The following is a 55578-nucleotide window of genomic DNA, read 5'->3' as shown; positions in this document are numbered from 1 at the left end:
TAGATCGTGCCATTCCGGCGACGAGTGGCGGAATGGAATTTCACGGGCGGCGCAGCACACCGCCTCTAAATGTTGAAAGCCGGCGGGACAGCGCCCCCCTCTGTCCTGCCGGACATCTCCCCCACAAGGGGGGAGATTGGAGCTCGACCCTTGGCGCCCTTGCTTGCAAATGTTGGCGATTGGCGAAAGCCGACGCGACATCTGATCTCCCCACCTGTGGGGGAGATGGCCGGCAGGCCAGAGGGGGGCGCCGTAGAGCGCCGACCTCAGCAGAAATTTCACCCCAGCAACTGCTTGCTGAGCTTCGCGCGTTGCGCGCGGATGTCGGGATGGCGTCGATCTCGAAGAGGTGCCCGGCGTCAGCGGTCCGACGGCGGGAGTCTGCGCGCGTCGCTTCGACCGTCCAACCGGACGCGCGGCGCCATCTTGCCGGTCGGATCAAACGCGCGGGCGGTTTGCCCAACGGAGGCCGATCAGGCCGAGCAGCGCGGTGACAAGCCCGATATAGAGCCATTCCCGCTGGCCGGTCATGAAGCTGCCCTGGACCAGCCCAAGCCCTTGCAGCGACCACAGCACGCCGATCGCCAGCACGATCAGCGCCAGTAAATTCCTGATCAGTCGCATCGGCGAAATCCCGGCGCAAAGTCGATCCTTCACCGGAACGCGCGCGCAATAAAGCAGCAGAAGGAAGCGAAGCAATAGTTTCCGCTTTTACTTGCGCCCCGAGGGCCGCTCCTACTCGGGACTTCCTGCAAAACCGGGTCGGTCTCCATGAAGAATACGCTGGCGCTCGCGGGAGATGTCATGACAAACTGTTTCGCGGCGACTCCAAACGTGTGCCTTTGCCATGGAACCGCCAGACGCTTGCCGCATTTCATGCCTCATTCGGCACTTACGGCGGGTTGTCTATAACGGAGCCCACCCCTAAAAGATGAATAAAACCAACCGCACCGCGCTTGTCGCGGCAACGATCGCGGCTGGCCTGATGGCTGGCGCCTCTTCCGCCTCTTCAGCCGCCGCACAATGTGGCCGCGCTTCCTGGTACGCGCTGCATTCCCGAACCGCCTCCGGCGAGCGCATGAACCCCGCCGCGCTGACTGCGGCGCACCGCAGCTTGCCGTTCGGCACCAAGCTCAGGGTCACCAACAAGAACAACGGCCGCAGCGTCGTCGTGCGCATCAACGATCGCGGCCCGTTCGTCCGGGGCCGCGTGCTCGACCTCTCCCGCGGCGCCGCCACCCAGCTCGGCTTCATCGGCTCGGGCCACACCGCAGTCTGCATGGCGCGCGTTTAAGATGTCGGTGTCCGGCAAGAGGGAGCCGGACATATTTCCTACACATTGCGGCAGCGCACAGTGAGCCGGCTCCGCCATACGTGACGAGTTTTCAACAGTTTGGACCAAAGCAGCATTCGTCACGCCAATTGACGTATTGCATCGCAACAATATCTTGTTAACCTCACTGCGAGACATTCAAGGCTCGGCGCTGCTCGTCGGCCCCTTGGTCGTCAGGCAGCAGCGGGGTTCTTGATGTTCTACCAGCTCTACGAACTGAACCATGCGGCGCTGCAGCCCGCCCGCCTTTACGCAGATGCGGTGCGGTTCTTCTATTCCAACCCGCTCAATCCGGTTTCGCATACGGCGCTCGGCCGGTCGGTCGCGGCAGCCGCGGAACTCTTCGAGCGCACGACGCGCCGCTACGGCAAGCCTGAATTCGGCCTGACCAAGGCGGTGGTCGACTGGAAGAGCGTCGACGTCGCCGAACGAACCGTGTGGTCGAAGCCGTTCTGCAACCTCGTCCGCTTCGAGCGCCAGCTTCCCGCGGGCCGCAAGCCCGATCCGAAGCTTCTGATCGTGGCGCCGATGTCCGGCCATTATGCGACGCTGCTGCGCGGCACGGTCGAGGCGATGCTTCCTCACGCCGACGTGCACATCACCGACTGGGTCGACGCCCGCATGGTGCCGCTGTCGCAGGGCAGCTTCGATCTCGACGACTATATCGACTATGTCATCGAGATGTTCCATGCGTTGGGTCCCGATACCCATGTGATGGCAGTCTGCCAGCCCTCGGTGCCGGTGCTGGCGGCGGTGGCGCTGATGGAAAAGCGCGGCGACCCCTTCGTGCCGTCGACCATGACGCTGATGGGCGGGCCGATCGACACCCGCCGCAATCCGACCGCGGTCAATCTGCTCGCCGGAGAAAAGGGCACCGACTGGTTCCGTGAGAACGTCATCATGCAGGCGCCCTGGCCGGTGCCCGGATTCGGCCGCGATGTCTATCCCGGGTTCCTGCAGCTTTCGGGCTTCATGAGCATGAATCTCGATCGCCACATCATCGCCCACAAGGACTTCTTCATGCACCTTGTGAAAAACGACGGCGACAGCGCCGAGAAGCACCGTGACTTCTACGACGAATATCTGGCGGTGATGGACCTGACGGCGGAGTTCTACCTGCAGACGGTCGACACGGTGTTCGTGCGCCACGCCTTGCCGAAGGGCGAGATGACGCATCGCGGCGAGGTCGTCGATCCCCAGGCGATCCGCAATGTCGCGCTGTTCACCGTCGAGGGCGAGAACGACGACATTTCCGGGCTCGGCCAGACCCAGGCCGCGCATGAGCTTTGCGTGAACATTCCGGCCGACCGGCAGGCCCACTACATGCAGCCGGCCGTCGGCCATTACGGCGTCTTCAACGGCTCGCGGTTCCGGTCGGAGATCGTGCCGCGCATCCTGGACTTCATCTCCAGCTACGGCCGCCAGACCCGCCTGGCGGCGAAGCCGAAGCTGGTCCGTTCCGCCAAGAGCTGAGCGCGAAGCGGACGCGGCTCGGCGCCGCTTAAGCGCGTGACCTTTCCGTGGAACCAATGTTCAGGGCTGACCGGCGTCCCGACGCCGCTGTTGCCAAACTGCCGCTATGCGGGCCTGGCGGGTAACCATGCCACCAAACTAGCCGTTGTCTTCAATTGACACGGACTGTAAATCCCCCTTAACGTTTCGTTAATAAACAAGGGCGGACCCCGGGGGACAATGACTTCCTCACCGATGGCGCGGATGCTGCGTTTGTGTGCAGTCGCAGGGCTGGCGATCTCGGCCCACTGGGCGGTTCCGGCATGGGCTGCCGGCGCCATGGCCACCGGCGGCCTGACCTCGCAGCCGATCGGACATTATGATTTCTGCAAGACGCATCCGAGCGAATGCAACATTCGCCCGGCCAATCTCGCGCCGGCCAAGCTGACCGATGCTCTGTGGCGCAAGCTGATCAACGTGACCGCCAAGGTCAACGCCGCCGTCAAGCCGATGAGCGATCTCGACAATTACGGCAAGGACGAGGTCTGGACCTATCCGGACAATGGCTTTGGCGACTGCGAGGACTATGTGCTGGAGAAGCGGCGCCAGCTCTACCGCATGGGCATCTCGCTTGCGGATCTCTTGATCACCGTCGTGCGCAAGCCGGACGGCGAAGGCCATTCCGTGCTGACGGTGCGCACCGATAAGGGTGACTACATCCTCGACAATTTGACCGACAAGGTCCAAGCCTGGGACGAGACCGGCTACCGTTATCTCAAGCGCCAGGCGATCGACAACACCGGCCGCTGGGTGTCGATCCGCGATGGCCAGCAGCTGCTGGTCGGCTCGGTGCAGTAGATCTCGGGACCTACCTTCTCAGCGCCGCACGAATCGACGCGCTGAGGCGGCGCAGCTCCGCCTCGTCCAGCTTCTCGATGCTCTCGGCCAGAAGATTGGCCAGTTCGGTCGCGGCCGGCGACAGGCCCGACGTATCGATCCTGACCCGTGGATGCGAGGTTTCGGCGAGGCGGGCAAGGTCCTCGGCGTCGTCCCAGATGATGTTGAAATAGCCGATGATCTTCTGGATCAGCGTCCAGGTCGGCGCGCCGCGGCGGCCATGCTCGAGCGCCGACAGATAGGCGGCGCTGACGCCGATGGCCTGCGCCATCGCCTTCTGGCTGACGCCGCGCTCGGCGCGCAGCGCCCTCAGCCTTTCGCCGAACGGGGTCACTGTTGCGTCCTCATGGCCGGCGTCCTCATGCGCGCGTCCGCCTGAGCCGCACATAGAGCGCGCCCGAGCCGCCATGGTTGCGGGCGGCGTGATCGTGGCTCGAGACCAGATGCCGGAAAGCCGGGGTCGACAGCCAGTGCGGCACCGAGCGGCGCAGGATGCCGTCGCCGCCGGACGACGAGCCCTTGCCGGTGATGACCAGCACATAGCGGATACCGCCGGCATGGGCGCGGTGCAGGAAGGTGAGGAGCAGCGAATAGGCCTCGTCCTGCGTCATGCCGTGCAGATCGACGCGGCCCTCGATCGGCAGCCGGCCTTTTTTCAGTTTCTCGTGGGTCTGGTCGTCAAGCGAATGCGCGACGTGCTGCGGCTTCGGCTTCGCGGCAGCGGTGGGAACGCCATTGGCCGCCGTGGGCGCCGGCGCCGGCGTCGGCTCGACGATATCGGGAATCTCGACCGCGACCTTGCCTTTGAGGGGCCGCGTCGTGCGCGCCACCAGGTTCCAGAGGATGCGATCGTCGTCGCTCAGCGTGTCGTGACGGCGGTTCACGCGTGCCCCCTGTCGAACAGCCCGCGCGGGACCAGCGCATAAAAGTCGGCGACGTTGCGCACGACGCCGGCGATCTCGCCCGCAGCATCGCCCGAGCCGGCGAAGAGATCGCCTCGCGCCGCTCCGGTGATGGCCGAGCCGGTGTCCTGCGCGATCATCAGCCGCCGGAACGGTTTTCCGCCGAAAGCGGTGAGCGTTGGCGCAACGATATGGAAGGGCGTGCCGAAGGTGTGCAGCAGCCGGTCGACGGCGACCGAGCGGCCGGGCGTCAATGGCACCTTGGCGGCGGCAATGGGACCGAGCTCCGGGTCGTCGACCGGCGCCTCACGAAAGAAGATATAGGAGCGGTTCTGCCACAGGATCTCGTCGACTCGCTCAGGATGCGCCTTGAACCAGGCGCGGATCGACTGCATCGTCACCTTTTCCAGCGGGATTTCGCCGGTCTCGCTCAAGATCCTGCCCGGCCCAGTGAAGCGCTGGCCGGATTTTGCGGCATAGGTGACGCGGCAGAGCCGACCATCGGTCATCTTCAGCCGCGCCGCTCCCTGCACATGGATGAAGAAGGCATCGACCTTGTCGGCGAGCCAGGCAATCTCGAGGTTCTGCCCGGACAGCGCGCCGCGCTCGATGGCGCCGCGATCGAAATATTCGACCGGACCTGTCGGCGTGGCGCGCGCGAAGGCGAGATAGGGATCCATTCCGAGGGGGCGATTTTTATCGTCGATGTCGACCAGATCGGCGGGACGGGAGAGCAGCGGCACCGTGAACCGCTCCGTCCTCACCGGCGAGGCCTCGACCTCGGGCTCGTAGAAGCCGGTGACGAGGCCGGCGCCGCCGCTTTCGGCCACCACCAAAGCGGGAGCGAAATGGCGCTCGAAGAAGGACCGCGCCTCCGACCGATTCTGCGGCGAAACGGAGCGCGCCTCAGTGTAGGCCCCGGCGAAAGCGGCGAACGCGACGCCGAGCGAACCGGTTCGATAGGGCTTGGTCAGGACGTGGAAAGCCGAACGTTTAAACGCCGCGAAGGCGGCGAGGTGATCATCCTCGTCCCAGCCGGGCAGGTCGCCGAAGGATTTTTCCTTGAATGCCGAAGACAGCGACATGACAGCCGCCACCTAGAGCCGGATGATTTCAGGCCGGATCGACCTGAAATCTGAATCCGGCTCCAAACTAAAGAGATGGAGCATGATGGCGTCCGAAAACCGCTCCACACTTTTCGGCATCATGCTCTAGGTCAATCTTCTTCTTCCGTGGCGACCAGCTTCCAGTTCGGATCACGCGACCGGGTATCGCGGAAGAAGGTCCAGACGTCCTTGACCTCGGCGACTTTTTCCGGATCGCCGTCGATGACGGCGCCGACCTTGTCGCGGGTCGCCGAGATCAGCTCGCTGACGATGCGCAGCGTGATATGCGCCTCGGTGCCCTTCATCTCGGCGGCGACGACATCGACCTTGTCGATACCGACGAAGGAAGACTGGATCTTTTCCGCTTTCGCCTCGCGCTCGCCGATCGCGGCGACGAAGCTGTCATAGACCTCGCGCGACAACAGGTTCTTCAGCGTTTTGCGGTCGCCGTCGGCAAAGGCCATGACGATCATCTCGTAGGCCATCTTGGCGCCGTCGATAAAGGTCTTGGGATCGAAGGACGGATCGTTGTCCTTGATCGCGCGCAGGCCCTTGTTGAGATCGCTGTCCGGCTTGGCGAAAGCGTCGATCGCGGCATAGGTCTCCGCCGCCGGTTCCCCCGGCATGCGCTTGCGCGGCAGCGACACCACATTCTCGGACTTCTGCGCCGCATCCTGCTCGCGCGTGCGGCTTGCCGAATAAGGATCGAAGGGCGGGCGTTCGTTTCCGGTGCGACGGCCCAGCACGTTGCGAAGCTGGAAGAAGATCACAACCGCCGCAATCAAAAAGAAAATCGTGCCGAAGTCGAAGAAACCCATATCTTCCGCCAATTCGATCCCTGTCCAGGCCGGACCACCAGAACCCTCAGAATGGCGGCGGTCGCATAGCGTTCATTACCCAAAGCATATAGAACGGCGGGCGCAATCATTCAAATCAAAGCCAGCCATACCTATCTAAAGGTCCTAGTGCCAGCGGCGATTTCCCGCGAGGCCCGCAAAAGAAGAAAGCGACCGGTCTCAATTTGCGCATTTCGTTCATTCCCCTGTTCCTGCTCCTGCTGCCGCTTCTGGAGATCGCCGGCTTCGTCATCGTCGGCCGCGAAGTCGGCGCTTTGGCGACGATCGGGCTCGTCATCCTCTCCACCATTGCCGGCAGCCTCCTGCTTCGGCACCAGGGATTCGGCGTGATGGCGCGGGTGCGGACGGAAATGGATGCCGGGCGCGATCCAAGCCGCCAACTCGCGCATGGCGCGATGATCGTGCTGGCGGCACTCCTGCTCATCATTCCGGGCTTCATCACCGACATTATCGCCATCCTGCTGCTCCTGCCGCCGGTGCGCGATCTTGCCTGGCGCCTGCTCAAGAACCGCATCGTGATGGCGACCAGCTTCAGCAGCGGCTTTTCGGCCCGCCGCCGCGACAGGGTCATCGATCTCGATGACAGCGACTTTTCGCGCCAGGACGACTACAAGCGCGGGCCGGATCACAATTCCCCTTGGCGGCGGCTGAAAGACGACTAGCTCTCTTCAGGGTCCGCTCGAATAGCTGTCTCATGCGCGCCGTCGCCCCGAAACGGCTGCGCAGTTTCAGGCGGCGCGCAAAACTTGTCTTGTCCTGCCGAGCATGATAGCGAACCCCCGATTTCAATCCGGTCAGCAATGCTGCCCAGGCAAAAGGACAAAGGCTAATGGCCAGCAATGATGATGCCGCGGCAGCCGCCGCCAACGGCAACGGCAAACAGGAACAGCCCTCGCTCAACGTGCTTGCGCAATATGTGAAGGACCTGTCGTTCGAAAGCCCCGGCGCGCCGAATTCGCTGCGCGGCCGCGACAAGGCCCCTGGCATCGCCATCAATGTCAACGTCAACGCAAACCCGCTTTCGGACAAGCAGTTCGACGTCAATCTCACATTGAATGCCAAGGCCTCCTTCGACCAGGAAGTGCTGTTCAACGTCGAACTGGTCTATGGCGGCGTCTTCGCCATCAGCGGCTTCCCGCAGGAGCATATGCTGCCGATCCTGTTCATCGAATGCCCCCGGCTGCTCTTCCCCTTCGCGCGCCAGATCATCGCGGACGCCACCCGCAACGGCGGCTTCCCGCCGCTGATGCTCGACCCGATCGATTTCGCGCAGATGTTCCAGCAGCGCATCGCCGAGGACCAGGCCGCAAGCAAGGTCCAGGTGAGCTGAGGAGACTCACCACCCCTCGTATCGAGAGCCCGGCTTCGCGCCGGGCTTTTTTGCTAAGGGTTGCTCGGGTCAAGCTCGGGCATGACGAAGGGATGGGCGGCTCGGCTAATCGCGTCGGTTCAGGGAGCGCCCCCCGCTCAACCCGCAGACGCCACCTTCAGCCACAACGCCTTTTCGCCGAGCGTGCCGACAAGCCCGGCATGTGCCGCCCGATCCGCCTCGGTGAGGCGCGGCGGCAGCGCGATCGGCCTTGCGCCGATCGAGATATCGATATCGGCGACTTCGCCGCTGCCGTTCATCTGCACGGCCACGGTTTCCAGAACCAGCGCCGCCTGTTTGCCGCCGATGAGCTCGATGTAGACTTCGGCCAGCAATTCGGAGTCGAGAAGCGCCCCGTGCTTGGTGCGGCGGGTATTGTCGATGCCGTAGCGGCGGCAGAGCGCGTCCAGCGAGTTCGGACCCATCGGATGCTTGCGGCGCGCGATCGCCAGCGTGTCGACGATGCGGCCGGGATCGATGGCCGGATGACCGAGCCGGCTGTATTCGAGGTTGAGGAAGCCAAGGTCGAACATGGCGTTGTGGGCGATCAGCTTGGCACCGTCGGTGAAGGCCAGCCATTCCTCGGCGATTTCGGCGAAGGTCGGCTTGCCGGCCAGATCCGCCGCGCTGATGCCGTGCACGGCCTGCGCCTCGGCGTGAATGGCGCGGCCTTGCGGATTGATGAACTTGTGGAAGGTGCGGCCGGTCGGGAAACGGTTGACCAGCTCTACGCCGCCGAGCTCGATGATGCGGTCGTCGCGCAAATCGAGGCCGGTGGTTTCGGTGTCGAAGATGATCTCACGCATTCGAATCAGTCCGCTCTAAAGAGCAGAATCACAAACCGGAACAAAATGGCAATGGGGACTGCTGACAGCGGCCGTCAGGAAGCGTTTTTGCCGGACTTATCCCCGGTCAATTCGCTGACGATGGCTGCCACCGCCGCACGTGCGGCATCATAACCCTGGCCGGTGTCGACGATGAAATCCGCCTGACGGCGTTTCTCGGCGTCAGGCACCTGCTTGGCGAGGATGGAAGCGAATTTTTCTTCGCTCATGCCGGGTCTGGCGAGCACGCGGGCGCGCTGGATCTCGGCCGGCGCGGTGACGACCACGACCTTGTCGACCCGGTTGCGGCCGCCGGTCTCGAACAGCAACGGGATGTCGAGCACCGCAATCGGCGCCCCGGCAGCGCGATGCCGGACCAAAAAGGCGTCGGCGTCGGCCCGCACCAGCGGGTGGATGATCGCCTCCAGCTTTTTCAGCGCGGCGGAATCGCCCAGCACTGTCTCGGCGAGCCTTGCACGATCGACCACGCCCGCTTTAGTCGTGCCGGGAAAGGCTCGTTCGACCAGGGGTGCTGCCTTGCCGGCATAGAGGCGATGCACGGTCTCGTCGGAATCATGCACCGGAACGCCGGCCTCAGCGAACATCTTTGCCGTGGTCGACTTGCCCATGCCGATCGATCCGGTGAGGCCGAGCACGATCATGTCAATGCGCTTCGATGTCGGCGACGATCATGCGCCGCAATTGCGGCGTCACCTCAGGTCGCTTGCCGAACCAGCGCTCGAAGCCGGGCACGGCCTGGTGCAGCAGCATGCCGAGGCCATCGACGGTCTTCAGACCGCGCGCCCTGGCGGCAGCAAGCATCGGCGTCTCCAGCGGCACATAGACGATGTCGGTGACGATGGCGTGGCCGGGCAGACCGGCCGGATCGGCGGCGAGGGTCTCGTTGCCATGCATGCCGAGCGCGGTGGTGTTGACGAGCAGGCCGGCGTCGGAAAGCAATTCGCCGACCGCGCCGGCGCCATGCGCCGAAACCCCGGCGCCAAACCGGTCGGCGAGTTCCTCAGCCCTTGCCAGCGTACGGTTGACGATGCGGATGTCGTTGAGGCCCCGGTCCTTCAGCGCGTGGACGACGGCGCGGGAGGCACCGCCCGCGCCCAGCACCACGGCCGGACCATTCGCCGCCCAGCCGGGGGCATGTTCATCGAGATTGCCGGCAAAGCCGAGAGCGTCGGTATTGCCGCCCCACAGCACGCCGTCTTCCAGCCACAGCGTGTTGACCGCGCCGATGGCTTCGGCGGCCTCGTCGCGGCGCGCGACCAAGGCGAAGGCTGCTTCCTTGTGCGGGATGGTGACATTGCCGCCGCGATAGCCATTCTCGCCGAGTGATTTCAGGAATGCTGCGAAATCCTCCGGCTGAACGTCGATAGCCTGGTAGCTGCCGTCGATGCCGTATTCCTCCAGCCAGTGGCGGTGGATCTTCGGCGAGCGCGAATGCGCGATCGGGTGGCCGGTGACGAAGGCCCGCTTCTCAACCATCGATCGCTCCCAATGCGCGCAGCTCCTTCAGCACCGGCAACAGCGGCAGGCCGACGATGGTGAAATAGTCGCCCTCGATCTTCTCGAAGAGTTGGATGCCCTCGCCCTCGATCTGGTAGGCGCCGACACTCGCCAGCGCCTTGGCGCCGACGCGCGCCAGGTGGCGGCCGATGAAGGCGGGATCGAGCTTGCGCATGGTGAGGCTGGCGATGCCGACATGCCGCCACAGCACTTCGCCATCTCGGCAGAGGACGACGGCGCTGTTCAGCTGATGGGTCTTGCCTGACAAGGCCAGGAGATGCCTCCGCGCGCCTTCCATATCGGCCGGCTTGTGGAAGATTTCGTCGCCAAGCGACAGCGTCTGGTCGCAACCGAGCACCAGCGCGCCCGGCCGGCGCTCGCTGACCTCGGTCGCCTTGGCTTCGGCAAGGATCGAAGCGACATCTTCGGGAGAGACACCGCTGTCCTGCAAGGGCGCCTCGAGCGCGCGCTCGTCGACATCTGCCGGCACCGCCTCGATGTCGAGCCCGGCATTGATAAGCATTGCCTTGCGGAACGGGCTGCCCGAAGCGAGGACGATTTTGTCGGCCATACTGGTTCACCCAACGGTTGCGATCCGTCCAGCGCCCTTCATCCGTCTCGGCGCTATGCGCCGAGCCACCTTCTCTCAGGACGGAATGCTCACTGATATCGCCTGCCCTAGCGCGTCTTTCCCCGCAGGGCAACGATGGCCGCCGCGGTTTCCTCGATCGAGCGCCGGCTGACGTCGATCATTGGCCAGCCGTGCCTGGTGCAGAGCTGACGCGCATAGGCGAGCTCCTCGGCGATGGCGGCGCGGTCGACATAGTCGGTCGGCACGTAGTTGTTGCTGTTGCCGAGGATGCGGTTCTGGCGGACATGCGAGATGCGCTCGGCCGTGGCGAGGAGGCCGACGATCAGCGGCGTCCTGGCGTTGATCAGGCTTTCCGGCAGCGGCACGCCGAGCACGATCGGAATGTTGGCGGTCTTGATTCCGCGATTGGCGAGATAGATGCTCGTCGGCGTCTTGGAGGTGCGCGAGATGCCGATCAGCACGACATCGGCATCGTCCATGTTGGCCGGCAACTGGCCGTCGTCATGCTCCATGGTGAAGTTCAGCGCATCGATGCGGCGGAAATATTCGGCGTCGAGCACATGCTGGGCGCCGACGCGCCGGCCGGCCGGCGTGCCGAGATAGGACTGGAAGACGCTGAGCACGGGCTCCAGCACCGAAACGCAGGGCAGGCCCATGGCGGCGCAGCGCTCGTCGATGCTGCGCGCGAGCTTCTGGTCGACGACGGTGTAGAGAATGATGCCGGGCTCCTCCTCGATATCCTCGAACACCTTGGCGACCTGCTTTTCCGTGCGGATCAGCGGATAGATGTGCTCGATGGCGCGTGCGTCCTTGTATTGGGCGGAGGCGGCGCGGCCTGCCGCCAGCAGCGTCTCGCCGGTAGCGTCGGAAATCAGATGCAGATGGAAGAAGCTCTGGGGTTTGTTCACAAGAGTTGGTTCCAGACTGTGGGCAGATGTGGACAAGGTTGGACAGAAAGGTCGTGACGTCGAAGGCGACTGTATCAGATGCCACCTTGTCCACAATTCGCCCCGCTGTAGGCTTTGTCGGGGCGCTGGGGACAAAACCGGGGATCAACTTTTCTTGGCCGATATCATCCACAGCTCGAGGTCCGCAGCGGAAGAGCCAAGCCGCTGACTCGAAAGCCTGAATCCGGTTCGTCCCCAGATCCCTCCAAATTGAGAAAGCAGCTGCGCGACAATATGCTGACTGGCCTTTTCGAGCGGCAGGCGGGACAGGTCGCAACCACCACAACCAACAGACTCTTAGAATCAGAAGACTCTTTTAAAATAGATATTTGATTTAAGAGACCTGGAGAGGGCGAGCACTGGATGGCTGGGAAACGGATCATGCTGGACGTCCTCAAGGGCGAGACGGTTTCACCGCCGCCGCTCTGGATGATGCGTCAGGCAGGGCGTTATCTGCCGGAGTATCGCGAGACCCGGAAGCGGGCCGGTTCTTTCCTCGATCTCTGCTACGATCCGGATCTTGCCGTCGAGGTGACGCTGCAGCCGATCGAGCGCTTCGGCTTCGATGCTTCGATCCTGTTTTCCGATATCCTGGTTGTGCCCGATGCGCTGGGACGAGATGTCCGCTTCGAAGAGGGACACGGGCCGATCCTCAAGCCGATTGCGGCGGCCGAAATCGAGGCCCTGGACGGCCAAACGTTTCACGTGAATCTCGAACCGGTCTACGAAACGGTCCGCCGTCTGCGTGAGAAGCTTCCGGTGGAAACGACCTTGATCGGCTTCTGCGGCGCGCCGTGGACGGTGGCGACCTATATGATTGCCGGCCACGGCACGCCGGATCAGGGACCGGCAAGGCTTTTTGCCTATCGCGAGCCGGAGGCCCTTGCGCGGCTCCTGAAGATACTGGCCGATTATTCGGCCGCCTATCTCATCCGCCAGATCGAGGCCGGCGCCGATGTGGTGCAGATTTTCGACTCCTGGTCGGGTGTTCTCGATGAAGCGTCCTTTGAGGCGTTTTGCATCGAGCCCGTTGCGGAGATTGTCCGGCAAGTGAAGGCCGCGCGTCCGGATGTTCCGGTGATAGGGTTCCCCAAGGGCGCCGGCGAGCGTTATCGCGATTACAGGAAGAAGACCGGGATCACCGGGCTCGGTCTCGACTGGACCGTGCCGCTGTCGATGGCAAAGGAATTGCAAAGCGAAGGCGCGGTGCAGGGCAATCTCGATCCGCTTCGCCTGGTTGCCGGCGGCAGGGCGCTGGCCGACGGCGTCGACGCCATCCTTCGCACGCTGGGCAACGGGCCGCTGATCTTCAATCTCGGCCACGGCATCACGCCGGAAACGCCTGTGGCACATGTCGAGGCCATGGTGAAAATGGTGCGGAGCCATCGATGACAGAGACGACCAACGAGAACAGCGCCGGCCAGGCGATGAAGCGCATGTTGATCGGCATCGTTCTGCTGGTCGTCCTGACCGCGCTGCTCTTCCTTGTGGCGCCGGACAGCTTCTATCCCTGGGCGAAGGCAATCCATGTGATTGCCGTCATCGCCTGGATGGCCGGGATGCTCTATCTGCCTCGGCTTTTCGTCTATCATGTCGACGCCGAGAAAGGCTCCGAGCAGTCCGAGACCTTCAAGGTGATGGAGCGCCGGCTGCTGCGCGCCATCATCAACCCGGCGATGACCGTGACCTGGGTATTCGGGCTTTGGCTCGCCTGGAAGGGCTTCGGTTTCCAGGGCGGCTGGCTGCACGCCAAGATCCTCGCCGTGCTGCTGCTTTCGGGTCTGCACGGCTATCTCGCCGGCGCGGTGAGAAAATTTGCCGAGGACAAGAACGAAAAGCCGGCGAGGCACTGGCGGATCGTCAATGAACTCCCCACATTGCTGATGATCGTCATCGTCATCCTGGTCATCGTGAAGCCGTTCTGAGGCTTCCCCACACCCGGCAAAAGGCGGCTTGCTCTTTCAGGCGACCGACGATAAAAGACGGGTCTTCCTTCCCGTCATGCGCCGCCCCTTTCTCGCTTTCGGCCGCGCCCGGCATTTGTCGCATCCAGCCGATTTTTTCTCCCCAAAGCCTACCCAGAGTCCATCTAATGCAAGAAATGAAACTCGCAGAGTTCAAGAATAAGAAGCCGCCGGAGCTGATCGCTTACGCCGAATCGCTCGAGGTGGAGAACGCCAGCGTCATGCGTAAGCAGGAGCTGATGTTCGCGATCCTGAAAAAGCTCGCCATCCAGGACGTCGAGATCATCGGCGAAGGCGTGGTCGAGGTACTGCAGGACGGTTTCGGCTTCCTGCGCTCGGCCAACGCCAATTACCTGCCGGGTCCCGACGATATCTATATTTCACCGTCGCAGATCAGGCGCTTTTCGCTGAAGACCGGCGATACGGTCGAAGGGCCGATCCGCAGCCCGAAAGAGGGCGAGCGTTATTTCGCGCTGCTCAAGGTCAACACCATCAATTTCGATGATCCGGAGAAGATCCGGCACAAGATCCACTTCGACAACCTGACGCCGCTCTACCCGACCTCGCGGCTGAAGATGGAGGTCGACAATCCCCCGACCAAAGACATCTCGCCGCGTGTGATCGACCTGGTGGCGCCGATCGGCAAGGGCCAGCGCGCGCTGATCAACGCTCAGCCGCGCACCGGTAAGACGGTGCTGTTGCAGAACATCGCGCACTCGATCACCGCCAACCATCCGGAATGCTACCTGATCGTTCTTCTGATCGACGAGCGTCCGGAGGAAGTCACCGACATGCAGCGCTCGGTCAAGGGCGAAGTCATTTCCTCGACCTTCGACGAACCGGCGGCGCGCCATGTGCAGGTCGCCGAAATGGTGATCGAGAAGGCCAAGCGCCTGGTCGAGCATGGGCGCGATGTCGTCATCCTGCTCGATTCCATCACCCGCCTCGGCCGCGCCTACAACACCGTGGTGCCGTCATCCGGCAAGGTGTTGACCGGCGGTGTCGACGCCAACGCGCTGCAGCGTCCGAAGCGCTTCTTCGGCGCCGCGCGCAACATTGAGGAAGGCGGGTCGCTCACGATCATCGCCACCGCGCTGATCGACACCGGCAGCCGCATGGACGAAGTCATCTTCGAAGAGTTCAAGGGCACCGGTAACTGTGAAATCCAGCTCGACCGCAAGGTGGCCGACAAACGCATCTACCCGGCGATCGACATCCTCAAGTCCGGGACCCGCAAGGAAGACCTTCTGGTGCCGCGTTCGGATCTGCAGAAGATCTTCGTGCTGCGCCGGATCCTTGCGCCGATGGGAACGACCGATGCGATCGAATTCCTCATCGACAAGCTCAAGCAGACCAAGACCAACGCGGATTTCTTCGATTCGATGAATACCTGATCGGGCGCCGAGGGACCGGTCCTTTCTTCGGCATACAAGGCGGAGCAAGGAGCGAGGCGACGCTGCGCAGAACCCTAAGTCCATGCCGTTGTTTTTTGAGCTTTGCGGCGGTGCAGAATTCCGCACCGCCGCATTCGTCGGAAGCGCCGCGACATAGATCTTGGGTCAAACCGAGGAGACGAAGCTGTTTATTCCCGCCGCAACAGCTTCTCCAACTCGCCCCCATCCGTAACCGCCGGCAGGCATGTCTGTCCGCTGCAGAACCAGGCTCCCGGGTTGTCCGTCGGCGGCAGCACGCCGCCCGGCAAAAGCGGTTGATTCGCTTCCGTACCGATGGGCAGTACGATATCGACCCGGCGTGGATCGGAACTTCGATTCGCCACCGGAACAAGGCTTGAGGAATCAAGCTTGTCTATGATGACGAGCTTCAGCGGTTCGAGCGCCAGCGCGCACGCGTTGATGATGCCGGCCTGGCCGTAGGCTTGCTGCGCGGCGCGACCCATGGCGTGTTCGGCTGTCGTCCATGCCTTTGCCCAAAGATCGTGATCGCCGGTCAGGGACGAAAGCCGGACCAGCGCCTCGATGATTTGGCCCGTGGCGGAGGGGATTGCCTCATCGACATCGCCGCGGATACGGATCGGCACATCGACGCTGTCGGACGCCGTCAGATAATAGCCGGTCTTTTCAGGATCCTGATGCCAGCGGTCGAGCCGATCGATGAACTGCCGGGCATGGTCCATATAGGCAGAACTGCCGGTTGCCTCGAACAGCGCGATCGCCGCGTTGGTCATGGCGGCATAGTCGCTCGACAGCGCCGGGAAAAGCTTCTTGTCGCCGAGCATCGAGTGCGGCAGGCGGCCGTCCTTGCTGGCTTCGACGATGTGGGCGAAGGCCTTGACGGCGGCGTCCACCCAGTCGGCTCGCCCGAAGGAGCGGCCCGCTTCCGCGAGGGCCGCAATCATCAATCCGTTCCAATCGGTAAGCGCCTTGCCGTCGCGGCCGGGCCTGACGCGATTTTCTCTGGCAGCTAGCAATTTCGCCTTCAGCGCTGCGAGCTGAGCGTCATGGCTGATCCCCTGGCGCTGCTGTGCCTCGCTTTGGCGGATGATGGGCTTGCCTTCCCAGCCATGCGGAGCGGCGAGCTCGAAATATTGGAAGAAGCGAGCGGAATCAGCACCGAGTGCGGCTTCAACCTCTTCCCCGCTCCAGGTGTAGAACAACCCCTCCTCGCCTTCGCTGTCGGCATCGAGACTGGCGGCAAAGGCGCCCGCCTCGACGCGCATTTCCCGCAGCAGCCAGGCCACAGTTTCCTCGATTCGCTTCCGAAACAACTCATTGCCTGTTGCTGCAAAGGCCCAATTGCACATGCGGATGAGCTGGGCGTTGTCGTAAAGCATCTTCTCGAAATGCGGGACCAGCCATTCGGCATCGGTCGAGTAACGGCTGAGACCGCCGCCGACATGGTCGTAGATGCCGCCGGCGAGCATTTTTTCCAGGCTGAGGAGCACGGCGTCGCGATGGGCGGTCTGGCCCTCGCGCAGCCAGGACAGCCACAGACTGTGCATGAAGGGCGCGTTGGGGAATTTCGGCGCGCCGCGCAAGCCGCCGAGATCGCGGTCGATCATGCCCTCGATGCGGCCGGCAAAATCGGCAAGCGTGCCGCGGTCGAGCACCGCCTTTCCCTTCGCGCCGGCCAGCCGCTGCTCGACATGGGTGGTCAGCGCGTCGGCGCTTTGGCCAAGGCTCTCCTGCTTCTCGCGCCAGGCCTTGTCGACCGCCTCCAGCACCTGGACAAAGCCCGGCCGTCCATAGCGCGCGTCGCGCGGAAAATAGGTGCCGCCCCAGAAAGGCTTGCCATCGGGCGTGAGGAACATGGTCAGCGGCCAGCCGCCCTGCTCGCCCATGGCATGGAGTGCCGCCATGTAGATCTGGTCGATATCCGGGCGCTCCTCGCGATCGACCTTGATATTGACGAAGAGGCGGTTCATGACGGCGGCGACGGCATCGTTCTCGAAGCTTTCATGGGCCATGACATGGCACCAGTGGCAGGCGGCATAGCCGATGGACAGCAGGATCGGCCGTCCGAGTTCCTTCGCCTCGGCAAGGGCGTCCGGCGACCAGCCCCGCCAATGCACGGGATTTTCGCTGTGCTGCTGCAGATAGGGGCTGGCTTCTTCGGCAAGCAGGTTTCGCGCGGGCAAGGTCACAATGAGCGGCTCGGCTTCGTTGATGAGCAGGCAATTCCGGGAAAGCTACGGCTGACGTCCGGAACGGCGCCTGAAAGAAGATACCTAGGGTGGTTCGGCAGGTCGGGCAAATGGCAACCTCGAAGGATTCCATCGTAGCGCTTTCGAGCGGTCGCCTGCCCGCCGGCATCGCCGTAATTCGCGTCTCCGGCCCCAAGACTCGATTCGTACTCGAAACGATTGCCGGCGGCGGTATTAAGGATCGCTGTACCACGTTGCGCAAGCTGATGGCACCGGACGGTTCGGTCATCGATCACGGGCTTGTCGTGTTCTTTCCCGGACCTAGCAGCTTCACCGGCGAGGACGTTGGCGAGTTCCATGTACACGGCAGCCACGCCGTTGCGGCAAAAATGCTGGAAACGCTCACCGGCTTTGCCGGCGTCAGACATGCCGAGCCTGGCGAATTCACGCGGCGTGCCTTTCTCAACGGCAAGCTCAATCTGGTCGAGACCGAGGCGCTCGCGGACCTCGTCAATGCCGAGACGGAGGCGCAGCGGCGCTTTGCCGTGCGTAACGCCGAGGGCGCGCAGAGCGGGCTCTATTCGGGGTGGCGCCGGCGGCTGATCCATGCTCGAGCAATGATCGAGGCGGAAATCGACTTCGCCGACGAGGAGGATGTGCCGGGTTCGGTCTCGAAGGCGGTCTGGACCGATGTGGCGACGATGGCCGACGAGATCGAACGCCACATTCAGGGGTTCAAGGCGGCCGAGATCATTCGCGATGGCTTCGAGGTCGTCATCCTCGGCGCGCCGAACGCCGGCAAGTCCAGTCTGTTCAACGCCCTGGCCCAACGCGAGGCGGCAATCGTCACCGACGAGCCGGGCACCACGCGCGACCTGCTGGAGGTGGTGCTGGACCTCCACGGGATGAGAGTTCGGGTCGTCGATACGGCAGGCCTGCGCGAGGCCGCCGGCAAGGTGGAGACGATCGGCATCGAACGAGCGCGCGCCAAAGCGGGTGGCGCCGACCTGGTTTTGCTGCTGGAGGACATGGTCGATCCACAGCCCGTCGGCGCGGTTCCGACAGGTGTTCCGCTCCTGAGGATCGGGACCAAAGCCGATCTCATGGGAGCGCGTAGAGGGCCCTATGATTTGGCCATCTCTTCCAAGGAAGGTACCGGAATTTCGGAACTGCTGGACGAGATTGCGGGTCGTGCCGCTGCCGCAGTCGGAGGGGCCGGTGACATCTTGCCGTCGAGGCTCCGCCATGTCGAGTTGCTGAAGGAGGCGAAGGATTTTCTCTCGGCGGCGCTGTCGGGGCAAAGCCTGGAGCTGCGTGCGGAAGAGTTGCGGGTGGCTACGGACCGGCTTGGGCGAATTATCGGCGCCGTCGATGTCGAGGATATGCTGGACGTCATCTTTTCGCAGTTCTGCATCGGCAAGTGATTCACGTGAAACGCGGGGCGGCTGTGCGCGCCAGATGATTCACGTGAAACAACGGCAGGATGCGGCGGATGGTGTTTCACGTGAAACGAGTCCCGGCTACAGCTACGTGGCCTGTTTGATCAAGCGCCAACAGCGCTGCCCCTGATTGCCGGCTGGCCACCAAAGCAACAGCGCGGATTCGCAGCGCTTGAGATTGGTGAAAAATCGTCCGTGAGTTAACCGCCTCCGCTTCTTTGCGGGACGAGGACGGACAGGCAGTAAGGGGCAGCGCCGTCTCCCAAAATCACTGGTACGCAGCCCATCCCACCTCCGCAACGGACTGCATCCTTGACAGCGGAGGCTGGCGGGGACATGTGTCAAAGCATCTCTGAAACGGATTCTTGCAATGACCAATCACTATGATGTGGTGGTGGTGGGCGGCGGCCATGCCGGATGCGAAGCGGCGGGCGCGGCTGCGCGCGCCGGCGCCAGGACGGCGCTGGTGACGCTGCGCTTCGAGACGATCGGCGTCATGTCCTGCAATCCGGCCATCGGCGGCCTCGGCAAGGGTCATCTCGTGCGCGAGATCGACGCCATGGACGGGTTGATGGGCCGCATCGCGGATGCCGCCGGCATCCAATTCCGCTTGCTCAATCGCCGCAAGGGCCCGGCGGTGCGTGGGCCGCGGACCCAGGCCGACCGCAAGCTCTATCGTCTTGCCATGCAGGCGGCGATCGGCGAGCAGGCCAATCTCGACGTGGTAGAAGGCGAAGTCCTGGACTTCGAGATCGAGAACGGTCGGGTTGCGGCCGTGCTGGTCTCCGGTGACAGGCGGCTCGCCTGCGGCGCCGTGGTGCTGACGACCGGTACATTCCTGCGAGGGCTGATCCATATCGGCGAGAAGAAGATCGTCGCCGGCCGGATGAACGAGCAGGCGAGCCATGGGCTCTCGGCGACGATGACGCGTGCCGGTTTCAAGCTCGGGCGGCTGAAGACCGGGACGCCGCCTCGCCTCGACGGCCGCACCATCGATTGGGCGTCGCTGGAAAGTCAGGCCGCGGACGATCACCCGGTGCCGTTCTCGCTGATGACAGACCGCATCGCGAACCCGCAGATCAACTGCGGTATCACACGCACTACGCAAGCGACACATGAGTTGATTCGCCTCAATTTGAAGCGTTCGGCGATGTATTCCGGCTCGATCGAAGGCGTTGGGCCGCGCTACTGTCCCTCGATCGAGGACAAGATCGTCAAGTTCGGCGACCGCGAGGGTCACCAGATCTTCCTCGAGCCGGAGGGCCTCGACGACGACACCGTCTATCCGAACGGCATCTCGACCTCGCTGCCGGAAGAGGTGCAGCTCGACATGTTGAAGACGATCCCCGGGCTGAAACGGGCGACGATGCTGCAGCCGGGATACGCCATCGAGTATGACCACGTCGACCCGCGCGAGCTCAACCAGACGCTGGAGACGAAGCGCGTCGCCGGGCTGTTTTTGGCCGGGCAGATCAACGGCACCACGGGCTACGAAGAAGCCGGCGCGCAAGGCCTGCTTGCCGGCATCAACGCCGCGCGCATGGCATCGTCAAGCGAGCCGGTCGTGCTCAGCCGCACCGAAGCCTATATCGGCGTGATGATCGACGACCTCACCAGCCGCGGCATCGCCGAGCCCTATCGCATGTTCACTTCGCGGGCGGAGTTCCGGCTTTCGCTGCGCGCCGACAATGCAGACGAGCGGCTCACGCCATTGGCCGGCCGCCTGGGGATCGCCTCCTCCGAGCGGATGCAGCGGTTCGGCGCGATCAGCATGAAGCTCGACGCTGCCCGCGCGCTGGCAAAGTCGATCGCCTTCACGCCGAATGAAGCCGCGCGGCATGGACTGGAGATCAACCGGGATGGCGTGCGGCGTTCGGCCTACGACCTCCTCGCCTACCCCGGCGTCGATATGGTCTGGCTGACGCAAATCGAGCCACGGTTTGGCGAACTCGACTCCAGCACGGCTGAGCGGCTTGAGACCGAGGCGAAATATTCCGTCTATCTCGAGCGCCAACAGGCTGACTTGGCGCAGATCAGGCACGAGGAATCGCGGCTCATTCCGGAGACCATCGACTTCGCGGACGTGCCAGGCCTTTCCAATGAGCTGAAGCAGAAGATGAAGGCACGCCGGCCGCGCTCGATTGCCGACGCGCAGCGCATGGAAGGGATGACGCCAGCGGCGCTGGCGATCATTGTCGCGCATGTTCGCAATGCCGAGCTGGCTGCACGAAGGTCGGTCGCGTGAGTGGCGATGCCTGGGCGGACCTGCAGAAGGCAGCGGGTCCGGTTTCACGTGAAACATTCGAGCGGCTGCAGGCCTTCGAAGGGCTTTTTCAAAAATGGAACCGCAGCATCAATCTGGCGGCGCCATCGACGCTAGACGACGTCTGGCGCCGCCACATCCTGGACAGCGCCCAGCTTGCGCGAATCGCGCCGACCGCAATGCGCTGGGTCGACCTCGGCTCGGGCGGCGGCTTTCCCGGATTGGTGCTCGGTTTTCTGCTCGCAGAGCGGCCGGGCGCCTCGATCGATCTGGTTGAAAGCAACCGCAAGAAGGCCTCGTTCCTGCAATCGGTCGTCGGCCAATTCGGCCTGCCGGCGCGCGTGCTGGCGCGACGCATCGATGACAGCTATCCGCTTGTTTCTGCAGCGGAAGTCGTCACGGCGCGGGCATTGGCGGCGCTCCCCGACCTGCTCGATCTTTCCGCACCCTGGCTGACCAAGGGCGCGCGTTCGCTTTTCCACAAAGGCCGGGATTACCGGGCCGAAGTGGAAGAAAGCGCTCACCGCTGGACCTTCGATCTGGTAGAACATCCAAGCATGACAGACGCTCATGGCGTCATTCTGGAAATCACCGATCTGCACCCGGCGACCCCGCAATGAATCACTGGCATCGACCCATGAAAACTGGACCGCGTATCATCACCGTTGCCAACCAGAAGGGTGGCGTCGGCAAGACGACCACGGCGATCAATCTGGCGACGGCGCTGGCCGCGATCGGCGAGCGCGTGCTGATCGTCGACCTCGATCCGCAGGGCAATGCCAGCACCGGGCTCGGCATCGAACGCAAGGATCGCACCGTCTCGTCCTATGACGTGCTGACCGGCGAGCTCGAGCTTGAGGCGGCCGCGGTGCCGACGGCGGTGCCGGGCTTGTCCATCGTGCCCTCAACCCTCGATCTGCTCGGCATCGAAATGGAGATCGCCTCGGCGCCAGACCGGGTGCTGCGCCTGCGCAATGCGCTGCGTGCGGCAGCCGCGCGCGCGGCACCGTTCGGTTATGTGCTGATCGACTGCCCGCCTTCGCTCAATCTTTTGACTTTGAATTCAATGGCGGCGGCCGATTCCGTTCTGGTGCCGCTGCAATGCGAGTTCTTCGCACTGGAAGGCCTTAGCCAATTGCTCGAAACGGTCGAGCAGGTGCGCGGCACGATCAATCCGGACCTCACCATCCAGGGCATCGTGCTCACCATGTTCGATGGCCGCAACAACCTCGCCAACCAGGTGGTGCAGGATGTGCGCGCGCATATGGGCGACAAGGTCTACGAGACGATCATCCCGCGCAACGTGCGCGTTTCCGAGGCGCCGTCCTACGGCAAGCCGGCAATCCTTTACGATCTCAAATGTTCCGGCAGCCAGGCCTATCTGCAGCTTGCCTCGGAAGTGATCCGCCGCGAGCGCAAGCTGCGCGCCGCCTGAGCAGCCCAGGCCGAATTTCCCTAGCCGATTCGATTCCGAAACGATCTGGACAGAATAATGAGCGAAGACCAATCGAGAAAAAGGCTGGGCCGCGGCCTGGCGGCGCTGATCGGCGAGATCGATCGTCCGGCCGCGCCCGAAAAGCCGAGCGCGGTCGCGGCGGATGGCAAGGTGCCGATCGAGTTCGTCAGTCCGAACCCGAAGAACCCGCGCCGGCATTTCGGCGACGCTGAACTCACCGACCTCGCCCAGTCGATCCGCGAGCATGGCGTGGTGCAGCCGGTGGTGGCGCGGCCCTCGCCGTCGCAGCCCGGCCGCTATGAGATCATCGCCGGCGAGCGGCGCTGGCGCGCCGCGCAGCGCGCGGGGCTGACCGAAATCCCGCTCATCGTGCGCGACGTCAACGACCGCACCGCGCTGGAGCTGGCGATCATCGAGAACGTGCAGCGCGCCGATCTCAACCCTGTCGAAGAAGCGCAAGGCTATCAGCAGCTGATCGACGAGCATGGCTACACGCAGGCCGATCTTGGCCAGGTGATCGGCAAGAGCCGCAGCCACGTCGCCAACACGCTGAGGCTCCTGAAGCTGCCTGACGTCATCCGCGACATGCTGGTCGACGGCGCGTTGTCGGCCGGCCATGCCCGCACGCTGGTCACGGCCGGCGATCCGGCGGGGCTCGCCAAGCGCATCGTCGAGGAAGGGCTTTCGGTGCGCCAGGCCGAGGCGTTGGCGCAAATGCCCGCCGGACCGACACCGGCCAAAGTAAGGTCTGCGCCGAGCGCGCCGGAAAAGGATCCCGACACGCTGGCCTTGGAAAAGTTGATGACAGACACGATCGGCATGATCGTCTCGATCGAGCATAAGGCCAAGGGCGGGACGCTCCGGGTCGACTACCGGTCGCTGGACCAGCTCGATGAGTTGTGCCGGCGGCTGAAGGATGAGCGATAAGTTGCTGATTAGGTGGAATTAGCCGACTAATAAAGTTCTGGCTTAAGATTAGATCCAGGCTGATATATTGGTGATAGGCACACCAGGGCCGGCCGCTGCGCCGGCCTCTTCTTTTTTGCGGCGCCCGCGATAGGCGAAAGCCGAAGGCGCCGGCCAATCGCCTCACAAGGGGAGGTTGGCTGATCGCCTATCTCTGCGCCAATCTCGCGCTTTCCACCGCGATGCCGAGCAGCGCCTGACGGGCCAGCGCCTCCGACAGATCGGGCCGCTTGCGCGTCTGCAGCACAGCCGTCTGCAGCCGGTTCAGCGCGCGGCCGAGGGCTTCGCTGTTCCAGCGCTCGAGCGTCTTCTCCACCAGCTTGCGGCGCGAGAAGAAGACCGGTGGACGCGCTCCCGCCACGGCCGAGGCGGCATTGCGGCCGCCGGATTCCATTTGGCCGCGCATGACCTGAATCGCCTGCAATTGCCGCATCGCCGAGGACAGCACCAGGAAAGGATGGCCGCCGGACGCACAATGCCGGGAGAAGGCAATGTCGAAGTCTCCGACCTTGCCGTCGAGCATCGCGTCGACCGCGCCGTCGAAGGAGGCGCCGGAGACATCGCCGGACAAGGCATTGACGTCGTCGAGGTCGATCTCCTTCTTGCCATGGGCGTAAAGCACCAGCTTGTCGATCTCGCCGCGCGAGGCCAGACGGTCGCCGCCAAGATTGCGGCGCAGCGCCTGGCGGGCGTCGAGCGTCATCGACATGCCGGCCTTGCGCAGCTCGTCGTCGATCACCGAGTCGAGATCGCGGGCCTCGTCGGCATAGCAGGGCAAGGCGATGGCGTTGCCGGCTGCCTCGACGATGGCCCGCAGGCCAGTGCCCTTCTTCAGGTCGCCCGCCTCGATGAGGATGAGAGCATCCGGCGCCGGCTCCGCCGTCAGCGCCTTGATGTCGTCGGCCAGCGCCTTCTGGCCGCTGGCGTTGCGGACCCAAAGCAGCCGCCGGTCGGAAAACATGGGCACAGTGCGCGCCTCGTCGAGCAGACGGCCTTCGTCGCGGTCGACTTCCGCGCCATCCAGCTTGACCACTGAGAAAGGGTCGTCGAGCGGCAGCCCGGTCTTCAACGCGAAGGTCTTGGCCCGCTCGGCGACCAGGCCGCGATCGGGGCCGTAAAGCAGGACGATGGCCATGGCCGGGTCCGGCCGCGCCAGCCACGAATCGACCTCGTATCCCTTCTTCTGTGCCATGCGGGGTGAGTTAGCATGAGGCGGAGACGGAGTGAACGGAGAAGCGGCCGGCCTCTCTTCGTCATCCTCGGGCTTGACCCCAGGATCCATGCCGTGACTTTTGCCGGGGTGCAGAATATTCTCCAACCGCCGCAACGCGTCAACGTCGCGGCATGGATTCCAGGGTCTGCGCGCGTCGCTCCACTCCTTGCTCCGCCCTAGAATGACGACCCTGAAGCAGAGTCTGTCACGCCCCTCTGCCCTGCCGAGCATCTTCCCACGAGGGTGGAGATTAGCTGCGTCGGCCGGCGCGCATGCCTTGGTTGTCTTTTGTGGCGGCAAACGCTCCGCAAACTTCCGCCAAATTGCGCGACGCTTGCAAACATCGACAAGAAATTTCAGCGCCATATCTGCATCTTGTCGGCCATGTGCCGCATCGGCTCGACGAGGCTGATGACCGGGAGGGCGGCCGCCATCTCGCCCGATGAAATGGCGGCGCGGATGTGCAAGTATCGCACCGGCAACATTGGAGGACGAAGGTCATGGCCGATGCTGGAATGTTGCGCTTTCATGTCCCCGAGCCCGAGGTTCGGCCCGGCGGCACGCCCGACTTCTCGAATGTGACCATTCCCAAGGCCGGATCGGTGCCGCGGCCGGAGGTCAATGTCGATCCGCGCACCATCCGCGACATGGCCTTCTCCATCATCCGCGTGCTTAACCGCGCCGGCGAAGCGGTCGGGCCATGGGCCGGGCTGCTCACCGACGAGGAACTGCTCGAAGGCCTGCGCCATATGATGACGCTTAGGTCCTTCGATGCGCGCATGCAGATGGCGCAGCGCCAGGGCAAGACCTCTTTCTACATGCAGCATCTGGGCGAAGAGGCGGTGAGCTGCGCCTTCCGCAAGGCACTGCAGCCTGGCGACATGAACTTCCCGACCTATCGGCAGGCCGGCCTGCTCATCGCCGACGGCTACCCGATGGTTGCGATGATGAACCAGATCTATTCCAACGAGGCCGATCCGCTGAAAGGCCGGCAGCTGCCGATCATGTACTCCTCGAAGGAGCACGGCTTCTTCTCGATCTCCGGCAATCTGGCGACGCAGTACATTCAGGCGGTCGGCTGGGCGATGGCCTCGGCGATCTCCAACGATTCCCGCATCGCCGCGGCCTGGATCGGCGACGGCTCGACGGCGGAATCCGATTTCCATGCGGCGCTGGTCTTCGCCTCGACCTACAAGGCGCCGGTCGTGCTCAATGTCGTCAACAACCAGTGGGCCATCTCCACCTTCCAGGGCATTGCCCGCGGCGGCTCCGGCACTTTCGCCGCGCGCGGTCTCGGCTTCGGCATCCCGTCGCTGCGCGTCGACGGCAACGACTATCTCGCCGTCCATGCGGTAGCCAAATGGGCGATCGAGCGGGCGCGTCGCAATCTCGGGCCGACGCTGGTCGAATATGTCACCTACCGCGTCGGCGCGCATTCGAGCTCGGACGATCCGTCGGCCTACCGGCCGAAGGCGGAATCGGACGCCTGGCCGCTCGGCGACCCGATCATCCGGCTGAAGAACCATCTCATCCACAAGCAAGTCTGGACGGAACAGCGCCACATCCAGGCGGAAGCCGAGATCCTCGAAACCGTGATCGCGGCGCAGAAGGAAGCCGAAAGCCACGGCACGCTGCATGCCGGCGGCAAGCCGTCGACGCGCGACATGTTCGAAGGCGTCTATGCCGAGACGCCGCCGCATCTCAGGCGCCAACGCCAGCAGGCGGGGGTCTGATCGATGCCCAGACGCACCATGATCGAGGCGATCCGCGACGCCATGGATGTCTCGATGGCGCGCGACGAGCGCGTCATCGTCTATGGCGAGGATGTCGGCTTCTTCGGCGGCGTGTTCCGCTGCACGCAGGGTCTGCAGGCCAAATACGGCAAGAACCGCTGCTTCGATGCGCCGATCAGCGAATCCGGCATTGTCGGCTCGGCCATCGGCATGGCCGCCTATGGGCTGAGGCCCTGCGTCGAGGTGCAGTTCGCCGACTATGTCTATCCGGCCTACGACCAGATCGTCTCGGAGGCAGCGCGGCTGCGCTACCGCTCCAACAACGATTTCACCTGCCCGATCGTCGTCAGGATGCCGACCGGCGGTGGCATCTTCGGCGGCCAGACGCACAGCCAGAGCCCGGAAGCGCTGTTCACGCATGTCTCGGGCCTCAAGACGGTGGTGCCGTCCAACCCGCATGACGCCAAGGGGCTATTGATCGCCGCGATCGAGGATCCGGACCCGGTCATCTTCCTGGAACCGAAGCGGCTCTACAACGGCCCCTTCGACGGCCATCACGACAACCCGGTGACGCCATGGTCGAAGCACGAGCTCGGCGAGGTGGCGGATGGCCATTACACCATACCGCTCGGCAAGGCGGCGATCCGCCGGCAAGGCTCGGCGGTCACCGTGCTCGCCTACGGCACCATGGTCTATGTCGCGCAGGCCGCGGCCGCGGAAACCGGCATCGATGCCGAAATCATCGACCTCAGGACGCTCCTGCCGCTCGATCTCGATGCGATCGTCGCCTCGGTGAAGAAGACCGGGCGCTGCGTCGTCGTGCATGAGGCGACTTTGACCTCCGGCTTCGGCGCCGAGCTCGCGGCGCTGGTGCAGGAGAACTGCTTCTACCATCTGGAGGCGCCGGTGGCGCGGGTCGCCGGCTGGGACACGCCCTATCCGCATGCGCAGGAGTGGGAATATTTCCCCGGTCCCGCGCGGGTCGGGCGCGCGCTGGTCGAGACCATGGAAGCCTGAGGGGGAGGCCGGACGATGGGCGAATATGTCATCAAGCTTCCCGATGTCGGCGAAGGCGTCGCCGAGGCCGAGCTTGTCGAATGGCATGTCAAGATCGGCGACCTGGTGCGCGAGGATGCGGTGCTGGCGGCCGTCATGACCGACAAGGCGACGGTCGAGATTCCCTCGCCCGTCGATGGCGAGATCCTCTGGCTCGGCGCCGAGATCGGCGACACGGTGGCGATCGGCTCGCCGATCGTGCGGCTCAAAATCGCCGGCGAAGGCAACGTGAACGCAGGCAGCGGTGCCAAGGCCGCGCCGAAGGCAGAAGCGCCCGCCGACCCCGTGGAGGCAAAGTCCCAACCGGTGTCGGACGCCCCGAAAGCGGCGCCGAAACCGGCACAGGTCCCGGCTCAGCCTTCCGTAGCGGCACCGAAGGCTGGGCGCCTAGCGTCCGTCATCGGCGCGCCGCGCGCGGAAGGCGAAAAGCCGCTGGCTTCCCCTGCCGTCCGACTGCGCGCCAAGGAAGCCGGCATCGATCTGCGCCAGGTTGCGGGCAGCGGTCCGGCCGGGCGCATCAGCCATGAGGACTTCGAGGCCTTCCTGGCGCGCGGCCCGCAGCTTGCGCGCGCGACCGGCCTTGCCCGCAAGGAGGGCGTCGAGGACATCAAGGTCGTCGGGCTGCGGCGCAAGATCGCCGAGAAGATGGCGCTGGCAAAGTCGCACATTCCCCATATCACCTATGTCGAGGAGGTCGACGTCACGGCGCTGGAAGAACTGCGCGCCGCGCTCAACAAAGAGAAGCGGCAAGACCGGCCGAAGCTGACGCTGCTGCCGTTCCTGATGCGGGCAATGGTCAAGGCGATCGCCGACCAGCCGAACCTCAACGCGCTGTTCGACGACGAGGCCGGCGTTATCCACCAGCACGCGGGCATCCATGTCGGCATCGCCGCCCAGACACCGACCGGGCTCGTCGTGCCGGTGGTCAAGCATGCCGAGGCCCGCGACCTCTGGGAAAGCGCGGCCGAGATCAACCGGCTTGCCGACGCGGCCAAGTCCGGCACGGCGACGCGCGATGAGCTTTCCGGCTCGACCATCACCATCACCTCGCTCGGGGCGATGGGCGGCGTGGCGACCACGCCGGTCATCAATTATCCGGAAGTGGCAATCGTCGGCGTCAACAAGATCATGGTGCGGCCGGTGTGGGACGGCACGCAGTTCATCCCGCGCAAGATGATGAACCTGTCGTCCAGCTTCGACCATCGCGTCATCGACGGCTGGGATGCCGCGGTGTTTGTGCAGCGGATCAAGACGTTGCTTGAGACGCCGGCGCTGATCTTCGTGGATTAGTCGTATGGATACGGACGACGTTGTCCCCTCGTCATCCTCGGGCTTGACCCGAGGATCCATGCCGCGACCTCGCCCGAAGGGCGCGGCGGACCAGAATTCTGGACCGTTGCAACGCCTTCACGTCACGGCATGGATCCTGGGGTCTACGCGCGTCGCTACGCTCCTTGCTCCGCCCCAGGATGACGAGATTCCAAGGATATCGGCCAATCGCCACGGTCTGCGTTCGCCAGGCCCTAACCCTCTGCCAAAATCCCCGTGCTCAGCAACGAGAAGCCCATGAAAGAGATCTCCTGCAAGCTGCTCGTCATCGGCGCCGGTCCGGGCGGCTATGTCTGCGCCATCCGCGCCGGGCAACTCGGTATCGACACGGTGATCGTCGAGTTCGGCAAGCCGGGCGGCACCTGCCTCAATGTCGGCTGCATCCCGTCCAAGGCGCTCATTCACGCGGCGGAAGAGTTCGAGAAGATCGCGCACATGGCCGGCGGCAAGGGGCCGCTCGGCATCGCGGTCGCCCCGCCGACGCTCGACCTGACCAAGACGGTCGCATGGAAGGACGGCATCGTTAGCCGGCTGAACAGCGGCGTCGCTGGCCTGCTGAAGAAGGCCAAGGTCAAGACCGTGCAGGGCTGGGCGACGTTCCGTGACGGCAAGACCGTCGAGGTCGAGACCGAGACGGGAAGCCAGGTGATCCGCGCCGAGGCGGTGGTGATCGCCAGCGGCTCGGTGCCGGCCGAACTGCCGTTCCTGCCCTTCGGCGGCCCGGTCATCTCGTCGACCGAAGCGCTGGCGCTGAGCGCGGTGCCGGACAAGCTCGCCGTCGTCGGCGGCGGCTATATCGGGCTCGAGCTCGGCATGGCCTTCGCCAAGATGGGCGCCAAGGTCGCCGTGGTCGAAGCCCTGCCGCGCGTGCTTGCGCAATATGATGCCGAGCTGACGCGGCCGGTGCTGAAGCGGCTCGGCGAGCTCGGCATCGAGGTGATGCTGGGTGCCAAGGCCAAGGGGCTGTCGACCAAGGGCGATGCGCTGCTGGTCGAGACGGCAGATGGCAAGAACGCCAAGGTCGCCGCCGACAAGGTCCTGGTCACGGTGGGGCGCAAGCCGCTCACCGAGGGCTGGGGGCTGGAGCAGATCGACCTCGACATGGTCGGAAGATTCATCCGCATCGACGACCAGTGCCGCACCTCGATGCGGGGCATCTACGCTATCGGCGATGTCACCGGAGAGCCGATGCTGGCGCACCGGGCGATGGCGCAGGGCGAGATGGTGGCCGAGATCGTCGCAGGCCACAAACGAGGCTGGGACAAGCGCGCGATCCCGGCGATCTGCTTCACCGATCCCGAGCTGGTCACCGCCGGCCTGTCGCCGGACGAGGCGAAGGCGCTCGCCGGCGAGATCAAGATCGGACATTTTCCGTTCGCAGCCAACGGCCGCGCCATGACCAAGCAAGGCGAGGATGGGTTCGTGCGCATCGTCGCCCGCGCGGACAATCATCTGGTGCTGGGCATCCAGGCGGTCGGGCAGGGCGTTTCGGAACTGGCCGCGGCCTTTGGCCTGGCGCTCGAAATGGGCGCGCGGCTTGAAGACATAGCCGGCACCATTCATGCGCATCCGACCCAGGGCGAGGGCTTCCAGGAAGCGGCGCTGAAGGCACTCGGGCACGCGCTGCATGTTTAGAGGGAGCGTGATCTCCCCCTTGAGGGGGAGATGGCCGGCAGGCCAGAGCGGGTCGCCGCGCGTGAAGCGCCGACTTCCGTCTTTGGCTTCTACATGCGCTGCACTGGCCGAGAGGACCCCCTCTGTCGCCTTCGGCGACATCTCCCCCTCAAGGGGGGAGATCACAAAGCTCAGCCCGCCAGGCGGCTCGCCGTCTCGTGCTGGGCGTAGGCGCGGCCGAAGCGGTTGGCCAGAAATGCGTCGAGCGCGATGTCTTCCTGCCGGACGAAACCTTTCGCCGGCAGCGTGCCGTCGGCCAGCATGTCGAGCACGGCGCAGATGCCGGAGGCGGTGGTGATCTGGATGGCGCTGCGCACGACGGAACCGACGCGGTGCGAATAGATCTTGTTGGCATAGGTCTCCTGCAGCAGGCGGCCGTTGCGGCGGCCCGAGACGGTGACGAAGACGATGACGACATCCTGCAGCGTCGCCGGCAGGGCGCTCTCGAAAATGTCCTTCAGCACGTCGCGGCGGTGGCGCAGCCCGAGGTCGTTGAGCAGCGCCTTCATGATGGCGGCATGACCGGGATAGCGGATGGTGCGGTAGTTCAGGGTCCGCACCTTGCCCTTCAGCGTCTCGGCCAGAGTGCCGAGACCGCCGGAGGTATTGAAAGCCTCATAGGTGACGCCGTCGAGCGAGAATTCCTCGCGCTCCTCCAGCGGCGGCACCTCGACCAGCTCGCCCTCGACGATCGCCTCGCAAGGCTCGCAATATTCGTTGATGACGCCGTCGGTGCTCCAGGTGAGATTGTAGTTCAACGCATTCGACGGATATTGCGGCAGCGCGCCGACGCGCATGCGCACGCTTTCCAGCGTGTCGAAGCGGCTGGCCAGATCGTTGGCGACGATCGAGATGAAGCCCGGCGCCAGGCCGCATTGCGGGATGAAGGCGCTCTTGCCCTCACGGGCCAGTTCCTTGACCCGGCGGGTGCTGGCGACGTCCTCGGTGAGGTCGAGATAATGCACGCCCGCCTTCGCCGCAGCCTCCGCGATGCGGGTGGTGAGGTGGAAGGGCGCGGCGCTCAGCACAGCGAATTTGCCGGCAAGCGCTGCCTCAAGCGCTCCGGGCAGGGCGATGTCGAGTTCCTTGCTCTCGACGCCGGCCGGCAATTCGGCTGCGGCGAGCTGGGCCGCCGAACGGTCGACCACCGTGACGCGGTAGTCGCCCGTGGTGGTAAGCATTTCAGCGATGGTCGAGCCGATCTTGCCGGCACCGACGACAACAATGTTTTTCATGACGATACCCCTGCCAGTTCGAGTTGGCAGGAATCATCGCAGCTTGCCTGTCGAAAGGAAGCTCGGAATCTGGCAAAGTGAAGCTGAACATAGTGCAATTTGCCGAAGGGTTTCGTCGAAATGATCAGTGAAGCTGAACAGGCCCTGCTGACGCTGCTGCGCGCCAACGCGCGCGCCTCCACCGCCGAGCTGGCGAGAAAGCTCGGCGTGTCGCGCACCACGGTGCAGAGCCGGATCGAGCGGCTGGAGCAGCGCGGCATCATCGCAGGCTACGGCGTCAGGCTGTCGCCCGACTATGAGCAGGGTCTGGTCAAGGCGCATGTGCTGCTCACCGTCACGCCGAAACTCGCCGACAAGGTGGTGCGTAGCCTGGAGGCAATGCCGCCGGTCCGGACGGTGCATTCGGTGAGCGGCAATTTCGACATGATCGTCATCGTCGACGCGCCGTCGATCCGGGATCTCGACGCGCTGCTCGACCAGATCGGGGCAATGGAGGGAGTGGAGCGGACGTCGTCGTCGATTATTTTGTCGACGCGGGTTGATCGCTGAGGGCAGCGAAACTGGTGATCTCCCCCCAAGCGGGGGAGATGGCCGGCAGGCCAGAGGAGGTCGCCTCGCGGAGCGCCAACTCCATCTGCCGCAGCAGGCCGAGCCCAGTCGGACCGACCCCCTCTGGCCGCCTTGCGGCCATCTCCCCCTCGAGGGGGGAGATTGGCGCTACGCCCTCCGTCTCTCCGGCCCGTTGTCCAGCCACTCCAGATCGTCCGGCGACAGCGCAATATCCAGCGCCTTGAGGCTGTCCTCCAGCTCATCCAGCGTGCGCGGGCCGATCAGGGGAACGGACGGGAAGGGCTGCGCCAGGACATAGGCGAGCGCGACATGGATCGGGCTTTTGCCGAGCCTGCTTGCAAGTTCGATGGCGCGGTCGCGGCGGCCGAAGTTCTTTTCCGAATACCAGACCCGCACCAGCTCTTCATTGTCGGTGCGGTCGCGGCCAGCGCGGTCGGTGAAGAAGCCGCGGCCCTGGCTCGACCAGGCGAAGTTGGGCATTTGCCGCGCCGTCAGCCAAGCTTTCCAATCGTCGGTGGAAGAGGTGATGCAGCCGGCCCAGATCGGCTCCAGCATCTCGGCCAGCGAAAAATTGTTGGAAAGCGCGCCGGGCTTCTGCTTGCCGGTGCGTTCGGCATAGGCGATCGCCGCGTCCATACGCTCCATCGTCCAGTTGGAGCCGCCGAACAGGCCGCGGATGCGGCCGGCCTTGACCTCGCGGTCCATGGCATCGACGAACTCGCCGATCGGCACGTCCGGATTGTCGCGATGCATGAAATAAATGTCGACATGGTCGGTCTGCAGCCGGTCGAGCGACTGGGCAAGCTGCTTGCCGATCACGTCGGGGTAGCAGAGCGGCGTGTGCGCGCCCTTGGCGATGATGACCGACTGCTGGCGCACGCCGCGATTGCTCAGCCATTGCCCAAGCAGCGTCTCGGTGTAGCCGGCGCCATAGACGAAGCCGGTGTCGAACAGGTTGCCGCCGGCTTCGAAATAAGCGTCGAGCAGGATCGAGCCCGAGGAGAAGGTGCGGAAATCCTCGAAGCCGAGCGCCAGGCGCGAGACGGGCTTCGGCAGGCCCGGAATCGCGCGTTTGCCGATGGCTGTGCCGTTGGCGCCGAGCGGCCGGCCGGAGATGGTGTTGACGCGCTTAGCCGGCTTTTCGATCTCGTATTCCAGCCCGACGGCGGCGCGCCATTTGTCGAGAACGCGCAACGTGCCCAGGCTGTCGGTCCAGCCCATGCCCGGCCAGGCGAATTCCTGGCGGCCGGCCAGGATCGCCTCGCCGGCGGCGTCAACCTCGAAGGAATAGAGGTGGCGGATCTCGTTTACACTGATCACCTCGCGCGTGCCGCCGGACCGGATCACCTCGATCCGGCCCGGTCCGACATCGCGGTTGCCACCGGCGAACCAGAAGTCCGGCACCTCGATTTGGCCGTTGGTGCCGAAAATGCGCAGTACATTGTCCTGGTTGAGCGAGATGCTGCAGGAAACCTCGGCGACGATGCCGCCGGGGAAATGGAGCACCGCCGAGGCCCATTCATCGACGCCGGACTGGCCGAGATGGCCCGCACCTACGACCTTGTCCGGCTCGAGGAAAGGTTTTCCCGCCGCGGCGCCGGCAATCAGCCGCGCCATCGAGACCGGATAGCCGCCGACGTCGAGGATGCCGCCGCCGGCCAGCTCGTTGGCGTAGAGCCGGTGCTCGGGCATGAAGCCCGGCATGGCGAAGCCGAAGCTCGACTTGATCATGCGGACCTCGCCGATGGCGCCCGATTTGATCAGCTCGACCAGCTGCAGCGTCTGCGGATGCAGCCGGTACATGAAAGCTTCGCCCAGGAAGGTGCCCGCTTTTCGCGCCGCATGCATCATGGCGTCGGCCTCGAAGGCGGTGAGCGCGAGCGGCTTTTCGCACAGCACATGCTTGCCGGCCTCTGCCGCCTTGATCGCCCATTCGGCATGGCCTGGATGCGGGATCGAAATATAGACCGCATCGACGTCCTCGTCGGCAAGCAGCGCGTCATAGCCGTCGAGGATGCGCGCGCCCGGAAAAGTCTCGGCAAGGCCCAGCTTGCCGGGATTGCGAGCGCCGAGCGCGACCAGTTCGCCGATGCGCGACTGCGCCAGGCCGCCGGCAAAGGATTTGGCGATGCTGCCGGGTCCGAGAATGCCCCAGCGAATTTTTCCGAATGTCATGTCGAATTCTCCATGCGGTCGCCGCCACGCCTTCGCGATCGGGCAGAAAGGAAAGTCAGCGAATCCTGGCGCCTGTCTTGTCGAAGAGCAGCGAGCGCTCGGCCCTGATCGAGACGGTGAAGTGGTCGCTGCCGGCGCGCTGGCGCCTGGCCTCGCGCTCGATGATCAGCTCCTCCGGCCCGGCATCGGCGTAGACATAGCTGACCGAGCCCAGATGCTCGGCGACGTCGGCCTTCACCGGAATGTCGCAGTCGCCCTCGCCGGCCTCGAAGAAATGCTCCGGCCTGACGCCGAGCACGACTTCCGCGCCGGGCGCCGGCAAGGGGCCGCAAAGCGGCTTGCGCAGCCTGGCGCCGCCATGATTGACGAGCTCGACGGTCGCGGCGCTGTTGGACAAATCGACGACCTTCGCCGCGATGAAATTCATTTTCGGGGAACCGATGAAGCCGGCGACGAAACGGTTGGCCGGATCGTCGTAAAGGTCGAGCGGGGCGCCGATCTGCTCGACATTGCCGGCCTTGAGCACGACGATGCGGTCGGCGAGCGTCATCGCCTCGGTCTGGTCGTGCGTCACATAGATCATGGTGACGCCGAGCTCCTTGTGCAGGCGCGAGATCTCGACACGCATCTGCACCCGCAGCTCGGCGTCGAGATTCGAAAGCGGCTCGTCGAACAGGAAGACCTGCGGCTCGCGCACGATGGCGCGGCCGATGGCGACGCGCTGGCGCTGGCCGCCGGACAATTGCTTCGGCCGGCGCTGCATCAGCTCGTCTATGCAAAGGATTTCGGCGGCGCGCTTGACCCGCCGTTCGGTGTCGGCCTTCGGATTGCCGTTCATGCGCAGGCCGAAGCTTAGATTCTGCTCCACCGTCATGTGCGGATAGAGCGCGTAAGACTGGAACACCATGGCGATGCCGCGGTCGGCCGGCTCGACATCGTTGACCACCTTGCCGCCGATAGCGATCTCGCCGCCGCTGATGTCCTCCAGCCCGGCGACCATGCGAAGAAGCGTGGACTTGCCGCATCCCGAGGGGCCGACGAAGACGACGAACTCGCCATCGGTAATGTCGATATTGGCGCCATGGACGACCTCGAAGGTGCCGAAACGCTTGACGACATTGGTGAGGGTGACGGCGGCCATCTCGTTCCTATCCTATTTGACCGCGCCGGCGGCGATGCCGGCGATGAAATGGCGCTGCAGCAGCACGAAGACGATCAGCATCGGCACGGTCAGCATGACGGCGCCGGCCATGATGCCGCCCCAGGACACCTTGGTCAGGCCGATCAGGGTGCCGAGCGCCACCGGCGCCGTCATCGCGCCGGGCTGGCTGTTGATCAAAAGCGGCCAGAGATAGTTATTCCACGAGGCGAGGAAGAGAATGATGGCGAGGGCCGCCAGCATCGGCCGCGCCAAAGGCAGCGCCACGAACAGAAAGATGCGCCATTCCTTCACGCCTTCGACCCTCGCCGCGTCGAACAGCTCGGCCGGCATCATCGAAAAGGCCTGGCGCATGAAGAGCACGCCGAGCGAATTGAACAGCGGCGGCACGATCAGCGCGATCCAGGTGTTGGCGAGCTGGAAGTCGCGCGCCACCATGATGAATTGCGGGATCAGCACCACGGCGTAGGGAAGCGTGATGGTGCCGAAGATGATCGCCACCACCACGCCCTTGCCGAGGAAGTCGTAGCGCGCCAGCGCCCAGCCGGCCATCGAGGTCAGCAGTACCGAGAGAAAGGTGTAGGTCACCGCCACCGAGACCGAGATGCCGATCGCGCCGACGAAATTGGTGTCGCGCTGCAGATTGTTGAAATTGTCGAGGAAGCCGTCATGCGGCAGAAGCTCGATGCCGGGGCTGAAGATGCCGTTGTCGGGCATGGTGGAGAACACCACCATCATCCACAGCGGGAACAGCCAGATCAGCGCCAGCGGCGTCAGGACGAGATGCAGCAGGATGCTGCGCCCAAGCCGCCTTTGCGAGCGCGAGGTCATTTCGGCTCCCTCGTCAGCCAGAGCTGCACCAAAGTGATGGCGATGGCGAGGCCCGCCATGGTGTAGGCGATCGCCGAGGCATAGCCGAAATTGAGCGAGCGGAAGCCCTGGCGGTATAGCAAGAGGCCAAGGGTTTCGGTGCCGCCGCCCGGCCCGCCGCGTTCGGTGATCAGGAATGGTTCGGTGAAGAGCTGCATGGTACCGATGATCGACAGCACGGCGCAAAAGACGATGACCGGCTTCAACAGCGGCAGGGTGATGTAAAAGAACTGCTTCAGCTTGCTGACGCGGTCGAGCGTCGCCGCCTCGTAGACGTCATCGGGAATGGATTGCAGGCCGGCAAGAATGATGATGGCGTTGTAGCCGGCCCAGCGCCAGGTCACCGCGATCATGATCAGCGCCATGGCCGGCGTGACGTTGGAGAACCAGTCGATCTTCTCCAGGCCGACGCTGTTCAAGAGCTTGTTGACGATGCCGAAATCGAGGCTGAACATCAGCCGGAACACCGCCGAATAGGCCACCTCGCCGACCACGACCGGGGCGAAGAAGGCGAAGCGGTAGAGGCCGCGCGCCTTGAGCAGCGGCGAATTCAGAAGCACCGCCATCACGACCGCCAGCGAGATCATCACCGGCACCTGGATGACGAGGATCAGCAGCGTGTTCTTCAGCGCGTTGAAGAAGGCGGGGTCGCCGATCAGGCGGCCCCAGTTGAAGGTCGGCGCGAAGCGCCACGGCACGGTGCGGGTCGCCTGGAAGGAGATCAGGAAGGAGCTGATGATCGGCCAGATCCAGAAGATGGCGAAGATCAGGAGATAAGGCGTGAGGAAGCGATACGCGGTGGCGTTGCGGTAGCGCATCGTGTTCCTCCTCCTTCCAGTTTCGGGTCGCGCCTTCCTGGCGGGCGCGGTCTTGATCATGTGTTGAATTGCTGGAGCAGTGCCAATGGTCGATGCAGGCGCTGCCCTGTCTTTCCTTCTCCCACAAGGGGAGAAGGAAAAGCGACGCTCACTTAACCGGCAGGCCCGTCGCAGAGGCGATCTGGCTGGCGGCGTCGTCGAGTGCGGCCTTGGCATCGGGATAGCCGCCGGCAAGATACTTGGTCTGCACGGCCCGCACGATGATCTCGGCATCGCTCTGGAACTGCGTGCCGCGGCTCGGGACGACCTTCGGCAGCGTGGCGAGGATATCCTTCCAGACCGCCTGCCCGCCCCAATAGGGCTGGCCCTGCGCAACGTAAGGATCGTCGAGCGCGGAAATCAGCGACGGCACCAGGCCGAAATCCTTCAGCATGGTGATCTGGCCTTCATTGGTCTCCAGCGTGTATTTCAGATAGGCGTAGGCCGCTTCCTTGTTCTTGCTGGCCGAGGTGATGGCCAAAGAGGAGCCGCCGAGATTGGCGGCGCGCGGGCCGTCGGCGGTCAGGCTCGGCATCAGGTAGACGCCCCATTTGCCGCTTTCCTTCGGCGATTCGGTGCGGATCGTGCCCTCATACCAGCCGCCATAGACCTGGGTGGCGACGGTGCCGGCGGTGTTGTTGGTGATCTTGGTCGACCAGTCGGCGGAAGAAACGATGCCGGCGTCCTTCATCTCCTTGACCTTGGTCATGGCTTCGACGCATTTCGGCTGGTTGACCGTGATCGACTGGCCGTCCTCGGCGAAATAGGCGCAGCCCTGCTCGTTGGAGATCATGCGGAAGAATTCGGTATCGCCGTTGAAGTCGGCGTTGGTCATTGTGACGCCGGGGTTGGCGGCCTGGATCTTCTTGCCGGCGGCGATGAAATCATCCCAGGTCTTGATCGATGCGGGGTCGACACCGGCCTTCTCGTAGAAGTCGCGGCGGTAGAAGACGGCGACCGGGCCGGAATCCCAGGGCATGGCATAGGCCTTGTCGCCGACTTCGAGCTCGGTGCGCTTGAAATCGGGGAATTTCTTCTGGTCTTCCGCGCTGTAGCCCAGCGTGTGCAGGTCGACGAAGCAGTCCGGGAACTGGCTCCAATAGTTCTCGGCCTCGCCGTTCTCGATCGAGACGATGTCGGGCAGGCCGACACCACCGGCGGCGCAGCCGGCGATCGACTTGTCATAGGTCGGCTGGTTGCCGAGGTCCTGAACGGTGACCTTGATGTCGGGGTACTTCTTGTTGAAGCCCGCGACGGTGGCCTTCAGCGACGAAGCGGCGATGTTCCAGCTCCAAATCGTGAGTTCGCCGGATTGCGCCAAAGCGGGGCCGGAGCCCAGGGCAAGCAAAAGCGCGGCGCAGTTCAGTGTGGTGCGCATTCAAATCCTCCCATTTCGTTTGCTCTCTCACCGTGAGCCTGGCTAGATTATGCGGCGCGGAAGGCTTGTCCCCGACAAAGGGAATAAGAAATTGGCGGAAAGTAAGATGCCGGAGCGTCCGTTCTACCAGCCAGGCGCGAGCAGCGTCGAAGGCCTGCCGCTGGCCTTGCAGATGTTCCACAACCAGCCGTTGGTGATGCTGAAGCCGCATTGGCACGCCCAGGTCGAGGTCAACTTCATCGTGCGCGGCAGCGTGCATTACCGCATGGCCGAGCATGAGATCGCGCTCTCGGCCGGCGACATGTGCCTGTTCTGGGGCGGGCTGCCGCACCAGATGGATGATCTCACCGATGACGCCATCTATGCCGGCGCGCATCTGCCGCTGGTGCATTTCTTCAGGCTGCATCTGCCGGCCGATGTCCGGCATCGGCTGATGACGGGCGCGACGCTGGTGACGAATGCCACCGACCAGTCCGACAACGACAATTTCAAGCGGTGGAACGAGTATGCCCGCTCGGGCGATGCGGCCAAGGCCGAACACGCCGTCAACGAGCTGCTCTTGCGGTTGGAGCGGGTGCGCTTCGAGCCGTACCGGCTGGTGCCGGCGACAGCGTCCGGACACGGGGCCGGCAGCGCCTTCGACCAGCAGTCCTCGCGCAATGTCGGGCGCATGTGCGATTTCATCGCCGAGAATTTCCTCTACGACATCGATTGCGTGAACATCGCGGCGGCGGCCGACATCCATCCGAAATACGCCATGAGCCTGTTCAAGAAATCGACCGGCATGACGCTCAACGAATATGTCAATCTGCTGCGACTGAGCTACGCGCAGGCGCTTTTGATGCATGAGGGCGCCAATGTGCTGAAGGTCGCCATGGACTCGGGCTTCGGCTCGCTCAGCGCCTTCAACAAGTCGTTCCGCAAGCTTGCCGGCATGTCGCCCTCCGACTTCCGCAGGGCGGGCGTGCGCTGAAACCTGCTCGTCAAGCGGCCGGCTCCCTCACCGCGGGGAAGTCGACGATGACGGCGAGCCCTGGATGGTTGTCCTCCAGCGTGATCGACGCGCCATGCAGGTCCGCGACCGCCTTGACGAGGCTTAGGCCGAGGCCGCTGCCCGGCGTCGTGCGGCTGGAATCCAGCCGGTAAAGCCGCTGAAAGACCTTTTCGCGCTCGCCGGCCGGAATGCCGGGCCCATCGTCGCGGACATGGACGAGGACGCGCTCACCCTGCCTTGTCACCGACAGCTCGATCGCCGTGCCCGGCGGACAGTGCCTGAGCGCGTTCTCGACCAGGTTGGCGAGCATCTGCATCAGCAGGTCGCGGTCGCCGTGAATGTACCATTTCGTCTCCGGAACGAGCGTCGTCGACAACGATTTTCCGTCGTCCTCGGCGACGTCGGCATAGACCTCGCCGATGGTGTCGACGACACTGCCGACGTCGAGATCGACAAAGCGGGCCTTGCGCGCGCCGGCCTCGATCTGAGCGATGCGCAGCAGCGCATCGAAGGTGTCGTTGATCTGCCGGCTTTCGCTGCGCGCATCGGCCAGCTCGGCTGAAACGTTCTCGCCGGAGGCGGTCTTGTCGGCGGCCTGCTCCAGGATCATCTGCAGGCGGTTGAGCGGCGTCTTCAGGTCGTGCGCGATGTTGGCGCTCACCTCCCGCATGCCGTCGACCAGGGCCGACAAGCGGTCGAGCGCTGCGTTCACCTGGGTGGACACGGCGTCGATGTCGTCGCTATTGCCGGTCAACGGGATGCGCGCGTCGAGCCGTCCGTGCGAGACGTCGACCATGGTGGCGGCAATGCCGTCGAGCCGCCGCTGGACGCGCGAGGCGAGCAGGGCGCCGCCGGCAATGGCGAGCCCGGTGATGAACAGCGTGCCCCAGCCGAAGCTCATCAGCACGATGGTCTTCAGCTCGTCCGTCTCGGCAAGCGAGAAGGCGACCGTCAGATTGTTGCCGCCGACCTCGCCGGTATAGGCGCGGTACATCGTGTCGGGCGGCACACCCGGCAATCTGGCGGCGAACATCGAGAAACCGTCGGGCAGGCCGGAGGCGGTGAAATTGCCTGCCAGACGGTTGCCGGCGGGGTCGGTCAGCGAGAAAAGCTGGTCCTTGTCGGGGCTGAGGTCGGCGTTGTTGTTGACCGAGGCGACAAGATCTTCCTTGTCGTTGGCGGCATAGGTCAGGGCAACGACCGAATAGGTCTCCTTGATGGATTTATCGAGACGTCTCGCCAGATCGGCGCTCATCAGCTGGTAGACGACCGCCCCGGACAGGATGAAGGCGAGCACGAAAAGGAAGGCAAAGGTCAGTGCCAGGCGGAAAGGCGTGCTGCGCAGCAGGCTTGGGCGTGCGTCCTTCATCGTTTCAGGCGGGGTTCGGCCAGAACAGCCATAGCAAGGCCAGGGCCGCCACGATCCAGAGGGCAATCATGAAGATCAGACCGGCCAGGCTGACCGGCTTGGTGCTGCGCGTGGCGGTGTCGCGGAATTCCCGCATGAGCCCGGCCGGAACCAGCTTTACCGCAAGCAGGATGCCGAGCGGAACGATCACAAGATCGTCCAGATAGCCGATGATCGGAATGAAATCCGGAATGAGGTCGACGGGGCTCAGCGCATAGGCCGCGACCGCGCCGGCCACGACCTTCGCGTACCACGGGACGCGTGGATCGCGGGCGGCAAGCCAGAGCGCCACGACGTCGCGCTTCATGCGAAGCGCCCATTGCCTTGCGGAGTCCAGCATCGCCATGTCGCTTATATACGGAGAGCCGGCGGGAGGCGCGAGATGCGATCAGGCATGGATCGTCAACCCTGCGCGTGCAGGCTGTAGCCGGTGTTGCGCACGGTATGGATGAGCGGCACGTCGAACGGCCTGTCGACCTTGGCCCGGAGCCGGCTGATATGGGTCTCGACGACGCTGGTCTTGGGGTCGAAATGGAAGTCCCAGACGCGCTCCAGAAGCATGGTGCGGGTAATCACCCGGCCCTCGCCGCGCATCAGCACTTCGAGCAGGCTGAACTCCCGGGGCTGCAGGTCGATGGTCCTGCCCTGCCTGGTCACGCGCCGCATGATCAGGTCCATTTCGAGGTCGGCGACGCGAAGGCTGGTCTTCTGCTCCTGCGCCGCCGGCCTCCGGCCGAGCGCGTTGATGCGGGCAAGCAGTTCGGAAAAGGCGAAGGGCTTGACCAGATAGTCGTCGCCGCCGGCCTCCAGCCCTTCCACCCGGTCGTCGACGCCGCCGATCGAGGTCAGGAATATGGCCGGCGTCTTGATGCCCGCCGCTCGCACCGCCTTGATCATCGACAGGCCGTCGAGACCGGGAACCATACGGTCGGCCACGATGACGTCATAGGCATTGCGGGTTGCCGCGGCGAGCGCTTCATGGCCATTGCGCAGGAGATCGCAGGCGTGCCCGGCCTCGCTCAGTCCCCTGACGATGTAGTCGGCAGTCCTTGGGTCATCCTCAACCAGCAGCAGTCGCATCTTGGCCTATCGTCCGGTGTCGAGTTCAAGCGGCACGGTAGCATCGGCGAGGCCCCATTCCCACAAGCCGGACTTACGCAGGCCTGTCCGGGTCCTTACAAATTCGTAAGAATGATCGAAAATAATGGGAAGACCTCGCCGCCGGGCGCGAGAAAGGTTAGGGGAGCGTTGGCCCGGCCGGAGTGACTCAAATCGAATGGCTTACACATCGCTCAAGTCAGCGCCAAAGGCCTTCGACCAGCACAAGCGCCTGATCGTCGTCCAGGTCGCCGCCGTGACGGCCATCGCCCTGCTGCTGTTTGCCAAGCCGTTCCTCAGCGAGGGCTCGAGCGGACACGAGCTGATGGAGACGGCCGGCTTCGGCTTCGTGCTCGTCTGCTTTCTCGGCCGGCTATGGAGCATTCTTTATGTCGGCGGCAGGAAGAACGACGAACTGGTCGTCTCCGGTCCGTTCTCGATGAGCCGCAATCCGCTCTATTTCTTCTCGATCATCGGAGCGGTCGGTATCGGGCTGATGTTCGGATCGGTGCTGGCCGCCGCGATGCTTGGTCTTGCAAGCTTCCTCGTCTTCCGGTTCACCGCCGGCCGGGAGGCCGAGTTCCTGTCCGGCAAGTTCGGCGCCGCCTACACGGCCTATGCCGAGCGGACGCCGCGTTTCTGGCCGAATCCGATGCTCTACCGCGACGAGGAGGAATGGATCTTTTCCACCAGCGCGCTGAAAAGCACGTTCCGGGACGGTTTATATTTTCTGGCGTTCTTTCCGCTTATCGAGGCGGTCGAGCATTTTCGTATGATCGGCATGCTGCCGACCTTGTTCACAATTTACTGATTGCGATTGGGCATTTCGCTGCCCGAGCTAAAAAGCCCGGCGATTGCACCCAAAAGAAGTCAGCGGCAATGCCTTGAGTCCGAGCTGGCGAAGCATATACCTCTTTATGAGTTGGGGGCTGCGTGATGGACGTTCGCAGATCGAAACACGATACGCTCGGACGGTTGTCGGTGTTTGAACTCGACGCGTTGCGAGAAGCTTTCAAGCGATCGGTTCGCGAGAACAACGTCACGGAAATCCGGTGGGCCGAGCACGCCGAGCTTTTCGTCAAACGCGCGATCGGTAAGAAAAGTCGCGCCCTCCGAGCCTAAAGCGCGTCGCGTCGAATTGGCCCGCGCCACCCATCAGGCCGGCTTAGCCTTTGCCTCCGCCGCGCGCGCCGCGCCTCGTGCTTTCCAAAAGGATCGCCAGGCAGCCGATCAGGATCAGGACAGCGCCGAGGAGCGGCGGCAGCGCCAGAAGCTTCACGGCGCCGGCGACCAAAGCGATCAGAAGCAGTGCCAGAAGCGCAAGGCTGCCGTCGTCGACGAACATGCCGACGAGCTCCTTCAGGACGAGGCGGACGATTTTCATCGGGCAATTCCCTTCGAGCGGTTCACCATTTCACGGAAACGGCAAACCGCTCTGTTTCTTCTTTGACCGCAATTCCGCACGGGAAACCACTTCACGCTTTTCCCGGAATTGCTTTGGCAGCCGCGGCGTGGGCGTTGCGCAGCCAGCGCACCATGGCGAAGGATGCCGCGGCGATGACGACGAAGATGGCAAGCAGCGCAAAATCCTCGCCCGGCCATTCGGCGCCGAGGCCTTCGCCTGTCCAGAACACGCCGAAACTGGTCAGCATCAGGCCGACGACGAATTTGAGCGCGTTTTCCGGCACGCGCGCCAGCGGCCGGTGCACGGCGAGGCCGATCAGCATCACAAGCACGAATGCGGCCAGCGCTCCGAGACCGGCATAGAGCGTCTGGCCATGCGCGGTCCCGACCGCAATGACGATGAACACCACCTCGACCCCTTCGAGCAGCACCGCCTTGAAGGCCGCCACGCCGGCAAGATAGCCGGCGCGACGGTCGTTGGCATGGCGGGTCAGCGCGTCGGTTTCCCTGGAAAAGGCTGCCTCTTCGTCGCGGAGCGCGATGATCCCGGCGCTGCGCAGGATCGCCTTGCGCAGCCAGCGCATGCCGAACAGGATAAGAAGCACGCCGACTGCGAATTGCAGGAGTGTGATCGGGATCAGCTGCAGCAGCGGTCCGAAAGCCAGCACCAGCGCCGCCAGCACGGCGAGCGCCGAGACGGCGCCTGTCAGCGCCGGCCGCCAGCCGCGCGTCACGCCGACGGCCAGCACGATGGTGAAGGCTTCGACCACCTCGACAAAGGACGCCAGGAAGGAAGCGGCCACGGTGGAGAGAACGGGCGTCAGTTCGTGCATCAATGGGCACCGAGGTCCGTGTTTCGCCGCCCTTTTGGGAAGGCGGGGCCGGTCCAGCCTTGTTCAACAGGCGATGACGCACAAAGTATGGCGGATGGACAAATCAGCCGTCGCCGGCTGCACATTCTCCACCGCCGCGGCGAACTTGCGCCCGTGCGCAGGCCGGTGGCATAAGGCCATGCTCATCAGAGAAAGCGGCTTCAGATGACGTTATCGGTGAGAGACCTTCCCCTGCGCACGCCGATCGACGGCCGGCACCGGCAGATGATGATCGACGGTGAGTGGCGCGATGCGGTGAGCGGCCGGACTTTCGAGACGCGCAACCCCGCCACCGGCGCGGTGCTGGGCACCGTGCCGCTCGCGGATTCCAAGGACGTCGACCTGGCGGTGGCCGCCGCGCGGCGCGCCTTCGACGGACCGTGGAGCCGCTTCAAGCCCTATGAGCGCCAGCTGCTGCTGTTGAAGATCGCCGATCTCATGGAACGGCATTGGGAAGAGTTGGCGCTTTCCGACACCACCGACATGGGCATGCCGATCACCCGCACTTTGGCCAACCGCAACCGCGTGCTCGGCATGCTGCGCTTCTATGCCGGCATGGCGACGTCGATCCACGGCCAGACGATCGGCAATTCGCTGCCCGGCGAGATCGTCTCCTACACGCGCAAGGAGCCGGTCGGCGTGGTCGGCGCGATCATTCCGTGGAATGCGCCCACCGCCGCCTCGATCTGGAAGATCGGCCCAGCCCTTGCCACCGGCTGCACCATCGTGCTGAAACCGTCGGAAGAGGCACCGCTGACGCCGCTTCTGATCGCCGACCTGATGCAGGAGGCCGGCGTGCCGCCGGGCGTCGTCAACATCGTGACCGGCACGGGCGCGGAAGCCGGGGCGCCGCTCGCGGCGCATATGGATGTCGACAAGGTGGTCTTCACCGGCTCGACCGCCACCGGCCAGGCGATTCTGCGTGCCTCGGCCGCCAACATGAAGCGCGTGTCGCTGGAGCTGGGCGGCAAATCGCCGGTGATCGTGCTCGCCGATGCCGACATCGAGCGCGCCGTGCCGGTGGCGGCCATGTCGGTCTTCGCCAATTCCGGCCAGGTCTGCATCGCCGGCTCCAGGCTCTTCGTCGAACGGCCGATCTATGACGAATTCGTCGAACGCGTCGCGGCCTTCGCGGCAAAGCTGCGGATCGGCGACGGCGCCGACCCCGAGACCGAGATCGGACCGCTGATCTCGCCAAGACAGCTCGAGCGCGTGACAGGCTTCATCGCGGACGGCGCGCGAGAGGGCGCGCGGCTGGTGACAGGGGGTGAGCGCATCACCAAGGGCGCGCTGGCCGCAGGCAATTTCATGACGCCCGGCGTGTTTTCCGGCGTCACCGACGGCATGCGCATCGCGCGCGAGGAAATCTTCGGGCCGATCATCTCGGCGCTGCCCTTCGACACGCTGGAGGAAGCGGCGCGGCGCGGCAACGACACGCCCTACGGTCTCGGCGCCGGCGTGTTCACCAAGGATGTCGGCAAGGCGCACCAGCTCGCCAACCGACTGCGCGCCGGCTCGGTCTGGGTCAACACCTATCACGCGATCGACCCGGCCGTGCCCTTCGGCGGCTACAAGATGAGCGGTTACGGCCGCGAGGGCGGCGCCGAGCATCTCGACGAATATCTCAACACCAAGGGCGTCTGGATCCGGATCGATTGACGGTCTGTATCCGGTCGCGTTTCGTTGAATAGCCGCACGGCTTCAACTATTTGCGTTGCGCCAATTCCGAAGCAGAAAGCGGTCGCACGTTTTTTGCTGGTATTGCGCTGGAGCTACACAAGAACACGAGCGGTTCAGCGGGCCGCCTGACTCGGAACGGAGCGCATGAAGAAGATCGGGTTTCTGTCGTTCGGGCACTGGTCGCCCGCCCCGCAATCGGGCACGCGCTCGGGCGCCGACGCGTTGCTGCAGTCGATCGACCTTGCCGTCGCGGCCGAGGAGCTCGGCGCCGACGGCGCCTATTTCCGCGTCCACCATTTCGCCCGCCAGCTCGCCTCGCCGTTTCCGCTGCTTGCCGCGGCCGGCGCGAAGACCAAGCGTATCGAGCTCGGCACCGCCGTCATCGACATGCGCTACGAGAACCCGCTCTACATGGCCGAAGATGCGGGTGCGGCCGACCTCATCGCCGGCGGCCGGCTGCAGCTCGGTATCAGCCGCGGCTCGCCCGAGCAGGTGATCGATGGCTGGCGCTATTTCGGCTACGTGCCGGAAGAGGGCAAGACCGATGCCGAGATGGCGCGCCGCCACGCCGAGATCTTCCTCGATCTGCTGCGCGGCGAAGGCTTTGCCCAGCCCAATCCGCGGCCTATGTTTCCCAATCCGCCTGGATTGCTCAGGCTCGAGCCGTTCTCGGCGGGCCTGCGCGAACGGATCTGGTGGGGCGCGGCCACCAACGCCACCGCCGAATGGGCGGCCAAGCTCGGCATGAACCTGCAGAGCTCGACGCTGAAATTCGATGAGGGCGGACAGCCGCTGCACATCCAGCAGGCCGAGCAGATCCGCGCCTACCGCGCCGCCTGGAAGGAAGCCGGCCACGCAAGGGAGCCGCGCGTGTCGGTCAGCCGCAGCATCTTCGCCTTGGTCAACGACATGGACCGCGCCTATTTCGGCGGCAGCGAGGGCGAGGACCATTTCGGCTATATCGAGCCGGAAAAGCGCGCCGTGTTCGGCCGTACCTACGCCGCCGAGCCGGATGTGCTGGTTGAGCAGCTCAGGCAAGACCAGGCGATCGCCGAGGCCGACACGCTGCTGCTCACCGTGCCCAACCAGCTCGGCGTCGACTACAATGCCCATGTCATCGAGGCGATCCTGAAGCACGTCGCGCCGGCACTCGGCTGGCGGTGATCAATCGAGCGATTCGACGGCCGCGAGGCGAGACCAAACTCGATTTCGGGGCCATGATCGAATCGGTGCACCCGATGCTTTGAGGCACTGCCACCGGCAATCAGGTCGCTGCGCCAGTGTACCGCGCGCGCACGATCCGGGTGATGTGGACCACGTTCAGGCCGATGAAGAAGACGTTCCATGCCACGACGTTCAACATCGGGACGGGCTGGCCGTAGAAGTATACTGCCAGGCAGGTTGCCGCCGTCAGGGTGAGTATTCGCAGGCGCAGCATGTCCATCGTGAAGTAGGCAATCACGTAAAGAATGTTCGCCGCGTTGATGAGCAGTTCCATGAGAGTTCCCATGTGGTGGGGCGTGCAGGAAGGGGCGGTGCCCGGTTGAAACGCCGGGCACCGCCTGCCGTCAGTCGCCGCCAAATTCGGTCTTGAAGGTTTCGAAGTCGATCTGCAGGCCATTCAGCACGGCGCTCCAGTGCCGGACGTAGCCGGCATGGGCCACGGCTTCGGCGACCTCCTCGTCGGTGGCGCCGCGGTCCTTGGCCATCTTGGTTTCCAGCCAGATGCAGTAACGGCACGGAATCTGCGCCGCCACCGCGACGTTGATGAGCGACTTTACCTTCGGTTCGAGAGCGTTGTTCTTGGGTTGAAGCTCGAGACCCTTGAACATCGCCCAAGCGCCGGCGACTGCCGACTTTGGATAGGCCTTGATATGGCTCGGCACGATGCCGAGCGTCGCCTCGATTTCCTTGTAGGTCTGCTCGGCCGCCGGCAGTTCCTGCGCAACGGCGAGCGGTGCGGCAAGTACGGTAGCGATGGCGAAGCCTATGCCTGTGAGAATGTTTTTCATGATCAGTCTCCTGTTTGTTGGGATCGAAGGGATTGCCGCCCGCCCCGCGCCCCCTTTGCGCCGCGAGGCCGGAAGTCGTCCGCTGCGACCGACCGGTGTTAGCTTTCGAAGGTCAGAGCCGGGCCTCGAGGACCAAGTTGAACGGCGTCTCGAAGGCACGACGGAAACGGGTGAACCCGGCCTTGCGGAACACTTCCGCCAGCCGTGCCTCGCCGGCCTGGGCGCCCAGCACGAGGCGGCCGCCGTCCGAAATAGCGTGGGCGCAGCAGATGGTGGTGGAGGCCGCGTAATACATTCTCGCCACCGGCGAGATGTTGTCCTCGACCCGGTCATTGGCGAAAGGCTCGACCAGCATCACCGTCCCGTCCGGCGCCAGCGCCTTTGATGCATGCACTGCCGCGGCGACAGGATCGCCCATGTCATGCAGGGCATCAAAGAAGCAGATCAGATCGTAGCCGCTGCCCGGGTAGTCGTCGGCCCGCGCCTTTTCGAACGCCACGCGCCCTTCCAAGCTCTGCTTGGCGGCGCCGCGACGGGCCTCCCCCAGCGAGTCTTCGTGATTGTCGAAGCCATGGAAGCGGGAAGCCGGAAAGGCCTTTGCCATGAGCGCCGTCGAATGGCCGTGGCCGCACCCGATATCGGCGACAAGCGCACCAGTCCTGAGCTTCTCGACGACGCCCTCCAGGGATGGCAGCCATTCGCTGACGAGACTGGCCCTGTAGCCGTTCCGGTAAAAGGCGGCCACGCCGCAGGCCAGGCGTCCGTCATGATCTCCCCAGGCGATGCCCTTGCCGGTGCGGAAAGCCTCCACGGCCTTCTCTTCGTCGGCCCACATCGAAGCGGGCACTGCCCAAGCGTTGGGAATGAAGACGGCGCTGTCCTCGTCGGCGAGCACGACTTCCTGTTCGGCTGTCAACTCGTAGGTGTCGCTGACCGGGTGGTAGACGATATAGCCGCCCGCCACTTGGGAATTGAGCCATTCGCGTACGTAACGTTCGGCACAGCCGGCGCGCCCCGCGAGCGCGCGGGCACTGAGGGGTCCGAGGCCCGCCATGGCCTTGTAAAGACCGAGACGGTGGCCGAGGCTGATCATGACTCCGCCGTAGCCGGCCGAAATATCACCGATCGCTCGCGCGACGAGCGCATCGAGTTTTGCCGGATCGATCTTATGGTTGTGGGTATGCTCCATGTCCAAGTCTCCTGTCCAATCGCTCGGGCAACCCCCGAGGCAGCGGCTGAATCGCAGGAACAGGGAAGAAACGGGAGAGCGCGACTCTCCAGAATCGGGCCATTTGTGCCACTGGCCCGTCGTCAGGAGAGAAACTGGCGGCCGCGCGCGCCGGGCGCTATGGTTGCGGCACCTGCGACATGGATTAGCCGACATGCATCGTCACTTCACCACTGCCGCATCCGAGCCGCTTCACGTGAGTCTGGTGGCCATTCCAGAGGCCGTGGTGTCCACGTTGTCGGGCATCTTCGACGTGATGAATGCTTTCAAAATAATGCCGCTGCCGGGCAGCGAGCCGCGCCAGGCTCCGCCCTTCGAGATTGAGATCGTCGGCCTCGAAACGGGCGCTCTGGAACTGGCCAGCCGCGTGCCGGTCATGGTTCAGCGAAGCGTGGCGGAGGTGGATATGACCGACATCGTCATTGTTCCTTCGATCCTGCTTGGGCCGAACGGCTGGCGAAAGGACCTGCATCCGGAACTGATCGAGTGGTTCCGCGCCATGCATGGCCGCGGCGCGCTCTTGTGCTCGGCGTGCTCAGGCATCTTCCTGCTTGCCGAAACCGGTCTGTTCGATGGCGTGGACGCGACCGTGCATTATGGCTACGCCGGCGACTTCGGCCGGACGTTTCCACAAGTGCCTATCCACCCGGATCGTGTGCTGGTGGTGTCGGGCAAGCGAGAGGAGCTCATCTCCTCGGGTGCTTCCATGACCTGGCATGATCTGGTGTTGTACCTGATCGCCCGACACGCCGGCGCGACCGCAGCCCAGGCCGTGGCGCGCTCATTCGCGCTGCAGTGGCATCAGGACGGTCTTGCGCCCTACATCATCTTTGAGGGCCGCAAGGATCATGGCGATCTTGCCGTTCAGGCGGCGCAGGACTTGATCGCCACCCGATTTTCGGTCGCCAATCCCATAGAAGAGATGATCCGCTGCGCCCAGCTCACAGAGCGCACCTTCAAACGCCGTTTCACGAGCGCGACCGGCCTGAGCCCGATCGCCTATGTACAGCGCTTGAGGATCGAGGACGCCAAGCGCCGACTGGAGCGCACCGACGCGTCAATCGACGACGTGAGCTGGCAGGTCGGGTACGAAGAGCCTGCGTTCTTCCGTCGCTTGTTCAAACGTGTGACGGGGCTGGCGCCCGGCGCATACCGCAAGCGGTTCAAGATCCCCGCCTATGCGCAAAGGCATTTGCCCGACGAGAGCGTCGAACTCCGGCTGGGAAATAGCCAGCGGCAGACCTAAGCCGGGGCCGACGCTGCGATATCCGCCCGGCAGGCTGCTCGGGTACGCTTCCTCCGCGAGCGTGTTGACATCCGACGAAGACAAGCAGTAGTTCTTTGCGTAATCGGTTACGTAACCGATTACGCTCTTCAGGAGGAGGAAAGCATGAGCAAGGTTTCAAATTCGCATGGGCTCGATCTAGGCCGGGTCTCCAGGCGCAAGTTTCTCAAGACCGGCGCGCTGGCGGCCGGCGCGCTTGCGCTGCCGTTCGGTCCGGCGTTTGCGGCCGACAAGCCGAAGGTCGGCCTGGTCATGAAGTCTTTGGCCAACGAGTTCTTCAAGCAGATGCAGGCCGGCGCGGAGGACTATGCGGCCAAGAACAAGGACAAGTTCGATTTCGCCGCCGTCGGCATGAAGGACGAGCGCGATTTCGCCGCGCAGGTCGATGCGATCGAGAACTTCATCACCCAGAACTACAACATCATCGTCGTGGCGCCGGCCGATTCGAAGGCGATGGTCACGCCAATCGCCAAGGCGCTGAAGGCCGGCATCAAGGTCATCAACATCGACGTCGCGCTCGACGATGAGGCCAAGAAGAAGGCCGGCATCGACCTTGCCTTCTTCGGGCCGGACAACCGCGCCGGCGCCAAACTCGCCGGCGACGCGCTCGGCAAGGCGCTGGGCAAGGGCGGCAAGGTCGTCATCCTCGAAGGCAATCCGGAAGCCGACAACGCCAAGCAGCGCAAGCTCGGCTTCGACGATTCGGTGAAGGAGCACGGCCTCGACCTGCTCGATTCGAAGACCGCGCATTGGGAGACCGAGGAAGCCAACACGCTGATGACCAACTTCCTGACCCAGCACCCCGACATCCAGGGCGTGATGGCGGCGAACGACTCGATGGCGCTCGGCGTCGTCAAGGCGATCGACGCGGCCGGCAAGTCGGGTCAGATCAAGGTGGTCGGCTTCGACAACATTCCGGCGGTCGGCCCGCTGCTCAAGGAAGGCAAGATGCTCGCCACGGTCGAGCAGTATGGCGCGCAGATGGCGGCCATGGGCATCGACTACGGCCTGCGCGAGCTTGCCGGCGAGAAGTTCTCCGGCTGGGTCAAGACCGACGTCAAGCTGATCACCGCCTGAGGCGAGCAGAGGCGCCGGGACTCCCTCTGGCGCCATCCATTCGCTTGTCTCATCATCGCCGCCGGCAAGCAGCCGGCGGCGATGAGCGCCGTTCAGGATTGCTGCATGGACGATGTGGTTCTTTCCCTTGAAGGGGTAGGAAAGATCTTTCCCGGCGTGGTCGCGCTGAGCGACGTCTCGCTGTCGTTCGCGCGCGGCGAGACGCATATCGTCCTCGGCGAGAACGGCGCCGGCAAATCGACGCTGATCAAGCTCTTGGCCGGCATTTACCAGCCGGACAGCGGCACGATCGCCTTCAACGGCCAGCCCTATCAGCCGAAGACGCCGCATGATGCGCAGCTAAGCGGCATCCGCATCGTGCACCAGGAGCTGAACCTTCTGCCCTATCTCAGCATCGCCGAGAACCTGATGCTGGAAAACCTGCCGCGCCGCGCCTTCGGCATCGTCGACCGCAAGGCGCTCAACCGGCGCGCCGTCGCGCTGCTCAAGGAGGTCGGGCTCGACGTCGATCCGAGGACGCGGGTCGAAGCGCTCGGCCTCGCGCAGATGCAGCTGGTCGAGATCGCCAAGGCGCTGAGCTACGACAGCAAGCTGCTGGTGCTCGACGAGCCGACGGCGACGCTGACGCCGCCGGAGATCGGGCGGCTGTTCGCCATCATCAAGCGGCTGAAGGCCAGGGGCGTCACCATCATCTACATCTCGCACCGGCTGCACGAGGTGTTCGAGATCGGCGACCGGGTGACCATCCTGCGCAACGGCAGGCTGGTCGCGACCCGCGACCTGCACGGCCTCAGCGTGCCGGATGTCGTGCGCATGATGATCGGCCGCGACATCGCCGACGAATTCGGCTTCGACGCCTCCATCGTGCCGGGCAAGGTCGCGCTCAGCGTCACCAATCTGAAGCGCAGCGCCGTGACGCCCGAAATTTCCTTCAACGTCCGCCACGGCGAGATCTTGGGCGTGGCCGGTCTGGTCGGCAGCGGCCGGACCGAAGCCATGCGGGCCCTGTTCGGCGCCGATCCGAGGCTCGACGGCGTCGTCGAGATCGACGGCAAGCCGGTGGCGATCACGGCGCCCAAGGATGCCGTGCGGCATGGGCTCAGCCTGCTTACCGAGGATCGCAAAGGCCAGGGCCTGCTGCTCGATCTGGCCGTGGACAAGAACATCACCATCACCGATCTCGGCAAGGTGTCGCGCCACGGGCTGGTCAACCGCCGGGCCGAAGCCGCGGCAGCGAACGATCTCATCGGCCAGCTGCGCGTCAAGGCAAGCTCGATCGAGCAGGCGGTGCGCAATCTCTCGGGCGGCAACCAGCAGAAGGTGGTGCTGGCCAAATGGCTGTTCCGCGGCACCTCGACGCTGATCCTCGACGAGCCGACGCGCGGCGTCGACATCGGCGCGCGGCGCGAGATCTACCAGCTTCTGTGGATGCTGGCGGCGGCTCAAAAAGGCATTGTCATGGTGTCTTCCGACCTGCCGGAGCTGATGGGCATGTGCCATCGCATCATCGTCTTTTCCAAGAACAAGATCGTCGGCGAGGTGCCGCGAGCCGAATTCGACCAGGAGCGCATCCTGTCGCTCGCCTACCAGGAGTATGTGCGACCATGAGCGAAACGTCCGAAACCCTCGTGTCGGCGCCTGTTTCTCCCGGCAGGGCGAAGTTCCTGCGCTTCCTGATCCGCGACGCCGGCGTGCTTCTGGCGCTGGTGCTGATCACGCTGTTCTTCTCGCTCACAGCGCCTTACTTCGCCACGCCCGGCAACGCGCTGAAGATCTTCGTGCAGATCGCCATCAACACGGTGCTCGCCGCCGGCATGACCTTCGTCATTCTCACCGGCGGCATCGACCTTTCGGTCGGCTCGGTGCTGGCGCTCTGCACCGTGGTCGGCGCCACCGTCATGATCGACGAAAGCCTGTCGCCGGCCGTCGCGATCACTCTGGCGCTGCTCGCCTGCATGGCGACCGGTGCTGCCTGCGGCTTCCTCAACGGCTGGATCTCGACGCGCTGGAAGATCCCGTCCTTCATCGTCACGCTCGGCATGCTCAACATGGCGGCGGGCGCCGCGCGCGTGGTCAGCGACAATTCGACCATCACCGGCCTGCCGCAGAGTTTCGTCGATTTCGGCAATCTGATCATCGGCGGCTTCCTGCCGTCGATCTTCCTGGTCGCGGTGCTGGTGATCGCGGCGGGCTGGTTCGTGCTGCGCTTCACCGTGTTCGGCCGCATGATCTTCGCCGTCGGCACCAATGACGAGGCGGTGCGCCTCTCCGGCCACAATCCGGATTTCTACAAGGTCGCGGCCTTCACCATCAGCGGGCTGACGGCCGGCATCGCGGCCATGGTCTATCTGCTGCGCTTGAACATCGGCAGCCCGATCGCCGGCGTCGGCTACGAGCTCAATGCAATCGCCGCCGTCATTATCGGCGGCACCAGCCTCAGCGGCGGCAAGGGCTCGATCATCGGCACGCTGGTCGGCGCCTGCATCCTGCAGGTGCTCAGCACCGGGCTGCAGTTGCTCGGCGTCGGCGACAATTTCAAACCGATCGTGATTGGCCTTGTCATCGTGCTCGCCGTCATCCTAGACGCTTATCGGGAGAGGCTGTTGCGGAGGATCCGCTAAGCGGTCAGAGGGAACCATGACCACAATTGCCGATGTCGCGCGCTATGCGGGGGTGTCCGTCGCAACGGTCTCGCATGTGATGAACCGCACGCGTCATGTCGAGCCGGAGACGGCCGAGCGCGTGCGCGCCGCGATCACCGCCCTGCGCTACAGCCCGAATTCGCTGGCGCGGAGCCTGAGGCGCGGTGAGACCAAGACCATCGGCCTGCTGCTCCCGGACAATTCCAACCCGTTCTTCGCCAGCGTGGCGCGCCAGATCGAGGATGCCGGCTTCGTGGCCGGCTATACGGTGATCCTGTGCAACTCGGATGGCAGCGCCGAGAAGGAAGAGCGCTATCTGTCGGTGTTGATGGCAAAGCAGATCGACGGGCTGATCTTCGCCGGTTCGTCAGACCATGCGCGGGTGTTCTCGCACCTGTCCGCCGCCCTGCCGGCCGTGCTGCTCGACCGCGAGATCCATTCTGTCCATGTCGATTCCGTGCTGGTCGACCACGATCACGGCGGCTATCTCGCCGGGCGCCATCTGGTCGGGCTCGGCCACAGCAAAATCGGCGTCATCGGCGGTCCGCGCGATTCGAGCTCCAGCCCGGCCCGCCTGCGCGGTTTTACCCGGGCACTCGCGGAGGCAGGTATCGACCTGCCTGCCTCGTCGGTGGTCGATTCCGACTATCATTTCGCCGGCGGACGCCTGGCGATGGAGCGGCTGATGACGCAGGCGCCGGAGATCACGGCGGTGTTCGCCTGCAACGATTTGATGGCCATGGGCGCCATCACCGCGCTGCGCACGCGCGGCTTGCGGGTGCCCGACGACATGTCGCTGATCGGTTTCGACGACATCCCCTATGCGGTCACCACATGGCCGCCGCTGACGACGATCGCGCAGCCGGTCGAAAAGATCGGAACGCGGGCGGTCAGCCTGCTGCTCGAGCGCGTCGGCGAGCCCGAGGCGCCGTCGCGCCGCGAGGTGCTGGCGCCCGTGCTTGTCGAGAGGGAAAGCTGCGCGGCTTTGCAGAAGTAGCGTGTAATCTCCCCTCTTGAGGGCAGGGGAATCGCAGATAAGTTGATTGGCTATTGCCAAGCCGCAAAAGAAGGATTCTTGAGAGGCTTTCTCGTAGCAGAGGAGGCCCGAGTGCGGCTTGTTTTGTCGATCCTGCAAGCAGTTCG

The 55578-nt window shown here is 64.2% G+C and carries 54 protein-coding genes; 28 read left to right on the top strand and 26 right to left on the bottom strand.

The window, feature by feature from the left end; genetic code table 11:
* Positions 1-438 precede the first annotated feature (438 nt).
* Positions 439-624, bottom strand: coding sequence for a hypothetical protein (locus CK224_RS12575; protein WP_095782358.1), 186 nt, complete (start codon positions 622-624; stop codon positions 439-441).
* A 307-nt stretch (positions 625-931) separates the two neighbouring features.
* On the opposite strand from CK224_RS12575, the gene CK224_RS12570 reads away from it, so the two are divergent.
* From CK224_RS12570 to CK224_RS12560, 3 genes are all read left to right on the top strand, one after another.
* The gene (locus CK224_RS12570; protein WP_066991454.1) at positions 932-1294 is read left to right on the top strand and encodes a septal ring lytic transglycosylase RlpA family protein; all 363 of its coding nucleotides are present in this window, start codon (positions 932-934) and stop codon (positions 1292-1294) included.
* A gap of 234 nt (positions 1295-1528) precedes the next feature.
* Positions 1529-2806 (top strand): polyhydroxyalkanoate depolymerase, encoded by a 1278-nt coding sequence (locus CK224_RS12565; protein WP_095782018.1) that lies wholly within the window; start codon positions 1529-1531, stop codon positions 2804-2806.
* A 219-nt stretch (positions 2807-3025) separates the two neighbouring features.
* The gene (locus CK224_RS12560; protein ID WP_066991460.1) at positions 3026-3643 is read left to right on the top strand and encodes a transglutaminase-like cysteine peptidase; all 618 of its coding nucleotides are present in this window, start codon (positions 3026-3028) and stop codon (positions 3641-3643) included.
* Between the two features lie 10 nt (positions 3644-3653).
* On the opposite strand, the gene CK224_RS12555 is transcribed toward CK224_RS12560, so the two are convergent.
* The 4 genes from CK224_RS12555 to CK224_RS12540 form a co-directional block, all read right to left on the bottom strand.
* Complete coding sequence (locus CK224_RS12555) at positions 3654-4016, bottom strand: helix-turn-helix transcriptional regulator (RefSeq protein ID WP_066991880.1); 363 nt, start codon at positions 4014-4016, stop codon at positions 3654-3656.
* A gap of 25 nt (positions 4017-4041) precedes the next feature.
* Positions 4042-4566 carry a Smr/MutS family protein gene (locus CK224_RS12550; RefSeq protein WP_095782017.1) on the bottom strand — a complete coding sequence of 175 codons (525 nt, stop codon included), beginning with the start codon at positions 4564-4566 and terminating at the stop codon, positions 4042-4044.
* A complete protein-coding gene (locus tag CK224_RS12545; protein WP_095782016.1) occupies positions 4563-5669 on the bottom strand; it encodes a murein transglycosylase A in 1107 nt (368 codons plus the stop codon). Before CK224_RS12545 ends, CK224_RS12550 begins: the two co-directional genes overlap by 4 nt.
* A 131-nt stretch (positions 5670-5800) precedes the next feature.
* Entirely contained in the window at positions 5801-6508 is a 708-nt protein-coding gene (locus CK224_RS12540) for a Tim44/TimA family putative adaptor protein (RefSeq protein WP_066991466.1), read from the bottom strand.
* Positions 6509-6711: 203 nt separating this feature from the next.
* On the opposite strand from CK224_RS12540, the gene CK224_RS12535 reads away from it, so the two are divergent.
* Together CK224_RS12535 and secB are read left to right on the top strand one after the other, a co-directional pair.
* On the top strand, positions 6712-7209 hold the full coding sequence (locus tag CK224_RS12535; protein ID WP_066991469.1) for an FxsA family protein: 498 nt from the start codon (positions 6712-6714) through the stop codon (positions 7207-7209).
* A 167-nt stretch (positions 7210-7376) separates the two neighbouring features.
* Positions 7377-7877 carry a protein-export chaperone SecB gene (gene secB, locus CK224_RS12530; RefSeq protein ID WP_067323500.1) on the top strand — a complete coding sequence of 167 codons (501 nt, stop codon included), beginning with the start codon at positions 7377-7379 and terminating at the stop codon, positions 7875-7877.
* 137 nt (positions 7878-8014) lie between these two features.
* Here secB and dnaQ read toward each other — a convergent pair whose 3' ends face one another.
* The 5 genes from dnaQ to CK224_RS12505 all read right to left on the bottom strand — a co-directional run bounded on the left by dnaQ (position 8015) and on the right by CK224_RS12505 (position 11758).
* Positions 8015-8722, bottom strand: a complete 708-nt coding sequence (gene dnaQ / locus CK224_RS12525; RefSeq protein ID WP_066991475.1) for a DNA polymerase III subunit epsilon — start codon at positions 8720-8722, stop codon at positions 8015-8017.
* Between the two features lie 74 nt (positions 8723-8796).
* A complete protein-coding gene (coaE, locus tag CK224_RS12520) occupies positions 8797-9402 on the bottom strand; it encodes a dephospho-CoA kinase (RefSeq protein ID WP_095782015.1) in 606 nt (201 codons plus the stop codon).
* 1 nt (position 9403) lies between these two features.
* Complete coding sequence (locus CK224_RS12515; protein WP_095782014.1) at positions 9404-10237, bottom strand: shikimate dehydrogenase; 834 nt, start codon at positions 10235-10237, stop codon at positions 9404-9406.
* The gene (locus CK224_RS12510; RefSeq protein WP_066991484.1) at positions 10230-10829 is read right to left on the bottom strand and encodes a Maf-like protein; all 600 of its coding nucleotides are present in this window, start codon (positions 10827-10829) and stop codon (positions 10230-10232) included. The genes CK224_RS12515 and CK224_RS12510 overlap by 8 nt, the downstream gene beginning before the upstream one ends.
* 107 nt (positions 10830-10936) lie before the next feature.
* Positions 10937-11758, bottom strand: a complete 822-nt coding sequence (locus CK224_RS12505) for a pyruvate, water dikinase regulatory protein (RefSeq protein ID WP_066991486.1) — start codon at positions 11756-11758, stop codon at positions 10937-10939.
* 402 nt (positions 11759-12160) lie between these two features.
* Between CK224_RS12505 and hemE the strand changes: the two genes are divergently transcribed.
* From hemE to rho, 3 genes are all read left to right on the top strand, one after another.
* The gene (gene hemE / locus CK224_RS12500) at positions 12161-13189 is read left to right on the top strand and encodes a uroporphyrinogen decarboxylase (protein ID WP_095782013.1); all 1029 of its coding nucleotides are present in this window, start codon (positions 12161-12163) and stop codon (positions 13187-13189) included.
* On the top strand, positions 13186-13722 hold the full coding sequence (gene hemJ, locus CK224_RS12495) for a protoporphyrinogen oxidase HemJ (protein ID WP_095782012.1): 537 nt from the start codon (positions 13186-13188) through the stop codon (positions 13720-13722). Before hemE ends, hemJ begins: the two co-directional genes overlap by 4 nt.
* A gap of 167 nt (positions 13723-13889) precedes the next feature.
* Entirely contained in the window at positions 13890-15155 is a 1266-nt protein-coding gene (rho, locus tag CK224_RS12490) for a transcription termination factor Rho (RefSeq protein WP_082953824.1), read from the top strand.
* A 188-nt stretch (positions 15156-15343) separates the two neighbouring features.
* Here rho and CK224_RS12485 read toward each other — a convergent pair whose 3' ends face one another.
* A complete protein-coding gene (locus CK224_RS12485) occupies positions 15344-17362 on the bottom strand; it encodes a thioredoxin domain-containing protein (RefSeq protein WP_095782011.1) in 2019 nt (672 codons plus the stop codon).
* Between the two features lie 110 nt (positions 17363-17472).
* Here CK224_RS12485 and mnmE point away from each other — a divergent pair, with 110 nt between their 5' ends.
* The 5 genes from mnmE (at position 17473) to CK224_RS12460 (ending at position 23447) form a co-directional block, all read left to right on the top strand.
* Positions 17473-18786 carry a tRNA uridine-5-carboxymethylaminomethyl(34) synthesis GTPase MnmE gene (mnmE, locus tag CK224_RS12480; protein ID WP_095782010.1) on the top strand — a complete coding sequence of 438 codons (1314 nt, stop codon included), beginning with the start codon at positions 17473-17475 and terminating at the stop codon, positions 18784-18786.
* Positions 18787-19171: 385 nt separating this feature from the next.
* Positions 19172-21046, top strand: coding sequence for a tRNA uridine-5-carboxymethylaminomethyl(34) synthesis enzyme MnmG (gene mnmG / locus CK224_RS12475; RefSeq protein ID WP_095782009.1), 1875 nt, complete (start codon positions 19172-19174; stop codon positions 21044-21046).
* On the top strand, positions 21043-21684 hold the full coding sequence (gene rsmG, locus CK224_RS12470) for a 16S rRNA (guanine(527)-N(7))-methyltransferase RsmG (protein WP_095782008.1): 642 nt from the start codon (positions 21043-21045) through the stop codon (positions 21682-21684). The genes mnmG and rsmG overlap by 4 nt, the downstream gene beginning before the upstream one ends.
* A gap of 17 nt (positions 21685-21701) precedes the next feature.
* The gene (locus CK224_RS12465) at positions 21702-22499 is read left to right on the top strand and encodes a ParA family protein (protein WP_066991504.1); all 798 of its coding nucleotides are present in this window, start codon (positions 21702-21704) and stop codon (positions 22497-22499) included.
* A 57-nt stretch (positions 22500-22556) separates the two neighbouring features.
* The gene (locus tag CK224_RS12460) at positions 22557-23447 is read left to right on the top strand and encodes a ParB/RepB/Spo0J family partition protein (RefSeq protein WP_095782007.1); all 891 of its coding nucleotides are present in this window, start codon (positions 22557-22559) and stop codon (positions 23445-23447) included.
* Positions 23448-23634: 187 nt separating this feature from the next.
* On the opposite strand, the gene holA is transcribed toward CK224_RS12460, so the two are convergent.
* On the bottom strand, positions 23635-24678 hold the full coding sequence (gene holA, locus CK224_RS12455) for a DNA polymerase III subunit delta (RefSeq protein WP_095782006.1): 1044 nt from the start codon (positions 24676-24678) through the stop codon (positions 23635-23637).
* A gap of 521 nt (positions 24679-25199) precedes the next feature.
* Here holA and CK224_RS12450 point away from each other — a divergent pair.
* The 4 genes from CK224_RS12450 to lpdA all read left to right on the top strand — a co-directional run bounded on the left by CK224_RS12450 (position 25200) and on the right by lpdA (position 30452).
* Positions 25200-26432 carry a 3-methyl-2-oxobutanoate dehydrogenase (2-methylpropanoyl-transferring) subunit alpha gene (locus CK224_RS12450; protein WP_095782005.1) on the top strand — a complete coding sequence of 411 codons (1233 nt, stop codon included), beginning with the start codon at positions 25200-25202 and terminating at the stop codon, positions 26430-26432.
* 3 nt (positions 26433-26435) lie between these two features.
* Positions 26436-27449, top strand: a complete 1014-nt coding sequence (locus tag CK224_RS12445; RefSeq protein ID WP_095776747.1) for an alpha-ketoacid dehydrogenase subunit beta — start codon at positions 26436-26438, stop codon at positions 27447-27449.
* A gap of 15 nt (positions 27450-27464) precedes the next feature.
* Positions 27465-28778: a dihydrolipoamide acetyltransferase family protein gene (locus tag CK224_RS12440; protein WP_095782004.1), complete on the top strand. Its 1314-nt coding sequence runs from the start codon at positions 27465-27467 to the stop codon at positions 28776-28778.
* A gap of 276 nt (positions 28779-29054) precedes the next feature.
* Positions 29055-30452, top strand: a complete 1398-nt coding sequence (lpdA, locus tag CK224_RS12435) for a dihydrolipoyl dehydrogenase (RefSeq protein WP_095782003.1) — start codon at positions 29055-29057, stop codon at positions 30450-30452.
* Positions 30453-30622: 170 nt separating this feature from the next.
* Here the strand turns inward: lpdA and CK224_RS12430 are convergent, their stop codons facing one another.
* Positions 30623-31726: a saccharopine dehydrogenase family protein gene (locus CK224_RS12430; RefSeq protein ID WP_095776745.1), complete on the bottom strand. Its 1104-nt coding sequence runs from the start codon at positions 31724-31726 to the stop codon at positions 30623-30625.
* Positions 31727-31846: 120 nt separating this feature from the next.
* On the opposite strand from CK224_RS12430, the gene CK224_RS12425 reads away from it, so the two are divergent.
* On the top strand, positions 31847-32275 hold the full coding sequence (locus CK224_RS12425) for an Lrp/AsnC family transcriptional regulator (protein WP_066991894.1): 429 nt from the start codon (positions 31847-31849) through the stop codon (positions 32273-32275).
* Between the two features lie 168 nt (positions 32276-32443).
* Here the strand turns inward: CK224_RS12425 and CK224_RS12420 are convergent, their stop codons facing one another.
* The 5 genes from CK224_RS12420 to CK224_RS12400 form a co-directional block, all read right to left on the bottom strand.
* Entirely contained in the window at positions 32444-34471 is a 2028-nt protein-coding gene (locus CK224_RS12420; protein ID WP_095782002.1) for an aldo/keto reductase, read from the bottom strand.
* 55 nt (positions 34472-34526) lie between these two features.
* Positions 34527-35612 (bottom strand): sn-glycerol-3-phosphate ABC transporter ATP-binding protein UgpC, encoded by a 1086-nt coding sequence (gene ugpC / locus CK224_RS12415; RefSeq protein WP_095782001.1) that lies wholly within the window; start codon positions 35610-35612, stop codon positions 34527-34529.
* A gap of 12 nt (positions 35613-35624) precedes the next feature.
* Entirely contained in the window at positions 35625-36461 is an 837-nt protein-coding gene (locus CK224_RS12410) for a carbohydrate ABC transporter permease (protein ID WP_095782000.1), read from the bottom strand.
* A complete protein-coding gene (locus CK224_RS12405) occupies positions 36458-37318 on the bottom strand; it encodes a sugar ABC transporter permease (RefSeq protein ID WP_095781999.1) in 861 nt (286 codons plus the stop codon). The genes CK224_RS12410 and CK224_RS12405 overlap by 4 nt, the downstream gene beginning before the upstream one ends.
* Positions 37319-37466: 148 nt before the next feature.
* The gene (locus CK224_RS12400; RefSeq protein ID WP_095781998.1) at positions 37467-38735 is read right to left on the bottom strand and encodes an ABC transporter substrate-binding protein; all 1269 of its coding nucleotides are present in this window, start codon (positions 38733-38735) and stop codon (positions 37467-37469) included.
* A gap of 106 nt (positions 38736-38841) precedes the next feature.
* Between CK224_RS12400 and CK224_RS12395 the strand changes: the two genes are divergently transcribed.
* A complete protein-coding gene (locus CK224_RS12395) occupies positions 38842-39708 on the top strand; it encodes a helix-turn-helix domain-containing protein (protein ID WP_095781997.1) in 867 nt (288 codons plus the stop codon).
* A gap of 10 nt (positions 39709-39718) precedes the next feature.
* Here CK224_RS12395 and CK224_RS12390 read toward each other — a convergent pair whose 3' ends face one another.
* Genes CK224_RS12390 through CK224_RS12380 form a run of 3 tightly spaced genes read right to left on the bottom strand, consistent with a single transcriptional unit; the run spans position 39719 to position 42217 of the window.
* Positions 39719-41098, bottom strand: coding sequence for an ATP-binding protein (locus tag CK224_RS12390; RefSeq protein ID WP_095781996.1), 1380 nt, complete (start codon positions 41096-41098; stop codon positions 39719-39721).
* A 4-nt stretch (positions 41099-41102) separates the two neighbouring features.
* Positions 41103-41483: a YkvA family protein gene (locus CK224_RS12385; protein WP_095781995.1), complete on the bottom strand. Its 381-nt coding sequence runs from the start codon at positions 41481-41483 to the stop codon at positions 41103-41105.
* A gap of 56 nt (positions 41484-41539) precedes the next feature.
* Complete coding sequence (locus CK224_RS12380) at positions 41540-42217, bottom strand: winged helix-turn-helix domain-containing protein (RefSeq protein ID WP_066991553.1); 678 nt, start codon at positions 42215-42217, stop codon at positions 41540-41542.
* A 196-nt stretch (positions 42218-42413) separates the two neighbouring features.
* On the opposite strand from CK224_RS12380, the gene CK224_RS12375 reads away from it, so the two are divergent.
* Positions 42414-43046: an isoprenylcysteine carboxylmethyltransferase family protein gene (locus tag CK224_RS12375; RefSeq protein ID WP_066991556.1), complete on the top strand. Its 633-nt coding sequence runs from the start codon at positions 42414-42416 to the stop codon at positions 43044-43046.
* Positions 43047-43171: 125 nt separating this feature from the next.
* Positions 43172-43357 carry a hypothetical protein gene (locus tag CK224_RS12370; protein ID WP_095781994.1) on the top strand — a complete coding sequence of 62 codons (186 nt, stop codon included), beginning with the start codon at positions 43172-43174 and terminating at the stop codon, positions 43355-43357.
* A 43-nt stretch (positions 43358-43400) separates the two neighbouring features.
* On the opposite strand, the gene CK224_RS12365 is transcribed toward CK224_RS12370, so the two are convergent.
* The gene (locus CK224_RS12365; protein ID WP_066991559.1) at positions 43401-43619 is read right to left on the bottom strand and encodes a hypothetical protein; all 219 of its coding nucleotides are present in this window, start codon (positions 43617-43619) and stop codon (positions 43401-43403) included.
* 91 nt (positions 43620-43710) lie between these two features.
* Positions 43711-44472 carry a COG4280 domain-containing protein gene (locus tag CK224_RS12360; protein ID WP_066991562.1) on the bottom strand — a complete coding sequence of 254 codons (762 nt, stop codon included), beginning with the start codon at positions 44470-44472 and terminating at the stop codon, positions 43711-43713.
* A 204-nt stretch (positions 44473-44676) separates the two neighbouring features.
* On the opposite strand from CK224_RS12360, the gene CK224_RS12355 reads away from it, so the two are divergent.
* Together CK224_RS12355 and CK224_RS12350 are read left to right on the top strand one after the other, a co-directional pair.
* Complete coding sequence (locus tag CK224_RS12355; protein ID WP_095781993.1) at positions 44677-46170, top strand: aldehyde dehydrogenase family protein; 1494 nt, start codon at positions 44677-44679, stop codon at positions 46168-46170.
* 165 nt (positions 46171-46335) lie between these two features.
* A complete protein-coding gene (locus CK224_RS12350; RefSeq protein WP_095781992.1) occupies positions 46336-47355 on the top strand; it encodes an LLM class flavin-dependent oxidoreductase in 1020 nt (339 codons plus the stop codon).
* A gap of 100 nt (positions 47356-47455) precedes the next feature.
* Here CK224_RS12350 and CK224_RS12345 read toward each other — a convergent pair whose 3' ends face one another.
* From CK224_RS12345 to CK224_RS12335, 3 genes are all read right to left on the bottom strand, one after another.
* Complete coding sequence (locus CK224_RS12345) at positions 47456-47689, bottom strand: hypothetical protein (protein WP_095781991.1); 234 nt, start codon at positions 47687-47689, stop codon at positions 47456-47458.
* A 70-nt stretch (positions 47690-47759) separates the two neighbouring features.
* The gene (locus CK224_RS12340) at positions 47760-48203 is read right to left on the bottom strand and encodes a carboxymuconolactone decarboxylase family protein (protein ID WP_095776734.1); all 444 of its coding nucleotides are present in this window, start codon (positions 48201-48203) and stop codon (positions 47760-47762) included.
* 112 nt (positions 48204-48315) lie between these two features.
* Positions 48316-49392, bottom strand: coding sequence for a class I SAM-dependent methyltransferase (locus CK224_RS12335; protein ID WP_095781990.1), 1077 nt, complete (start codon positions 49390-49392; stop codon positions 48316-48318).
* 193 nt (positions 49393-49585) lie between these two features.
* On the opposite strand from CK224_RS12335, the gene CK224_RS12330 reads away from it, so the two are divergent.
* From CK224_RS12330 to CK224_RS12310, 5 genes are all read left to right on the top strand, one after another.
* Positions 49586-50677, top strand: a complete 1092-nt coding sequence (locus CK224_RS12330; RefSeq protein WP_066991583.1) for a helix-turn-helix domain-containing protein — start codon at positions 49586-49588, stop codon at positions 50675-50677.
* A gap of 144 nt (positions 50678-50821) precedes the next feature.
* The gene (locus CK224_RS12325; RefSeq protein ID WP_095781989.1) at positions 50822-51793 is read left to right on the top strand and encodes a sugar ABC transporter substrate-binding protein; all 972 of its coding nucleotides are present in this window, start codon (positions 50822-50824) and stop codon (positions 51791-51793) included.
* A gap of 105 nt (positions 51794-51898) precedes the next feature.
* The gene (locus CK224_RS12320) at positions 51899-53401 is read left to right on the top strand and encodes a sugar ABC transporter ATP-binding protein (protein WP_095781988.1); all 1503 of its coding nucleotides are present in this window, start codon (positions 51899-51901) and stop codon (positions 53399-53401) included.
* The gene (locus CK224_RS12315; RefSeq protein ID WP_095776729.1) at positions 53398-54414 is read left to right on the top strand and encodes an ABC transporter permease; all 1017 of its coding nucleotides are present in this window, start codon (positions 53398-53400) and stop codon (positions 54412-54414) included. The genes CK224_RS12320 and CK224_RS12315 overlap by 4 nt, the downstream gene beginning before the upstream one ends.
* Positions 54415-54430: 16 nt before the next feature.
* Positions 54431-55432, top strand: a complete 1002-nt coding sequence (locus CK224_RS12310) for a substrate-binding domain-containing protein (protein WP_066991595.1) — start codon at positions 54431-54433, stop codon at positions 55430-55432.
* Positions 55433-55578: the final 146 nt, after the last annotated feature.

Source organism: Mesorhizobium sp. WSM3862 (assembly GCF_002294985.1).
In the GTDB taxonomy this organism is placed as follows: Bacteria; Pseudomonadota; Alphaproteobacteria; order Rhizobiales; family Rhizobiaceae; genus Mesorhizobium.
This window is presented reverse-complemented; position numbering and strand designations above follow the sequence as displayed.

Coding starts and splice junctions, on each gene's coding strand:
- CK224_RS12575 (WP_095782358.1), bottom strand. CDS start 624: ATGCGACTGATCAGGAATTTACTGGCGCTGATCGTGCTGGCGATCGGC.
- CK224_RS12570 (WP_066991454.1), top strand. CDS start 932: ATGAATAAAACCAACCGCACCGCGCTTGTCGCGGCAACGATCGCGGCT.
- CK224_RS12565 (WP_095782018.1), top strand. CDS start 1,529: ATGTTCTACCAGCTCTACGAACTGAACCATGCGGCGCTGCAGCCCGCC.
- CK224_RS12560 (WP_066991460.1), top strand. CDS start 3,026: ATGACTTCCTCACCGATGGCGCGGATGCTGCGTTTGTGTGCAGTCGCA.
- CK224_RS12545 (WP_095782016.1), bottom strand. CDS start 5,669: ATGTCGCTGTCTTCGGCATTCAAGGAAAAATCCTTCGGCGACCTGCCC.
- CK224_RS12540 (WP_066991466.1), bottom strand. CDS start 6,508: ATGGGTTTCTTCGACTTCGGCACGATTTTCTTTTTGATTGCGGCGGTT.
- secB (WP_067323500.1), top strand. CDS start 7,377: ATGGCCAGCAATGATGATGCCGCGGCAGCCGCCGCCAACGGCAACGGC.
- dnaQ (WP_066991475.1), bottom strand. CDS start 8,722: ATGCGTGAGATCATCTTCGACACCGAAACCACCGGCCTCGATTTGCGC.
- coaE (WP_095782015.1), bottom strand. CDS start 9,402: ATGATCGTGCTCGGCCTCACCGGATCGATCGGCATGGGCAAGTCGACC.
- CK224_RS12515 (WP_095782014.1), bottom strand. CDS start 10,237: ATGGTTGAGAAGCGGGCCTTCGTCACCGGCCACCCGATCGCGCATTCG.
- CK224_RS12510 (WP_066991484.1), bottom strand. CDS start 10,829: ATGGCCGACAAAATCGTCCTCGCTTCGGGCAGCCCGTTCCGCAAGGCA.
- hemE (WP_095782013.1), top strand. CDS start 12,161: ATGGCTGGGAAACGGATCATGCTGGACGTCCTCAAGGGCGAGACGGTT.
- hemJ (WP_095782012.1), top strand. CDS start 13,186: ATGACAGAGACGACCAACGAGAACAGCGCCGGCCAGGCGATGAAGCGC.
- rho (WP_082953824.1), top strand. CDS start 13,890: ATGCAAGAAATGAAACTCGCAGAGTTCAAGAATAAGAAGCCGCCGGAG.
- mnmE (WP_095782010.1), top strand. CDS start 17,473: ATGGCAACCTCGAAGGATTCCATCGTAGCGCTTTCGAGCGGTCGCCTG.
- mnmG (WP_095782009.1), top strand. CDS start 19,172: ATGACCAATCACTATGATGTGGTGGTGGTGGGCGGCGGCCATGCCGGA.
- CK224_RS12465 (WP_066991504.1), top strand. CDS start 21,702: ATGAAAACTGGACCGCGTATCATCACCGTTGCCAACCAGAAGGGTGGC.
- CK224_RS12460 (WP_095782007.1), top strand. CDS start 22,557: ATGAGCGAAGACCAATCGAGAAAAAGGCTGGGCCGCGGCCTGGCGGCG.
- holA (WP_095782006.1), bottom strand. CDS start 24,678: ATGGCACAGAAGAAGGGATACGAGGTCGATTCGTGGCTGGCGCGGCCG.
- CK224_RS12450 (WP_095782005.1), top strand. CDS start 25,200: ATGGCCGATGCTGGAATGTTGCGCTTTCATGTCCCCGAGCCCGAGGTT.
- CK224_RS12445 (WP_095776747.1), top strand. CDS start 26,436: ATGCCCAGACGCACCATGATCGAGGCGATCCGCGACGCCATGGATGTC.
- CK224_RS12440 (WP_095782004.1), top strand. CDS start 27,465: ATGGGCGAATATGTCATCAAGCTTCCCGATGTCGGCGAAGGCGTCGCC.
- lpdA (WP_095782003.1), top strand. CDS start 29,055: ATGAAAGAGATCTCCTGCAAGCTGCTCGTCATCGGCGCCGGTCCGGGC.
- CK224_RS12430 (WP_095776745.1), bottom strand. CDS start 31,726: ATGAAAAACATTGTTGTCGTCGGTGCCGGCAAGATCGGCTCGACCATC.
- CK224_RS12425 (WP_066991894.1), top strand. CDS start 31,847: ATGATCAGTGAAGCTGAACAGGCCCTGCTGACGCTGCTGCGCGCCAAC.
- CK224_RS12420 (WP_095782002.1), bottom strand. CDS start 34,471: ATGACATTCGGAAAAATTCGCTGGGGCATTCTCGGACCCGGCAGCATC.
- ugpC (WP_095782001.1), bottom strand. CDS start 35,612: ATGGCCGCCGTCACCCTCACCAATGTCGTCAAGCGTTTCGGCACCTTC.
- CK224_RS12410 (WP_095782000.1), bottom strand. CDS start 36,461: ATGACCTCGCGCTCGCAAAGGCGGCTTGGGCGCAGCATCCTGCTGCAT.
- CK224_RS12405 (WP_095781999.1), bottom strand. CDS start 37,318: ATGCGCTACCGCAACGCCACCGCGTATCGCTTCCTCACGCCTTATCTC.
- CK224_RS12400 (WP_095781998.1), bottom strand. CDS start 38,735: ATGCGCACCACACTGAACTGCGCCGCGCTTTTGCTTGCCCTGGGCTCC.
- CK224_RS12395 (WP_095781997.1), top strand. CDS start 38,842: ATGCCGGAGCGTCCGTTCTACCAGCCAGGCGCGAGCAGCGTCGAAGGC.
- CK224_RS12390 (WP_095781996.1), bottom strand. CDS start 41,098: ATGAAGGACGCACGCCCAAGCCTGCTGCGCAGCACGCCTTTCCGCCTG.
- CK224_RS12385 (WP_095781995.1), bottom strand. CDS start 41,483: ATGGCGATGCTGGACTCCGCAAGGCAATGGGCGCTTCGCATGAAGCGC.
- CK224_RS12380 (WP_066991553.1), bottom strand. CDS start 42,217: ATGCGACTGCTGCTGGTTGAGGATGACCCAAGGACTGCCGACTACATC.
- CK224_RS12375 (WP_066991556.1), top strand. CDS start 42,414: ATGGCTTACACATCGCTCAAGTCAGCGCCAAAGGCCTTCGACCAGCAC.
- CK224_RS12370 (WP_095781994.1), top strand. CDS start 43,172: ATGGACGTTCGCAGATCGAAACACGATACGCTCGGACGGTTGTCGGTG.
- CK224_RS12365 (WP_066991559.1), bottom strand. CDS start 43,619: ATGAAAATCGTCCGCCTCGTCCTGAAGGAGCTCGTCGGCATGTTCGTC.
- CK224_RS12360 (WP_066991562.1), bottom strand. CDS start 44,472: ATGCACGAACTGACGCCCGTTCTCTCCACCGTGGCCGCTTCCTTCCTG.
- CK224_RS12355 (WP_095781993.1), top strand. CDS start 44,677: ATGACGTTATCGGTGAGAGACCTTCCCCTGCGCACGCCGATCGACGGC.
- CK224_RS12350 (WP_095781992.1), top strand. CDS start 46,336: ATGAAGAAGATCGGGTTTCTGTCGTTCGGGCACTGGTCGCCCGCCCCG.
- CK224_RS12345 (WP_095781991.1), bottom strand. CDS start 47,689: ATGGAACTGCTCATCAACGCGGCGAACATTCTTTACGTGATTGCCTAC.
- CK224_RS12340 (WP_095776734.1), bottom strand. CDS start 48,203: ATGAAAAACATTCTCACAGGCATAGGCTTCGCCATCGCTACCGTACTT.
- CK224_RS12335 (WP_095781990.1), bottom strand. CDS start 49,392: ATGGAGCATACCCACAACCATAAGATCGATCCGGCAAAACTCGATGCG.
- CK224_RS12330 (WP_066991583.1), top strand. CDS start 49,586: ATGCATCGTCACTTCACCACTGCCGCATCCGAGCCGCTTCACGTGAGT.
- CK224_RS12325 (WP_095781989.1), top strand. CDS start 50,822: ATGAGCAAGGTTTCAAATTCGCATGGGCTCGATCTAGGCCGGGTCTCC.
- CK224_RS12320 (WP_095781988.1), top strand. CDS start 51,899: ATGGACGATGTGGTTCTTTCCCTTGAAGGGGTAGGAAAGATCTTTCCC.
- CK224_RS12315 (WP_095776729.1), top strand. CDS start 53,398: ATGAGCGAAACGTCCGAAACCCTCGTGTCGGCGCCTGTTTCTCCCGGC.
- CK224_RS12310 (WP_066991595.1), top strand. CDS start 54,431: ATGACCACAATTGCCGATGTCGCGCGCTATGCGGGGGTGTCCGTCGCA.